This is a genomic window from Nonomuraea longicatena (assembly GCF_039525605.1).
Classification (GTDB): domain Bacteria; phylum Actinomycetota; class Actinomycetes; order Streptosporangiales; family Streptosporangiaceae; genus Nonomuraea; species Nonomuraea longicatena.
The window spans coordinates 76423-117162 of sequence record NZ_BAAAHQ010000001.1 but is presented as its reverse complement, the minus strand read 5'-3'; the positions used below and the strand labels follow the sequence as shown (position 1 = coordinate 117162).

The window sequence follows — 40740 nt, the reverse complement described above, 5'->3', positions numbered from 1 at the left end:
CGACGAGTTCGTCGCGGGTCAGCTGCCGGTCGCCGAGCGCCTTCGGGACGGCGTCGATGATCGACTCGATCTCCGCCGCCGTGACACCGTGGCCGCGATGCCACGAGCCCTTCTCCCAGAAGCGCTGGGTGGACAGCACCGCGCAGTAGTCGGCGAGCTGATCGCTCGGGACCAGGTGGAGGGTGCCGCGCATGATCCAGGTCTTCACGAGGGTACGGCGCCGCCAGAGCGCATCCTCGACGTCGGGGGCCGGGGTGCGCAGGGCCACCGCCAGGCGGGCCGAGGAGGCCACCTGGGACTGCACGCCGCACAGCCGCCGTGCCACGGCCACGGCGTCGGCGGCGTCCGGCTCCGACACGTGCTGCCTGCGCAAACGCCAGGCCAGGATCTGCGGCCATGTCAGCTCAACACTCATCTGCCCTTGTATACACCTGCATGTCGAAATCCTCACCGCCCGCCCCTTTCCCCGAACCGGGGCACCAGCAGGGCGAAGACCGGCAAGCCACAGGAGTGCCTGACGGCACCGCGATGAGTTGGGGGGAAATGTGGCGGTGTGGGGTGGTGGGACTGGACGGAATGAGGGAATGTTAGTTTAGGCTCGCCTTAGTTAGGTTCCCCTCAGTTGTACGGCCGGGCGGGCCGTCGGCATGCCTGCGTGTCCCCTCAGAACCCCTCCGTCCCCTCCCCCGCAATCGAAGGAGCGCCGGTGAAATCCGGGCGTGATGTACTGCTGCGCACCATCCGCACCCAACGGCGGCTCCTGGTCACCGGATCGGTGCTCACCTCCGGGCACCAGGCCGGCGAGGCACTCGTCCCCGTCCTCATCGGCGTCGCCATCGACCAGGGCGTGGCGGGTGCCGACTGGGGCCGGCTCGGCTGGTGGCTGCTGGTGCTCGCGCTCGTCTACGTCGGGCTGTCGCTGAGCTACCGTCACGGCGCCCGCGCGGGCGAGCGGGCCGCCCAGGAAGCCGCCCACGACCTGCGTCTCCAGGTCGTCGGCCGGGTCCTCCACCCGAGGGGCGGAGCCGACGCGGACCGGCTGCCCGGCGAACTGGCGAACATCGCCACCGAGGACGTCCGCCGCGTCGGCGCGGTCCTGGTGGCCGTGATGGCCGGCGCTGCCGCGCTGGCGGGGCTGGTCGTCGCCACGGTGGTGCTGCTGCGGATGTCCGTCCCGCTCGGCCTGATCGTCCTGGCCGGGGTGCCCGCGCTGCTGTGGCTCGGTCACGCGCTGAGCAAACCGCTGGAGCGCCGCAGCGAGGTCGAGCAGGAGCGGGCCGCCCACGCCTCGGGCATGGCGGCCGACCTGGTGGCGGGCCTGCGGGTGCTGAAGGGCATCGGCGCGGGGGCGGCGGCGGTGGCGCGCTACCGCCGTACCAGCCGGGACTCTCTGGAGGCGACGCTGCGGTCGGCGCGCGCCGAGGCGGTGCAGAACGGCGTGGTGCTGGCGCTGACGGGTGTGTTCGTCGCCCTGCTCGTCCTGGTCGGCGGCCGGTTCGCGGCGGACGGCACGATCACTCTGGGCCAGCTCGTGTCGCTGGTCGGGCTGGCGTTGTTCCTCCAGGGCCCGCTGCAGCTGTTCGCGTGGGTGAACGCCGAACTGGCCCAGGGGCGGGCGTCCGCCGCCCGCGTGGGCGTACTGCTGTCGGCGCCGCACGCGGTGCCCGGAGGCTCGCGCGCGCTGCCCGAGCGGGTCGAAGGTGCGCTACGGCTGCGCGCCGTCACCCACGGCGGACTGCGCGGGCTCGACCTCGACGTCGCGCCCGGCGAGTTCGTCGGCGTGGCCTCGGCGGACCCGGCCCAGGCCGAGGCGCTGCTGCGTTGCCTGGCCCGGCACGCGGACCCGGAGGAGGGCACGGTCGAACTCGACGGCCTGCCCCTTCGCGACCTCGACCCGGCCGGGCTGCGCGCGGCCGTACTGGTGGCCGAGCACGACGCGATCCTCTTCGAGGGGACCCTCCTCTCGAACGTCACCCCACCGGCTCCCCTGCGCGCCGGCCCGACGGTCGGCCCGACGGTCGGTGCGGCCATGGCGGCCGCCTCGGCCGACGAGGTCGCCGGCTCGCTCCCCCTGGGCGCCGACACGCCCGTGGGTGAGCGCGGCAACACGTTGTCCGGCGGGCAGCGGCAGCGGGTCGCGCTGGCGCGGGCGCTCGCGGCCGAGCGGCCGGTGCTGGTGCTGCACGATCCGACCACCGCCGTGGACGCCGTCACCGAGCAGCGCATCGCCGCCGGAATCAGGCGGCTGCGGCAGGGCCGTACCACGATCGTCGTGACCACCAGCCCGGCGCTGCTGGCCGTCGCCGACCGGGTGGTGCTCCTGGAACACGGCCGCGCGAGCGCCGCCGCGTCCCACGCCGACCTCCTGGAGCACAACCCGTCCTACCGCGCGGCGGTGCTGGCATGAGCGGGCGTGAGTTGCTGCCCACCGCCACCCCCGCGCGGACCAGGCGCGCCGTCTTGGAGGTCGTGCGCCCGCACCGCAGACTGGCGGCGGCGGGGTTCGCCCTGCTGGTGGCGGCCACCTCGGTGGGGCTGTTCACGCAGCCGCTGCTCGGCTGGGTCGTGGACCTGGTCGCGGGCCGCCGTCCGCCCGCCGAGCTCGCCGTACCGGTCGCCCTGCTGGCCCTGGTGGCCGTGACGCAGGGCGGGCTGACGGCCTGGGGGCTGGCACGGGTCGCGCGCCTCGGCGAGACCGCCCTCGCCGACCTGCGGGAACGTTTCGTCGAGCGGGTCCTCGCCCTGCCTCTGGAGCGGGTGGAGAAGGCCGGGTCCGGCGACCTGACCGCGCGGGTGACCGGGGACGTGACCCAGGTGGCGCAGGCGGTCCGCTCGGCGCTGCCCGCGCTGGCGCGCTCGCTGCTGACGATCGCGCTGACGCTGGTGGCGCTGGCGCTGCTGGACTGGCGTTTCCTGGTGGCGGCGCTGGTGGCCGTGCCGGTGCAGGTGCACACGGCCCGCTGGTACGTCCGCAACGCCGTACCCCTCTATGCGAAGCAGCGGGTGGCGACCGGCGACCAGCAGCAGCGGCTGCTCGACACGATCGGCGGGGCACGCACCGTGCGCGGCCTGCGCGCGGAGGACGAGCACACCGACCGGGTGACCGAGCGGTCGCGGGCGGCTGTCGAGCTGACCATGCGCGGAGTGCGGCTGGCACTGCGGTTCTACAGCCGCCTGCACCTGGCGGAGTACCTGGGACTCGCGGGCGTGCTCGCGGCAGGAGTGCTGCTGGTGCGCGACGGCTCGGCCAGCATCGGCACGGCGACGGCCGCCGCCCTGTACTTCCACAGTCTGTTCGGCCCGGTGAACACCGCGCTCGCGCTGCTGGACGACGCCCAGTCGGCGACGGCGAGCCTGTCACGCCTGGTGGGCGTGGCCGATCTGACGCCGCCGCAGGAGCGCGGGACGGGCGGCGCGGCCGAAGGGGTGCGCGTGCGCGGTCTGCACCACGCCTACGAGCCGGGCCGTCCGGTGCTGCACGACGTGGACCTGGACATCGAGCCGGGCGAGCGGGTGGCGCTGGTGGGCGCGAGCGGCGCGGGCAAGACCACACTGGCCAAGCTCGTCGCGGGCGTGCACCGGCCGACGGCGGGCGTGGTCGTGGCGGCCGACGGGGTCGCGATGGTGACGCAGGAGGTCCACGTCTTCGCCGGAGCGCTGGCCGATGACCTGCGCCTGGCCCGCCCCGAGGCCGAGGACGGCGAACTGCACGCGGCGCTGGCCACGGTGGACGCCCTGGACTGGGTGCGGGCACTGCCGGACGGCCTCGCCACGGTCGTCGGGGAGGGCGGCCACCGGCTGACGGGCGCCCAGCGGCAGCAGCTCGCGCTGGCCCGGCTGGTGCTGGCCGACCCGGCGGTGGCCGTACTCGACGAGGCGACGGCGGAGGCGGGCAGCTCCGGCGCCCGCGCGCTGGAGCGGGCGATCGAGCGGGCCCTCGACGGCAGGACCGCGCTGATCGTGGCGCACCGGCTCACCCAGGCGGCGAGCGCCGACCGCGTCGTCGTCATGGACGGCGGCCGCGTGGTCGAGCACGGCCCCCACGACCGGCTGCGGACGGCGGGTGGCGGTTACGCCGCCCACTGGGCCGCCTGGAACGACAAGAACGCCACCGAGACAGGCAAGGACAGCTGATGTTCCGTATCACCGCGGCGGCGGCCGCCCTCCTCCTGACGCTGACCGCGTGCGGCGGCGGAGCAGCCCCACAGCCCCAAGGCCAGGCCGCCGCTCCGGTGAACGCCGCCTTCCCTGTGACGATCAGCCACAAGTTCGGTCAGACCACGGTGAAGTCCGAGCCGCAGCGCATCCTCACCGTGGGCCTCACCGACCAGGACGCGGTCCTCGCGCTCGGCAAGGTGCCGGTCGCCACCACCGAGTGGTTCGGCGGCTTCCCCGGCGCGGTCGGCCCCTGGGCCAAGGACCGGCTCGGCTCGGCCGCCCTGCCGGTCGTGCTGAAGGACGCGGGCACGGGCCCGCCGGTCGAGAAGATCGCGGCGCTGCGGCCCGACCTGATCGTCGCCCTGTACGCGGGGCTGACGAAGGAGCAGTACGCCACGCTGTCGAAGTTCGCCCCGGTGCTCGCCCAGCCCGCCGGCTTCCGCGACTTCGGCATCCCGTGGCAGGAGCAGACGAAGCTCGTCGGCACGGCCCTCGGCAAGGCGGCCGAGGCCGACCGGCTCGTCACGGACGTGGCCGCGAAATTCGCACAGGCGCAGCGCGCCCACCCGGCCATCGTCGGCAAGAGCGCCGTCGTGGCTACGCCGTACGAGGGCTTCTTCGTGTACGGCTCGCAGGACCCGCGCTCGCGCACGCTGGCCTCGCTCGGCCTGAAGCTGCCCGCCGACCTCGACACGGTCATCGGCGACAAGTTCGGCGCGAGCATCAGCAAGGAGCGCGGCGACCTGCTCGACCAGGACGCGATCGTGTGGACCGTCCCCGACCCGGTCAAGGATCCCGCCAAGGTCCGCGCCGACGCCCTGTACAAGGACCTGAAGGTCGCAAAGGAGGCGAGGGACGTCTACCTGGGCGAGAACGACGAGTTCGGCGCCGCCTTCTCCCAGGTCACGGTGTTGAGCCTGCCGTACGTGATCGAGCGGCTGGCCCCGCGCCTGGCCGCCGCCGTGGACGGCGACCCGGCCACCGAGGTCGAGCAGAGCGCCTCGTGAGCCGCTGGCTGCCGCCCGCCGCCCTCGCCGTGCTGCTGCTGGCGCTGTGCGCGCTGTCGCTGGCGCTCGGCGCCCGGGCCGTGCCGCTCGGCCAGGTGCTCGACGCCCTGGGCGGCGCCGCGCCCGACGCCGGCGTCGGCAACGTGATCTGGTCGGTCCGGATCCCCCGTACGGCGGTGGCGGTACTCGCGGGCGCCGCGCTCGGCGTGGCGGGGGCGCTGATGCAGGCGCTGACCCGCAACCCGCTCGCCGACCCCGGCCTGCTCGGCGTGAGCGCGGGCGCCGCGTTCGGCATCGTGGTGGCGGTGGGCGTCCTCGGCGTCAGCGCCGTCCACGGCTACGTCTGGTTCGCCTTCGCGGGCGGCCTGGCCGCCAGCGTCGTGGTGTACACGCTGGGCAGGCTCGGCCGCTCGGGGCTCACGCCGGTGAAGCTGGCGCTGGCCGGGGTGGCGGTGACCGCGCTGCTGTCGTCCCTCACCAGCGCGGTGGTGCTGACCAGCCCGGAGACGCTGAACCGCTACCGGTTCTGGTCGGCGGGCTCGCTGGCCGACCAGTCCGGCGACGGGGTGGTGCGGCTGCTGCCGTTCGTCGTCGTGGGCGCGCTGCTCGCGCTCGCGTGCGGGCCCGCGCTGAACAGCCTGGCGCTCGGCGAGGACGTCGCGGCCTCGCTCGGCCGCCGACTCGGCCTGGTCCGGCTGCAGGGGGTGCTGGCGATCACGCTGCTGACCGGCGCGGCCGTCGCGGCGATCGGCCCGGTCGTCTTCCTCGGCCTGGTCGTCCCCCACCTGGCCAGGATGCTGGCCCAGCGGGCGGGCATCGGGCCGGACCAGCGATGGCTGCTGCCGATGTCGGCGCTGCTGGCGCCGTGCGTGCTGCTCGCGGCCGACGTGCTCGGCCGGGTGCTGGTGCGCCCTGCGGAGATCCAGGCGGGTGTGCTGATGGCCTTCGTCGGCGGCCCCTTCTTCGTGATGATGGTCCGCCGCCGCAGGTTGGCCGAGCTATGAGCCTGACCGCCACCAGGCACTTCCGCCTGGCCGCGCCGCCCGTCTCCGGGACGCTGCGGCTGCGCCTGGTCGCCACCGGCGCCGGTGCGGGCGCGCTGGCGTTCCTGCTGGGCTGCCTCGGCCTCGCGGCCGGAGAGTTCCCGATCGGGCTCGGCGAGGTCGCGGCGGCGCTGGTCGGCGCGGGCGACCCGGGCACGGTCGTGGTGGTCCAGGAGCTGCGGCTGCCGCGCGTGGCCACCGGGCTGCTCGTGGGCGTCGCCTTCGGCCTGTCCGGCGCGCTGTTCCAGACGATGACGCGCAACCCGCTGGCCAGCCCCGACATGATCGGCCTCACCCAGGGCGCCGGCACGGCGGTGGTGGCCGCCATCGTGCTCGGCTGGGACGGCGGGCTCGGCACCCAGTTGGTCGGGCTGCTCGGCGCGCTGGTGACGGCGCTGCTCGTGTACGTCCTGGCCTGGCGGCGCGGCACCACCGGCTACCGGATCGTCCTCGTCGGCATCGGCCTGTCGTGGATGTGCACCAGCGCCACCGACTACCTGCTCGCGCACGGCGGTCAGTTCCAGGCGCAGGCGGCGCTCGGCTGGCTGGTCGGCAACCTCAACGGGCGGGGGTGGGCGGGGACCGTACCGCTGATGGGGGCGATGCTCGTGCTCGTGCCCGCCGCGCTGCTGCTCGGCCGGCTGTGCCGCACACTGCAACTCGGCGACGACGTCGCCGCCGGGCTCGGCACCCCCGTCCAGCGCGTACGGCTCGGCCTGCTGCTGACCGGCGTCGGCCTGGTCGCCTTCGGTACGGCTGCGGCCGGTCCGATCGCCTTCGTGGCGCTGGCCGCGCCGCAGATCGCCCAGCGGCTCGCGGGCACCGCCTGGCCGCCGCCGCTGGTGTCGGGGCTGACCGGCGGGCTGGTCGTGCTCGGCGCCGACCTGCCGGCCCGCGTCCTGATCCCCGGCGGAGAGCTGCCGGTCGGGATCGTCACCGGCGTGCTCGGCGCGCCGGTGCTGCTCTGGCTGCTCGTCCGCGTCAACCGCGCCGGTTCAGGAGGCTGACCCATGACCACACCCGACCTGCGCGCCGACGGCCTCAGTCTCGCCTACGACGGCGAGCCGATCGTGCGCGACCTCGACCTGGTCGTGCCGCCCGGCCGCATCACCGCGATCGTCGGTGCGAACGCCTGCGGCAAGTCCACGCTGCTGCGCGCGCTGGCCCGCCTGCTGGGGCCCAGGCACGGCGCGGTCCGCCTGGACGGCAGGGCGCTGCAGTCGATCCCGACCAGGGAACTGGCCCAGCGGCTCGGCATCCTGCCGCAGACGCCGGTCGCGCCGGAGGGCCTGACCGTGCTCGACCTGGTCAACCGGGGCCGCTCGCCGCACCAGACGTGGTGGCGGCAGTGGTCGACGGCCGACGAGCGGGCGGTGCGCGCCGCCCTGGCCGCCACCGGGATCGCGGAGCTGGCCGACCGCCCGGTGGACGAGCTGTCCGGCGGGCAGCGCCAGCGCGCCTGGATCGCGATGGCCGTCGCGCAGGAGACCGCCGTGCTGCTGCTGGACGAGCCGACCACCTACCTCGACCTGGCCCACCAGATCGACGTGCTCGACCTGGTCGTGGACCTCAACAGGAACGAGGGCCGCACGATCGTCATGGTCCTGCACGACCTCAACCAGGCCTGCCGGTACGCCGACCACATGGTGGCGCTGAAGGACGGCCGGATCGCCGCCGAGGGCGCACCGGCCGACGTCGTCACCGCCGAGACCGTGCAGGACGTCTTCGGCCTGCGCTGCCGGGTCGCCCTCGACCCCGTCAGCGAGACCCCGATGGTCATACCGATGGGACGCCACCACAGCGGCGTCCCCGTGAGGAGTTCTTCGTGATCGCACCTTTCCGCACATTCGACGTCCAGGTGAGGGGGCTGGCGCGACTCAGCCCGTCGTTCGCCCGTGTGACGTTCGCCGGCGAGGACCTGCGCCATTTCGCGGACAACGGCTTCGACCAGCGCATCAAGGTGGTCCTGCCGATCCCGGCGCACGGCGTGTCCGGATTCCCGCGCGGCGCCGACTGGTTCGCGGCCTGGCGCGGCCAGCCGGAGGAGGTGCGCAACCCGCTGCGCACCTACACCGTGCGGGCGGTGCGGGCCGAACGCGGCGAGGTGGACGTGGACTTCGTCCTCCACGGCGACGGCGGCCCGGCCGCCCAGTGGATCAACCGGGTCGAACCGGGCGGCGAGGCGGTGCTGTTCGGCCCCGACTCCCGCTTCGACGGGGTCCACGGCGGCCTGGAGTTCCGGCCGCCCGCCGACTGCGGGACCGTGCTGCTGGCCGGTGACGAGACCGCGACCCCCGCGATCCTCACCATCCTGTCGCAGTTGCCCGACGGGTTCGCCGGGGAGGCGCTGCTGGAGGTGCCGCACGCGGGCGACGTGCTGCCCGTGAAGGCGCCCGCCGGGGTGAAGGTGAGCTGGCTGGCCCGCGAGGGCGCCGCATGGGGCGGCCTGCTGGTGCCCGCCGTCCAGGACGCCGCCGAGCGGGTGCTGCCCCGCCGGACGACGGGCGGCGACCTGGAGGACGTGGACGTCGACACGACCGAGTTGTGGGAGGTGCCGGAGGAGACGCTGCCGTCCGGCTCCGTCTACGCCTGGCTGGCCGGTGAGGCCGCGGTGATCAGGACGTTGCGGCGGCACCTGGTGGCCGAGCGCGGCATGGACCGCCGCGCCGTGGCCTTCATGGGCTACTGGCGGCTCGGCCGGGCCGAGCGAGCCGAGTAGGGTCAGCCGGTGAAGCCGATGTCCTCGTAGCGCAGGTCGTAGAAGCCGCGCGCGCCCACGTTGGCCAGCGACCGGGCGACGGCCACGTTCTGCGGGCGCTGGTAGAGCGGCAGCACGTTGACTTCCTTCCAGATGAGGGCGTCGGCGGCGTTGGTGTCGGCGCGGACGGCGGCCGGGTCGAGCGACTGGGCCGCCCGCGACATCGCCTGGTCGATCTCCGGCGAGCCGCTGCGCCCGAAGTTGGCGTTCCACGTCTTGCCGCCGTCGGGCGAGTCGACGTAGACGCCGTAGCTGCTGGACAGCGGGAACGGGGTGCCGATGTAGGAGAACGGCGTCATGTCGAAGTTGCCGGGGATGACGTACTTGGTGAAGAAGTCGTCGCTCGGCACCGCCTGAAGGGTGAGCTGCACCCCGATCTGGGCGAGCATGCTCTGCACCAGTTCGCCCTCCGACTTGCTGAGCTGTACGCCGGTCGGCACCACGAAGCGCAGGCTGAGCGGTTTGCCGTCCTTCTGGCGTACGGCGCCGCTGAGCCGCCACCCGGCGGCGTCGAGAAGCTGCTTGGCCTTCTCCGGGTTGTAGACGCCGAGCACGCCGGCGTTGTCCTGGTAGCCCTCCTGGGTGTTCATGAAGAAGTGGTTGTTGAGCAGCGTGGAGGGCCAGTCGAGACCCTGGAGGTCGGACTGCGCGATGGCCTGCCTGTTGATGCCGAGCTGGATCGCCTGCCGGACGGCGGGGTCCTTCAGCGGGCCGGTGGAGCCGTTGAAGGTGAGGTGCCGGAAGTCGGGGCCGGCCGCCTGCCGTACCTGGGCGTCCTTGGTGGCCTTGGCACGCGCGTAGTCGGGCGCGGACGGACCGATGTCGGTGATGTCGAGTTCGCCGTTGCCGAACGCGCCGATGAGGGAGTCCTGCTCGGAGGCCCGGTAGATGATCTGGTCGAGCTTGGCCCGGTCGCCCCACCACTTGTCGTCGCGGACCAGCGTGATCGTCTTGGCGGTCTGGTCGAAGCCCTTGAACCGGAAGGGGCCCGCCGTCACCGGGATGCGGTTCAGCCAGGCGTTGTTGAACTGCTGCGGGTTTGCGTTGGTCGAGCGGGGCAGCAGCGGGCCGAACAGCGACTTCCACTCGCCGAACGGCCTGCTGAAGGTGACCACGACCTCGTAGTCGTCCTTGCCCTTGGCGACCTTCTCGATGTCCTGGTAACCGGTGGCGGACACGATCCGGTAGGCGTTGTCGCGGCCGTTGAGCGCCTTCCACTGGGCCGCGTAGTCGGCCCAGGTGACCGGCTCACCGTCCGACCATCTGGCCTTGGGGTTGAGCGTGTAGGTGATGACCTGTTTGGGGTCGGTGGAGGTGACCTCGGCCTGCGCGACGTAGTCCGGATTGACCCGGACCTCCGCGTTCTCGTTGGAGATGAAGGCCGACGGCAGCAACGCGTTGCTGACCTGGGCGGCCACCGCGAGGTTGCCGTCGACGTGGTTGCGGTTCCACTGCGAGGGGAATTCGTTGATGCCCCAGCGCAGGGTGCCGCCGTCCTTGACGCGCTCGCGCGGCTGGAGGTTGATGTCGAAGGCTTTGACCGACGTGCCGGTGTCCGGGCCGCTCACGCCGCCGCTGCCGCCTCCGCCCTTGCTCGCGCACCCGGAAAGGGCGAGCGCGCCTGTCAGGGCGGCCGCCATGGCCAGTCGTGCTGCCTTCATGCGCGCACTCCTCGTGGATCTAGACGACTTCGAGCTTGTCTGCGTAGTGGCAGGCCACGCCGTGGTCGCGGCCGAAGGGCCGGACGTCCGGCTCAAGGTCCGCGCACCGGCGCCGCTCCTGCTGCGACAGCCCCCTGAACACGGGGCAGCGGGTGCGGAAGCGGCAGCCGGACGGCGGGTCGGCGGGGCTCGGCAGGTCGCCGTCGAGCAGGATGCGCCGCCGGGTCCGCTCCTGCGCGGGGTCGGGCAGCGGGATCGCCGACAACAGGGCCCGGGTGTAGGGATGCATGGGGGTGTCGTAGACGGCGTCGACGTGGCCGATCTCGGCGATGCGCCCGAGGTACATGACCGCCACCCGGTCGGCGATGTAGCGGACCACGGCGAGGTCGTGGGCGACGAACAGGTAGGACAGTCCGAGCCGCTGCTTGAGCGAGCCCAGCAGGTTGATCACTCCGGCCTGGATGGAGACGTCGAGGGCGGAGACGGGCTCGTCGAGCACGAGCAGCCGGGGTTCGAGGGCGAGCGCGCGGGCGATGCCGATGCGCTGGCGCTGGCCGCCGGAGAAGTCCTGCGGGTAGCGGGCGGCGTGGGAGGGGTCGAGGCCGACGAGCGTGAGGAGTTCGCCCACGCGGCGCGCGGCGCGGCGGCGCCGGTGGGTGCGCAGCGGCTCAAGGAGGATGTCGTGGACGGTCATCCTCGGGTCGAGCGAGGCCAGCGGGTCCTGGAAGACGACCTGGAGGTCGCGCCTGATGGCCATGCGGTCCCCGCCGCCGAGCCCGGCCGTGTCGCGGCCGAGGACGACGATGCGGCCGCTCTGCGGCCGCACCAGCTCCAGGATCTCCATGAGGGTGGTGGTCTTGCCGCAGCCGGACTCGCCGACCAGGCCCAGGGTCTCGCCCTCGCGGACGTCGAAGCTGACGCCCGCGACCGCGTGGACGGTGCCGACCCGGCGTTTGAAGACCGAGCCGCGCATCAGCGGATACTCCTTGACGAGCCGGTCGACCCGCAGCACCACCTCGCGGCCCGTCCTCGGCTCCAGCACGAACGCCGCCGCGGACGCCGCGGGCGGAGGCGCGGCGGTGACCTCGGCCCAGCGGATGCAGGCGGCCTCGTGGCCGGGCGCCACCTCGGTCAGCGCCGGTTCCGCGCCCCTGCACTCGGGCAGCGCCAGCGGACAGCGCGGCTCGAACGGGCAGCCCGGCGGCAGCGCGGACGGCGACGGCGGCGCCCCCTCGATCGGCACCAGCGGCCTGCGTTCGCCCTGGTCGAGGCGTGGGATGGAGTTGAGCAGCCCCACCGTGTACGGCATGCGCGGCCGGTAGTAGATGTCGTCGACCGCGCCGACCTCGACGGGCCGGCCCGCGTACATGACCAGCACGCGGTCGGCGAACCCGGCCACCACCCCCAGATCGTGGGTGATCATGACGATGGCGGCGCCGGTCTCCCGCTGGGCGGTCTTCAGCACCTCCAGCACCTGGGCCTGGATGGTCACGTCGAGCGCGGTGGTCGGCTCGTCGCAGATGATCACGTCGGGGTCGTTGGCGATCGCCATGGCGATGACGGCGCGCTGGCGCATGCCGCCGGAGAACTCGTGGGGGAAGGCCAGCGCGCGCTCGGCCGGGTGGGGGATGCCGACCAGGTCGAGCAGTTCGACGGCCCTGACCATGGCCTGCTCCCTGCTCACCCGCTGGTGTACGCGCACGGCCTCGGCGATCTGGTCGCCGACCCGGTAGACGGGGGTGAGCGCGGACAGCGGGTCCTGGAACACCATGGAGACGGTCTTGCCGCGCAGGGCGGTCAGTTCCTTCTCACGGGCGCCGATCAGCTCCTTGCCGTGCAGCCGGACCGAGCCGGTGACGCGGGCACCGGGCGGCAGCAGGCCCATGACGGCTGCGGAGGTGACCGACTTGCCGGAGCCGGACTCGCCGACGATGCCCAGGACCTCGCCGGGCCGTACGGCGTAGCTGACTCCCCGCACCGCCCGCACGTCGCCGAAGGAGACGCACAGGTCGCGCACTTCGAGCACGGGTTCGGTCATCGGCGCCTGCCCCGGTGGGCGGCGGCGGGGTCGAAGGCGTCGCGCAGCGCGTCGCCGACCAGGTTGACGGCGAGCACGGTGACCACCAGCAGGACGGCGACGAACCAGAACGTCCAGGGCGCGTAGGTGGCGGTGCCCGCGCCGTCGGCGATGAGGGTGCCGAAGGACACGTCGGGCGGCTGGATGCCGAAGCCGAAGTACGACAGCGAGGTCTCGGTGAGGATGGCGGCGCTGACGTTGAGGGTGGCGTCGACGATGAGCAGCGACGACAGATTGGGGAGCACGTGGCGGAAGATGATGCGCGCGGGCGGCACGCCCATGAACCTGGCCGCCTGGATGAACTCGCGCTGCTTCAGCGACACCGTCATCCCCCGGACGATCTTGGAGGTGACCATCCACAGGAACAGCGCCAGCATGACCACGAACAGCGGCCACTGCCCGGTGCCGAACAGCGGCGACATGATGGCGAGGATGAGGAAGGCGGGCAGCACCAGCAGCAGGTCGGTGAACCAGCTCAGCGCGCGGTCGGTCCAGCCGAGGAAGTATCCGGCGAAGGCGCCGATCAGGGCGGCCAGCGCGGTGGACAGCAGCGCGGCCAGCAGTCCGACGATCAGCGACTTCTGCATGCCGCGCAGGGTGACGGCGTAGACGTCGGCGCCGGTCTGCAGGGTGCCGAACCAGTGCTGCGGCGAGGGCGGCTGCAGGAAGGCGGTGAAGTCCTTGTCGGTGTAGGTCCACGGGCTGAACAGCGGCCCGACGAAGGCCAGCAGGAACATCAGCGCCAGTACGGCGAAGCCCACCAGCCCCTGCGGCGTACGGAAGAAGCGGCGGGCGACCGTGCGCAGCCGCGACGGCGGCCGTGCGGGGACGGTCAGTTCCTCGGCGAGTTCCTCCTCCTGCAGGCTCATCCGGCTCGCACCCGGGGGTCGAGGGCGGCGTGCATGAGGTCGGCGGCCAGCGAGGCCAGCAGGATCGCGACGGCGGCGAGGAAGGCGATGGCGGCCACCGTGTTGACGTCGTTGGTGAAGATCGAGTTGATGAGCTGCTCGCCGAGCCCGTGCCAGCCGAAGATCTTCTCGGTGAAGGTGGCGCCGGTCAGCAGCGTGCCGAAGGTGAAGGCGAAGTAGGTGACGACGGGCACGAGCGCGGTGCGCAGCGCGTGCCTGGTCAGCGCGGCCCGCCTGCTCAGCCCCTTGGCCCGCGCGGTGCGGATGAAGTCGGCGTCGAGCACGTCGAGCATCATGTTGCGCTGGTAGCGGCTGAAGGTCGCGATGAGGGCGAGCGACAGCGAGATCGTCGGCAGGATGAGGTGCTGGAGGCGGTCGAGCAGGCTGCCCCAGAACCCGGCCTGCAGGCCCACGGAGTACTCGCCGCTGACGAGGAAGAGCTTGAAGCCGAACACGTTGTCGTTGGCCCAGGTGCCGACGATGATCAGCATGGTGGCCAGCACGACGACGGGGATGGCGAGCACCACGAAGGACAGGGCGGAGCTCAGCCGGTCGAACCAGCCGTACTGCTTGACCGCGGCGTAGGCGCCGACGATCACGCCGACCAGGCTGCCGCAGATCAGGCCCAGCATGACGAGCCGGAAGGTGACGCCGATGCGCCGCTGGATGTCGTCGTTGACGGAGGCGCCCGTGACGCTTCTGCCGAAGTCGCCGTGCAGGACTCCGGCGGCCCAGGTGGCATACCTCTGGATGAGCGGGGTCTTGTCGTTGAGGTTGAGCGCGCTGAGCTGGGCGTCGACGACGGCGGGCGGCGGGGGCGGGGTGCGGTCGGCGTAGTTGGAGCGGGGGTCGAGCGCGACGGCGGCGAGCATATAGGCGAGGCTCGACGCGACGGCGACGAGCACCACGTAGTTGAGCACCCTGCGCACCAGGAAACCCGCCATCGACCCCTCCCCTCCGTAGTCATAGTGCTACACCATGTGACGGTCGGGTCGCAGGCAAGTGCCAAAGTGGCGTCTGGTTAGCGTCCGGAAAGTTCGTCCACGGCGGCGCGGACGTCGGCGCTGGTGATGGTGGTGAGCTCGGCGGAGCTGGCGTCGCCGCCGAGCGCGGCCAGGCGCACGTCGCGCCGGAGCGCGGCCCGCTCGAACAGCGAGCGGGCGAAGCGCCCGTTGCCGAGGCCGTCGATCAGGCGCTCTCCGCACACCCAGCCGAACACCTCGTCGAGGTCGCGCAGCGCGGCCTCGTCGAAGCGGTCGCCCGACTTGTCCGCGAGCAGCGCGGCGATCTCGGACAGTTCGCCGGGAGTGTAGCTGGGGAAGGCGACGCGCTGGTTGAAGCGGCTGCCGAGGCCGGGGTTGGTGGCGAGCAAGGCGTCCATCTCGCGCTCGTACCCGGCGAGCACGACGACCAGCCGGTCGCGGTCGTCCTCGGCCCGCTTGAGCAGGGCCTGCACGGCCTCGGCGCCGAAGGCGTCGCCGCCCGCGTAGCCGGGGTTGACCAGGCTGTATGCCTCGTCGACGAACAGCACGCCGCCGAGCGCCCGGTCGACCAGTTCGTTGGTCTTGATCGCGGTGGCGCCGAGGTGCTGGCCGACGAGGTCGGCGCGGTGGGCCTCGACCACGTCGGGCCGCGACAGCAGCCCGAGCGCGGCGAAGACGCGCCCGAGCACCCGGGCCACGGTGGTCTTGCCGGTGCCGGGCGGGCCGACGAACACGAAGTGGCGCGTCTGCGGCGGCGTGGGCAGGCCGCGCTCCTGCCGCATCCGGGCGACCTGGAGCTGGGCGGCGATGGCGTGGACCTGCCGCTTGACCGGCAGCAGCCCGGCCATGCGGTCGAGGTCGGCCAGTGCCTCCTCAAGGGTCGGCGTGGCGGTGTGGCCGCGGAACCTGGAGGTGAGCTCGTCGAAGGCCTTGGTGACGTCGGCGGTGGCGGTGGTGACCAGGTCCTCGGTGCTCGGGGTGCCGCCCGCGCCGACGACCCGCACGTCGCGGGCCTGTGCGGCGGCCTCGACGAGGCTGCGGACGAAGCGGGCGTTGCCGAGTTCGTCGACCAGCGCGCGCCGGTGGACGTCCTCGAAGCGCCCGAGGAGGGCGGCGGCGGTGTCGGGCGCCATGCGGTCGCCCCTGCGCCGCTGCAGCAGCGCGGTGATGTCGGCGAGTTCGCCCGGCGCGTAGCTGGGGAAGCGCACGCGGGTGGCGAACCTGCTGGCCAGGCCGGGGTTGGAGGCGAGGAAGCCGGTCATCTCCTGCTCGTAGCCGGCCAGGATGATGATCAGCCGTTCGCGGTCGTCCTCGGCCCGCTTGAGCAGGGTCTGCACGGCCTCGGCGCCGAAGCGGTCGGGTTGGCCGTCCGCCGAATTGACCAGGCCGTAGGCCTCGTCGATGAACAGCACGCCGCCGAGCGCCCGGTCGACCAGTTCGTTGGTCTTGATCGCGGTGGCGCCGAGGAACTCGCCGACCAGGTCGGCGCGCTGTGCCTCGACCACCTGCGGGGTCTCCAGCAGCCCGAAGGCGTAGAAGATCTTGGCGAGGGTGCGGGCGACGCTGGTCTTGCCGGTGCCGGGCGGGCCGACGAACACGAAGTGCCTGGTGGGGCGCTCGGCGGCATAGCCCGCCTCGGCGCGCAGCCGGGTGGCCTCGATGGAGGCGGCGATCGAGCGCACCTGCTCCTTGACGGGGGCCAGTCCGATCATGTTCTCCAGTTCGGCCAGCGCCTCCTCGACCGAGATCGGCTGGGGTGCGGCGGCGCGGTCCTGCGGCTGTTCCTGCCTGCCCTCGCGGACCCTGACGCGGACCTGCTCGTCGGCGTTCAGCCGGGCCCGCGCGCGGCGGGCGGCGATGAAGCGCACCACGAGGACGATCGCGGCGCACCCGACGGCGGCCCACAGCGCGATGGACTCCGACACCGGCGACAGCGCCGCGGCGAGCGCGCCGGCGGGGGCGAGGGCCATGAGCGTGGTCAGCCACGGCGGTACCCACCGGATCAGGTGGGCGGCGCCCGCCACCAGGACGCCGAGCACCAGCAGGAGGGTGGGGACGAAGGATCGGGGGAACAGGTGGGAGAAGACGGCGAAGGCCAGCGTGCTCCAGGCGGCCACGACGAGCACGGTCGCGGCGGCGCGCGGGAAGTGGAGGGTGAGGGCGGCGAAGCCGAGCAGCGTCAGGCTGGTGAGGAAGGTCGCGAACAGCTCCCAGCCGAGTGCGGCCCCCATGCCGACGGCGACCACCAGCACGCCGACGTAGAGCGCTTTGCGCACGGCCGGAGGGAGCTGGAAATATCGCAGCCGCACCTGCTCGAACAGATCCCTGGCGGCGGTCCTTCCCGCCGGTCGGGCCCTGCCGGTCTCCCGCATCACGCCTCCCCGGTACGACCCCGGTTATACCGCACCGGACGGGGGATTGGGCGGACCTGACACGCCAGGTAGCCGTGACCGTTACAGGGATACGGTAATGACGTCGGTGCTGCCATGTGACCTCGCCTGCCCACATTTACACCGACATATCCCTGTATGAGGTGGGTGGCGGGGCGAATCACTCGATATTCCTTTGCCGGGTGCCGGTCTTCGCCTAAGCTGCCACGCATGTTCAGGAGGGCCCGACGTCCGACGGTCGCATGACCGCCGTCCGCCCCGCGCCCGCCCTCCGGCGCCCAGGCCCCGAGCCGGTGCGCAACCGCTGGGCCGTGCTCGTCCTGCTGTGCCTGAGCCTGCTGCTCATCACCGTCGACGCGACCGTCCTGCACATCGCGGTCCCCGCGCTGACGGCCGCGCTGGAACCCTCCGCCGTCCAGCTCCTGTGGATCATCGACGTCTACTCCCTCGTCGTGGCGCCCCTCCTGGTGCTGTTCGGGACGCTGGGCGACAGGTACGGGCGCAAACGCCTGGTCCTGACGGGCTTCGTGCTGTTCGGCCTCGCCTCCGCGCTGGCCGCGCTCTCCCCCGACGCGGCCACCCTCATCGCCGCCAGGGCCCTGCTCGGCGTCGGCGGCGCAATGATCATGCCCGCCACACTCTCGATCATCAGGCAGGTCTTCACCGACCGTCGCGAACGCGCCTTCGCCCTCGGCGTGTGGAGCGCCGTCGCGGCGGCGGGCGCCGCCGTCGGGCCCCTGGTCGGCGGGCTGCTCGTCGGCCTGTGGTGGGGTGCGGTCTTCCTGGTCAACGTCCCGATCCTGCTGGTGCTGCTGCCCGCCGCCGCCCGGCTGCTGCCGGAGTCGCGCTCGCGCGGACGCGGGCGCTGGGACCCGCTCAGCGCGGTGCTGTCCGTCCTCGGCATCCTCACCCTGGCCTTCGGCCTCAAGGAGGCGGGCTCGGGCGGGGTGATGCCGCGCGGCGCCGCCGCGCTCGTCTTCTGCCTGGGGATCGCCCTCCTGTTCTGGTTCGTACGGCGCCAGCGCCGCCTGGCCACCCCCCTCCTCGACGTGGACCTGTTTCGCCGGCGCGAGTTCAGCACCGGGGTCGCCGGAGTGCTGCTCGGCGTGTTCTCCCTGGTCGGGCTGCAGCTCATGCTGGCTCAGTACCTCCAGTTGGTACTCGGCGACACCCCCTTCCAGGCGGCGCTGCGCATGCTGCCGCTCGTCGTCTCCGCGATCCTCGGCGGGCTCGTGGCCGCGCACCTGCTGCCCAGGCTCGGCATGCGGGTCACCATGAGCGGCGGCCTCGCCCTGGTCGCCGTGTCGCTCACACCCACACTGGGCTGGGGCGTCGAAGGGCATCCGGTGCTGCTGGCCGTCTGTTTCCTCGGCATCGGCTTCGGCGTGCAGGTCGCGCTGCTGGCCGCCTCCGACGCCATCATGTCCTCCTGCGACGAGCGTCGCGCGGGCGGTGCGGCGGCCGTCGAGGAGACCGCCTACGAACTCGGTGCCGGGCTGGGGGTCGCCGTGCTCGGCACCATCACCACCATCGCCTACGCCCCTGCCGTACCCGCCATCCCCGGGGTGCCCGCCGACGGCATGGACCAGGCCAGGCAGTCGCTCGCGGGAGCCGCGCACGTGGCCGCAGGCGTCGGCGGGGATCCGGGGGCGGCGCTGCTGGGGGCCGCGCGGTGGGCGTTCGTCGACGCCCTGCACATCACGATCGCGGTCAGCGTCGCGCTGCTGGGCGTGACCGCGTTCGCGGTCGCGGTGCTGCTCAGACGGGGGCGAAGTGTGTGAAGTCCGGATCAGGGCAGATTTCTAGCGTGAGTCAGGTCCTGCGGGATTTAGCGGCGCTGGTCGCGCGGGTCGCCGTGGGCAGCCTGTTCTTCGCCAACGGCTGGACGAAACTGCAGCTCGGGCTGATCGCGACCGGTGAGTCGTTCGCCCGGCAGGGCGCTCCCGCCCCCGGCTCGTGGGCGACGGTGACCATGCTGGCCGAGCTCATCGGCGGCGCGTTGCTGGTTGCGGGGCTGGCCGTACCGGTGACCGGGGTGGTGCTGTTCCTTGAGGCACTGGCGGTGTTCCTGGTCGCGCGGCCGATCAACCCGGTCAGCGCCAACGAGCTGGTCGCGCTCGGCGCGGCCGCCGTCCTGCTGGGGATCGTGGGCGCGGGCCGGATCTCCGTCGACCACCTGGTGGTGATCAGGCGCAGAGAGGCTTCGGACCTCGCCGCCGACACCGAGGCCGACCGGGTCATCTCCGCACTCCGGCCCGCCGACCGGAACGAGCCGGGGGCCGCACAGGGCAACCTCGCCTCCACCGGCCGGGGCGAGACGGACGGCACCGCCACATCCGCCGGTCGCCATGAGGCCGACGGCACTCTCGCGTCCGCCGGCCGGGGAGCGGGGAACGCCCTCGCGCCCATTGGCCAGGGCGAGGCGGGCCCGGGGCACGGCACCGACCTGGACGGCCCCGCTCAGGACACTGCCCCGCCTTCACACGAGACCAGGCCCGCTCCCCGTGAGCCTTCGGGCTGAGCCGCCCACCCGAGAAATATCGACATTTCCACACATCGGGTTTGCGTAGGACCGGAACGGCGGCGAAGATCGTCGATGTCCGTAACCCAGCCGAAGGAACGCATGTTGCTCACGCGAACGATCGCCGCCGCCGCCCTCTCCCTCGCCGGCCTGGTCGCCCTGCCCGCCACCGCACACGCCGCCTCGGCCGCCTACACACCCGAGAAGATCTGCGGCCCCGGTTTCAAGCGCGTCGCCGACGGCCACCGGCCCATGAAGCTGCGCGACGGCGCCGTCCTCGGCCACGTCTACCTGATGTACAACAAGCGCACCGGCCGCAACTGCGTCACCGCGGTCAAGACCACGTACGCGGGCGTGCGCACCGACACCGGCGCCTACCTGGAGGTCAAGGGCGGCGGCCGGTCCGAGGACCGCCAGAAGTACAAGCACTACGCCGAGACCGGCCACATCGACGGCAGCTGGAAGTGCGTGAAGTACGCCGGATGGACCCGCGACCCCAAGGGCCGGGTGCAGGCGTCGGGCGGCCGCGACTCATGGGGCAACTGCGCCGGCTAACCCATAGCTGACAATAGGGACATGAGTTGGGTTGAGATCACCGAAGAGCAAGAACTCCACGGCATCCTGGGCGAGGTGCCGCCCAGGGCGGCGAACAAGGATCGCGCGCGGCTCCACGAGCGCGACAAGGAGTGGCTGGCGGCCTCGCCGTTCTGCCTGATCGCGACCTCGGCCGCGGACGGCACCTGCGACGTCTCACCCAAGGGCGACCCGGCCGGTTTCACCCACGTCATCGACGACACCACGATCGCGATCCCCGACCGGCCCGGCAACCGCCGCGCCGACGGCTTCCGCAACATCCTCGCCAACCCGCACGTCGGGCTGATCTACCTGATCCCCGGCCGCAACGAGACGCTGCGCGTCAACGGCCGCGCGAGGCTGCTGCGTGAGGCGCCGTTCTTCGACGAGATGATCGTCAAGGGGCACCGGCCGCGCCTGGCGCTGCTGGTGGAGATCGAGCAGGTCTTCCACCACTGCGCCAAGGCGTTCCTGCGCTCGGCGCTGTGGCGTCCCGACGAGTGGGTGCCGGACGGGCTGCCGTCGCACGCCCGGCTCGTCAAGGAGGTGCAGTCGGTGACCGAGAGCGTCGAGGAGCTTGAGGCGTACTACGGGCCGTCGTACCGCGAGAAGCTGTACCAGAGCTGACTCATGCGGCAGGCACCGGCCCGTCCGGAAATCTGAGGACGTTGCGACCGCTGTAGGCGCGCAGATCGACGACCTTCGGGTCGCGGACGGCGCGTCTGCGGCGCTCGGCCGACCTGATGTCGCGAACCTTGTGCCTGGCGATGTGCGGTGGCACCACCACAAGTCTGTTCATATCTTCTCAGCCCCCCGGCGTGATGTTTCTGTTACATATGTTATCTACAGATACACCAGTAAGTTGGCCGTAAGGAGCGTTTCAGTAGGGAAGTGTCCGACCGGAAGGGGATCGCAGATCCAGGTCGGCACTCTGGAGCGGACGCCGCTTGGCCGGCGTCTTGACCTTCCTTATGCGTCGCATGGGGATCCCCGCCCCCTTTCGAGCCGGTGCCGCCCGGTTGGTCGAGCACTTGCTAGGCACGCTAAACCGGGCGACACGGACATCTCAAGACATTTGCCCCTTTTCCACAATTCTTTACTGTGTGCTCCACGCGCAGGTCAGGTCGAGGCCGTCGCCTTCAGGACCGCGTCGGCGATCGAGCGCGGATCCACCCCGAAATGCGCCCGCGCGGCCTCGCGCGTGTCGGACAGGCCGAACCCGTCGGTGCCGAGCGAGGTCCACGGCCGGTCGATCCACGGCGCGATCTGGTCGGGCACCGCCCGCATCCAGTCGCTGACCGCGATCACCGGGCCGCCGGTCCCCGACAGGGCCTGACGGACGTACGGCACGCCGTCGGTCGCCATCGCCTCGCGGCGCAGTTCGCTCCAGGAGGTGACGGACCAGACGTCCACGCCGACGCCGTACTCCTCCTCCAGCAGGCGCTGGGCCTCCAAGGCCCAGTGGACGGCGGTGCCGCTGGCCAGGATGTGGGCCTCGCCGCCGCCTTCGGCGTAGCGGTACATGCCCTTGACGATGCCTTCCTCGACACCTTCTCCGGCACCGGCCGGCATCGGCGGTTGCGGCAGGGGCTCGTTGTAGACGGTCAGGTAGTAGAAGACGTTCTCGGCGGCCGGGCCGTACATGCGGCGCAGCCCGTCACGGACGATCACCCCGACCTCGTAGGCGAAGGCGGGGTCGTAGGACAGGCAGGCGGGGTTGGTCGAGGCGATGAGCTGGGAGTGCCCGTCGGCGTGCTGCAGCCCCTCGCCGGTCATCGTGGTGCGGCCGGCGGTGGCGCCGATGAGGAAGCCGCGCCCGAGCTGGTCGGCCATGGCCCACATCTGGTCACCGGTACGCTGCCAGCCGAACATCGAGTAGAAGATGTAGAACGGGATCATCGGCTCGCCGTGCGTGGCGTAGCTCGTGGCGGCGGCGGTGAGTGAGGCCATCGAGCCCGCCTCGGTGATGCCCTCGATGAGGATCTGCCCGTCTGCCGCCTCCCGGTAGGCCAGCAGCAGCTCGCGGTCGACCGAGTCGTACCGCTGTCCGAGCGGGTTGTAGATGCGGGCGGTCGGGAACAGCGACTCCATGCCGAACGTCCTGGCCTCGTCGGGCACGATCGGCACCCAGCGACGGCCGGTCTCCGGGTCCTTCATGAGGTCCTTGACCAGGCGGACGAAGGCCATCGTGGTCGCCACCGGCTGCTTGGAGCCCTTGGCGAGGGCCGCGAAGGGGCGCTCCTGCGGGGCGGGCAGCGGGCGTTCGGCGTACGAGCGGCTGGGGATCGGGCCGCCGAGGGCGGCGCGGCGCTCACGGACGTAGCGGACCTCGGGCGAGTCCTCGCCCGGGTGGAGGTACGGCGGGAACTCCCCGTCCATGGCGGGCACCGGGAGGCCGAGGCGCTCCCCCATCACCCGGAACTCCTCCAGCGTGAGCTTCTTCATCTGGTGGTTGGCGTTGCGCGCCTCGACCCCGGCGCCGAGCGTCCAGCCCTTGACGGTCTGCACGAGCACGACGGTGGGCCCGCCCGTGTGGCGCCGGGCCAGGTCGTAGGCGGCGTGGATCTTGCGCGGCTCGTGGCCGGCGCGCGAACCTCCGACGACGCGGCGCAGGTCGTCGTCGGACAGGTCGCTCGGCAGGCCCGCGAACAGGTGCTCGCGGATGTAGGCGCCGTCGGAGACGGCGAAGGTCTGGAACTGGCCGTCCGGCAGCTCGCCCAGGCGGGCCACGAGGGCGTCGTCCTGGAGGAGGGGATCCCACTCCTCGCCCCACAGCGCCTTGACCACGTGCCAACCGGCACCGGTGAAGACGCTCTCCAGCTCCTGGACGATGCGGGTGTTACCGCGCACGGGCCCGTCGAGGCGCTGGAGGTTGCAGTTGATCACGAAGGTGAGGTTGTCGAGACCCTCGCGGGCGGCCAGGGTGAGCGCGGCCGTGGACTCGGGCTCGTCCATCTCGCCGTCGCCGAGGAAGGCCCACACGTGGCTGCGCGAGGTGTCCTTGATGCCGCGATGGTGCAGGTAACGATTGAAGCGCGCCTGGTAGACGGCGTTGAGCGGGCCGAGGCCCATCGACACGGTCGGGAACTGCCAGAAGCCGGGCAGCGCGCGGGGGTGCGGGTAGGACGGCAGGCCGCCGAGGGTCTCGCGGCGGAAGGCGTCGAGGTGCGCCTCGGTCAGCCTGCCCTCCAGGAAGGCGCGGGCGTAGACGCCGGGCGAGGCGTGGCCCTGGAAGTAGACCTGGTCGTCGGTGCCGTGGAAGTGGTGGTTGAAACCCACTTCGTACAACCATGCGGCCGAGGCGTAGGTGGCCAGGTGCCCGCCCAGGCCGAGCTTGCTGCCCCTGCTGACCATGGCGGCGGCGTTCCAGCGGTCGTATGCGGCGATGCGCTGTTCGAGCGCGAGATCGCCCGGATAGGGCGGTTCCTGCGCCGTGGGCACGGTGTTGACATAGCGGGAACCGGTGGCGAGCCTCCGCAGCAGGTAAGCGGCCCGGTCGGGGCCGGAGACCCGACGGACCGCCTCAAGCGACTCCAACCACTCGGCGGTCTCCTGAGGATCCAGATCCTTCTCCATGAATCCATTAAACACCCAATGATCGATCATTGGGTCATGGGAGGCGCTTTAATGGCTGCGTGAAGCCCGTAGTGCGCGCGCCACTGCGCGAGGAGATCCGCAGGATCCTGCTGGAGGGCCTGGTCGGCGGCCGGTGGTCGCCCGGCGAGCGCATCGTCGAACGCCGCCTCGCCACCGAACTCGGCGTCAGCCAGGCCCCGGTCCGCGAGGCGCTGCGCGAGCTGGAGGCGCTGCGCCTGATCGAGACGCTGCCCAACAAGGGGGCCCGCGTGCGCGCCGTCACCGCCGACGACCTGCGCGAGGTGTACCAGGTGCGGGCCGGGCTGGAGGAGACCGCCGCCCGGCTCGGCGACCCGCCGGTCGCGGCGCTGCGCGACCACCTGGCCGCCATGGACCGAGCGGCCTCGGACGGTTGCCTGGCCGCGCAGGTCGAGCACGGCATCGCCTTCCATCGCGAGATCGTCGCCGCCTCCGGCAACGCGGTGCTGCTGTCGGTGTGGGAGTCGCTCGGCGTGGAGGTCTGGACACACCTGTCGATCCGGTTGTTCCGTACCGAGGCACAGGAGAACGCCGCCGACCATCTGCCGCTGATCGAGGCGTTCCAGAAAGGCGACCCGGCCGCGCCAGCCCTGCTGCGCGATCACGTGCTGGGTTACGCCCCTTAGCGAAATGCGTGTCCGCGTCGGCGGCCGGTTCACGCCGAGGGGGCGAACAGGTGGTCCAGATGGGCGTTGAGCAGGCTCGTGGCGTGGGCGGCGGGGTGCTGGTTGGCCAGGACGGACAACTGGAGGCCCGTCACCAGGGCCAGAGCGGTGGCGGCCAGCGTCTCCGGGTCGCCTGCCGCCGCCAGGTGGCCGCTGTCGCGTGCCTGCTGGAAGCGACCGGCCACGGAGCCCCGCAACGCCTCCGCCTGGGCGAGCCCTTCGGGCGCGAGGTGGGGCTGGCTCAGGGTGAGCGTGAAGTGGGCGGTGTAGGCGAGCATGACCTGCCGCCCGTCCTCGTCGTGCGGGATGAGCGCCCCCAGCATGGCCCGCAGGTACGCCGCCGGCGCGACCGGCTCCGTGAGCGCGGCGACGGCGTCCTGCACACGCCGGCCGATCCGCTCCCCCAGGTGCCCGAGCACCCCGCTGAGCAGTTCCTCCTTGGTGTGGAAGTAGTACTGCACCAGCCGCAGCGACACCCCGGCCTCCGCCGCCACCTCCCGCATGCTGGCTTCCTGCAACCCTCGGGTGGCGGCTATCCGGACGACGGCCTCGGCGATCTGGCGCCGCCGTTCGACATGATCAACTCTCTTCGGCACATTTTTATGATACAGATGACTCATCAAAAGTGTGAGGAGAACCGATGACAGATAGCACCAGCGGAATCGCCCGCTTCCGCAGCGCCCAGGCAGAAAGGCGGTACCTCGCGGGCTACGACGAGGTCATCCGTAACTGGCCGGTCCCCTTGGAGGCGATCGACGCGCCGACGACGTTCGGCACCACCCGCCTCTACCGCACCGGCGCGACCGAGGGCACCCCCGTGGTGTTCCTGCCCGGCATGGGCGGCAACAGCCTGGGCTGGATCTACAGCAGCGGCCCGATCGGCGCCAAGCATCCGGTGTACCTCGTCGACCCGGTCGGCGGCGCCGGCCGCAGCGTCCACACCCGCCGTTACACCGGCGTCCACGACCTGACCACCTGGCTCACCGACACCCTCGACGCGATCGACGTCCCGGCCGCCTACCTGGTCGGCTTCTCCTACGGCGGCTGGCAGTCCCTCCTCGCCGCGATCCACACCCCCGACCGGGTGCTCGGCATGACGCTGCTGGATCCGGCCGCCTTCAGGGTTGCCGGCATCCGCCACATGTCCTGGGGGCTGGGCTGCGGGATCGTCGGGTATCTGCCCAAGGCGATCCGGCCTCCGCTGGCCCGGCTGCTGCACACGGACTCGCTCAACCGGTTCGAGGATCTCAAGGCCGCCCTCGCGGGCCTGTACCTGTTCGAGCAGGCGCTGCCGCCCATGGTCCCGCTGACGGACGAGGAACTCGCCCGGGTGGACCGGCCGGTGCAGATGGTGTTCGGGGCCGCCAGCACCATGCACGACTCGCCGGCCGTGGCCAGGCGGCTGGCCCGGGTGCTGCCGGCGGCGGAGGTCGAACTCGTGCCCGGCGTGGGCCACTCCATCGCCCTGGACGTGCCCGACCTGGTCAACCAGCGCATCCTGCGGCACGCGGCGTCCGTGGTCGGGGCGTAAGGGGCGTCGTCACGGCGGGCGAGCGCGGGGGCGAGGGGCGCGGGAGAGGCCGGGAGCCGTTGCGGCGGGGCGCGTGGGGGCGGCTCCGCCGTGACGGAGGGGAGAGAACAGACCGAGTACGGCGGAGCGCGTGCGGCGGCGGCTCCGCCGTGTCGGCGGGAGGGACCTCAGCCCGCGTACCTGCAGCTCAGCGCCTGGGATACGCCCTGGGAGTGGCCGAGGTAGGCCCGCGACGGGAGGAACCAGCGGCAGGCGTCGGGGGCGCTGCCGCTGCCGTTGTAGACGAGGCCGGTGCCGCCGGTGCTCCACCGGTAGCAGCCCAGCCAGCCGTTGTAGAAGCCGACCGTGGAGGAGGGGGAGACCCGGGCCGCGCAGTACTCGCCGAGCGAGAGCGGGCTCATCACGACCTCCACGTCGGCGGTGCGGGCCGCCTGCGCCTGTGCCGGCGCGGACAACGCGGCGGCGCAGGCGAGAGCCGCGAAGATGAGGACGAGGGCACGACGAAGCATGGAACCTCCATGGGGTCCGGACAGCGACTGATGGGGGTGAGCTGCGCTGATCGCAGTATTAGATAGGAAACCTTCCTATGCAAAGACACCCGTGGCTTCCGCTTGTGAGGTCCCCCGTCAACACCGGAAGGGCGGCCCCGGAACACCGGGATCGCCCTTCCGGTGAATCCATACTGGGGCAGTGCACTTACTCGAAAGGTGCGGTATCCCTCAGGATCAGACCCCGTCGGTCCAATACTTCTGGAGTCGGGCGATGGCCTCCTCCTTGCTCATCCCCGCCACGGTCGTCTCGTCAAGACCCACCCTGGAGATCAACATGAACACGAGGTCTGCGGGCAGGGCCTCCGATGGCAACTCGGGGGCTCCGCGATCGGGTCTCACCTCGTTCTGAACGCATGCCCAGAAGGTCGCCTCGTCCACCTGAAGTTGATCGCGGAGAATGTGACTCCAAATACCCGGGCCGTAGGTGCTTCGGTCGACCGGATGAGAGATCCGGGTCCTCAGAATCCTGCCATCGGGAAGATCTAGCTCGTAGGTGACATGGTGCGTCCCCGTCCCACCCCGGGCGTTCCGCACCAGACGCCAGCCCTCGATCCGACAGAACCGGTCGTGATGCTCACGGGCAGGCTGGGGCCAACTCACCGGCCCTTCCCTACCAGCCATTCGCGCAGTTGCTCGTCATCACTGAGGCTGATCAACTGCACAAGCCCCCAGTTCTCGCGGTGGTTCGGCGCGTCGAGCAGGCGGCCCTGCCAATCCTCCGCGTACTCACGGAGGCCCTCGATCATCTCCGCAATGGCTTGATCAAAGGTCGCACCGTCCGCGGCGACAGGAAGCCCCGGAATGAAAACCGACCAGCCGCCAGCTTCAGGAAGCACCTGTGCTCGAGAAGGAGTGACCACCGCGAGGTAGTGCCGGAGTCTTTCAACATCCACGAAGGCGGTCACGGCCGACTCACGACGCACCGTTGCCACGCGTCCTCTCTCGGCCGCATCCAAAAGCGCCTTGAGATGTGCACGAGCTTCTGTATAGCTGTCGAAGTGAACAGCGGTCATGACGAACCTCCTAGCGAAGCGCACCTCCACGGTGCCACGTCGCCTTAGGTACGTCAAGTACGTCACGTACGCCCGACCCAGCTGGGCCGGGAGGTGTAGGAGCGGCAAGGCAACATACCTCGCCGCCCCTCTTGACCAGCAACTATTTCGTTAGGCGCGCAACGCCGGATGTTGCATCCGCTACAACTCGGCCTGCTTCTAGCTGCAGCCGCTGGTCGAGCCGCAGCCCTCGCAGACGTAGCAGCTACCCGCAGGACGCATCTTCGTGCCGCACGTCATGCACAGCGGCGCGTCCGCCGTGAACCGCTGGTGGCTCTCCAGGGTCACCTCGCGCGACGACTGCTCCACCGCCTTCGGCTGGTCCTCGATCGGCGCCGACTGGGCCAGCGCCTCACGGTCCACCTGCAGCGCCGCAGGGTCCTCGCCGCGCAGCTGCGCCGTCCGCTCGGCCGCCGAGAAGATGCCGAGCGCCGCCCGCTCGTCATAGGGCAGGTGGTCGAGGGCCAGGCGGCGGAAGATGTAGTCCATCACCGAGGTGGCCATCCGGATGTCCGGGTCGTCGGTCATGCCCGCCGGCTCGAAGCGCATGTTGACGAACTTGCTCATGTACGTCTCCAGCGGCACCCCGTACTGCAGGCCGATGGAGATCGCCACCGAGAAGGCGTCCATGACGCCCGCGAGCGTCGAACCCTGCTTGGACATCTTCAGGAAGACCTCGCCGAGCCCGTCGTCCGGGTAGGAGGAGGCCGTCATGTACCCCTTGGCGCCACCGACCGTGAAGCGGGTCGTGGTGCTCGGGCGCTGGTTGGGCATCCGGCGCCGGGTCGGCCGGTTGACCTCGATGACCTTGACCTCGGGCTCGGCCGCGACGGTCTCCTCTGCCTTCTCCGCCTTCTTCGCCGACGAGCCCGCCGACAGCGGCTGCCCGACCTTGCAGTTGTCGCGGTAGACCGCCAGCGCCTTCAGGCCGAGCTTCCAGCCTTCGAGGTAAACCTGCTGGATGTCGTCGATCGTGGCCGACTCGGGCAGGTTGACCGTCTTGGAGATCGCGCCCGACAGGAACGGCTGCGTCGCGGCCATCATCCGGACGTGGCCCATCGGGGCGATCGCCCGCTCGCCCATCGCGCAGTCGAAGACCTCGTAGTGCTCCGGCTTGAGGCCGGGCGCGTCGACGACGTGACCGTGCTCGGCGATGTACTCGACGATCGCCTCGTTCTGCTCCTGCTGGTAGCCGAGCTGCTTCAGCGCGCGCGGGATCGTCTGGTTGACGATCTGCATCGAGCCGCCGCCGACCAGCTTCTTGAACTTCACCAGCGCGAGGTCGGGCTCGATGCCGGTCGTGTCGCAGTCCATCATCAGGCCGATGGTGCCGGTCGGGGCGAGCAGCGACGCCTGCGCGTTGCGGTAGCCGTTCTTCTCACCCAGCCGCAGGCACTCCGACCACTGCCTGGACGCCTCGGTGTGGATCTTGTTGTCCATGAGGCCGACCGTGCGGAGGTCGTCGTTGGCGGCCGCGTGCTTGCGCATGACCCGCTTGTGCGGCTCGGCGTTGCGAGCGTACCCGTCGTAGGCGCCGACCACCCCGGCCAGCTCGGCGCTGCGCCGGTAGGAGACACCGGTCATCAGGCTCGTGATGGCCGCCGCCACCGCGCGCCCGCCCGCCGAGTCGTAGGCGTGGCCGGTCGCCATCAGCAGCGCGCCCAGGTTGGCGTAGCCGATGCCGAGCTGACGGTAGGCGCGAGTGGTCTCGCCGATCTTCTCGGTCGGGAAGTCGGCGAACGTGATCGACACGTCCATGGCCGTGATGATCAGCTCGGTGAGCTTGACGAAGTTCTCCACGTCGAAGGAGTTGTCGTCCTTCAGGAACTTCAGCAGGTTGATGCTGGCCAGGTTGCACGAGGAGTTGTCCAGGTGCACGTACTCCGAGCACGGGTTGGAGGCCGTGATGCGGCCGGTCTCCGGGCTCGTGTGCCAGTCGTTGATCGTGTCGTCGTACTGCACGCCCGGGTCGGCGCACTCCCAGGCGGCCTTGGCCATCTTGCGGAACAGGTCCTTGGCGTCGACCTTCTCGATGACCTCACCGGTCAGGCGGGCGCGCAGGCCGAACTGCTCGCCGTTCTCGACCGCGCGCATGAACTCGTCGGAGACGCGCACCGAGTTGTTGGCGTTCTGGTACTGCACGGACACGATGTCCTTGCCGCCGAGGTCCATGTCGAACCCGGCGTCGCGCAGCGCACGGATCTTGTCCTCTTCGCGGGCCTTGGTCTCGATGAACTCCTCGATGTCGGGGTGATCGACGTCGAGGACGACCATCTTGGCCGCGCGGCGGGTGGCGCCGCCCGACTTGATGGTGCCCGCCGAGGCGTCGGCGCCGCGCATGAAGGAGACCGGGCCGCTGGCCGTACCCCCGCTGGAGAGCAGTTCCTTGGAACTACGGATGCGGGAGAGGTTGATCCCCGAGCCCGAGCCGCCCTTGAAGATCACGCCCTCTTCCTTGTACCACTCCAGGATCGACTCCATCTGGTCGTCCACGGAGAGGATGAAACAGGCGCTGACCTGCTGCGGCGACTGGGTGCCCACGTTGAACCAGACCGGCGAGTTGAACGCGAACACCTGGTGGGTGAGCGCGTACTTCAGCTCGTGGTCGAAGATCTCGGCGTCCTCGTCGGAGGCGAAGTAACCGTGCTCGACCGCCGTCTTCGTGTACATGCCGACCACCCGGTCGACCAGTTGCTTCAGGCTCCACTCGCGCTGCGGGGTGCCGACGGCGCCGCGGAAGTACTTGGTGGTCACGATGTTGGCCGCGTTGACCGACCAGGAGCCGGGGAACTCGACGCCCCGCTGCTCGAAGTTGATCGACCCGTCGCGCCAGTTGGTCATGACGACGTCGCGGCGCTCCCACGCGATCTCGTCGTACGGATGCACCCCGGGCTTGGTGAAGATGCGCTTCATCTTCAGGCCCTTGCGGGGCTTCTTGCCTCCGCGCGCCACTGAACCGCCGACCGTCTCCGTCATGACTCCCCCTTCTCCGCCTTCAACTGCTCGATCTCGGCCTCGAAGTCCGCCAGGCTCTCGAAACCGCGGTATACCGATGCGAACCGCAGATACGCCACCTCGTCGAGGTCACGCAACGGGCCCAGGATGGCCAGACCCACCTCGTTGGAGGCGATCTCGGCCGCGCCCTTGGCCCGGATGGCCTCCTCGACCCGCTGCCCGAGCTGGGCCAGTGAGTCCTCGCTCACCGGCCTGCCCTGGCAAGCCCGTCGCACGCCCGCGACGACCTTGTCCCGTGAGAACGGTTCGGTGACGCCACTACGCTTGCTCACCATCAGCAGAACGGTCTCCTGAGTGGTGAACCTGCGCCCGCACTCCGGACAGGTCCGGCGCCGCCGGATGGCCGCGCCGTCGTCCGTGGAACGGCTGTCGATGACCCTCGTGTCGGGGTGGCGGCAGAACGGACAGTGCACGTTTTCGCCTCCTCGAAGGGCCGCGTAAAGCGGTTGTCCCCGTACGCTCGCGCGCGCCCCACGGCAAGCCATGAGGCGGTCACGGAAACACAAGTTGTGGTGAACTACATCGGTGTAACTACTAGATGTTGTGGTCCAACCGTAGAAGCGAGCGACCATGAACGCAAGTCGGCAGGCCCGCCGCAGCCGAAGTCGCTGATCAGCGCGCCGTACGGTCCCGCGACCGGCGTGTCGCACCTGTTACAACAACCCGGGTGGCAGGCATCATCCCAGGTGAGAGCGCATGTTCAGGGTGTTCGGCGGGCCTCGCTCGCGCTCTGTGCGAGACCATTCTCCTGTACGGCGAAGCCCCCCGAACCCCACCCGCCGCCGCCCCCGACCCTCTGTCCAGGGAGACGCCCCTCGGGCGCCCTCCCGACCCGCCGCGACGACGCTCGGTAACCACCCCTCGCGCCTTGGCCCCCGCTCCCCCGGGCACTTCTCCCCCGCCCACCGCCCCCGTGGACGGCGGAACCGCTTCCGTCAGCGACCCTCGGTCTCAGGCCGCGACCGCCTGTGCCACCGCAGGTTTCGCGCCCCGCGCGCCGCCCCCTCGCAGAGGGCGCGAAACCACTCCACCACGCAGGCGGCGCAGCCCGACCAGAGCACCACCCCCCAAGGGCCATCGCACACCGTCACCGTCACCGTCACGCAAGCGGCGCGGCCCGACCAGAGCGCCTCCGCCCTCCAAAGGCCATCGCACACCGTCAACCGTCACGCGGCCTTGCCCTGCCCTGCCCTGCTCTGCCTTGCCTTGCCCGGACCACGCCCACGCCTGCGTCCGATTTCCCGTCCACGTTCGCGTCTACGCTGCGTCCGATTTCCCGTCCACGTTCACGCCCACACCTGCGTCCCCGTCCCCGTCCCCGTCCCCGTCCCCGTCCACAGCAGCGTTCGACTTCCCGGCCGTGCCCGCGTCCCCGTCCCCGTCCGCGCCCACGCAGTATCGCCGACGCCGCCCTGGGACCGGCGGCGACTGCGGTGGCCGTCTCGGCAACCTCGGCGACCCTAAGGCGGCCTCAGCGCAGTGGGACGTAGAGTCTCGTGCCCGGCCGGATGAGAGAACTGCTGAGACCGTTCAACCGCATGATCTGCCGCACCACCGCCTCGGCGTCACCCTGAGCGGGCAGCGCGTCGGCGATCGTCCACAGGGTGTCGCCATGACCGACCACCACCTGCGGCAACCCGGCATGACTCGACACAGCCCGCGCGGACGCCAAGCTGACCGCCCGAGTCCCCACCCACAGCGCGCCCAGGACCAGCAGCGCCACCGCGACCACCAGCACAACCCGCCCTCGCCGCGTCAGCCGCACCGGCCGCCGGACACGCGCCGCCCGCTCCCGTCCGCCCCGCACGGGCTGTCGGCCCCGCCGCCGCCCACCCCCGGCAGGGCGCTTCCCCAACCTCCGCCCGCCCGACGGGCCGCCCCTGGCGGGCGGCGCCGACGCCCGTCCACGCATGACAGGCCGCCCCGCAGACGCCCGTCCACCCGAGGCGGAACCACCGCCTGCCACCTGACCGTCCGACGGGAACCTCACAGACGGGACCTGACCGTCCGACGAGGACCTCACAGACGGGACCCGATCGCCCGACCTGGCACGCCCGCTCGCTGCCCGCCCGTCGCGGGTGGACCGTCCACCTGATGCCCGGCCGTCACGGGCAGATCGTCCACCTGACGTCCGCCCGTCGCGGGCAGACCGTCCGCTCGACACCCACCCGTCCTGAGCGGCGGATTCGATCTCATGGGAACGGTCCAACGCATCGGCCGAATCCCGATGCCCGGCCTCCCCGGCGAGGGCGTCCGCCGCCGTCTCCGCGTCGGCCGGGCGCCGGAACGCGCCATCGACCGACGACCCGGCCGCGCGCACCCTCTCGGCCCCGGACGACGCATCCGCACCCTGCGGCCGGACCCACGACGGATCGCCCTTACCCGGCGAACCTTCGTGCCGACCACGGCCCCCGCTCGCCGTCGGCACCGCCCGCAACCGTCCGTTCTCCGCACCCTCCACTCTCGCGCCCCCTCCGTCCACGGAAGAACGACCGAACGAAGGCTCCGCTCTGGGCGGCGGCACCAGCCTCAGCGTGGGTCCGCCCGGACGGCCGCGCTTCACGACCCGCCACCCGTCAGGGCCGGCACCGTCCGGACGCCCACTCGACCCCGAGCCTCCGGCTCCCCCCGGACCGACATCGCGCGAAGAGCGCCCCCGAGGGCTCCCACCGCCACCCGAACGATCTCCGATACTCCTGCCGCCACCCGAACGATCTCCGGCGCGCCCGTCGCCGCCCGCAGGGTCTCCGGCGCGCCGATCGGGATGCCCGGCGTCACCTCCGGAGCGTTCGGTCTCCGCGGCGCCGTAACGCCCCCTGCCGGCCTGCCTCGTGTCGCTCTGGCTGATGCGACCGCGTTCCATTCGGGCCCCCCGTTCCGAAGGTTGCGCGTCTTCACGTCTTGCCGGGATCGCGATCCCACCCGCACGCGCTCCAGGCCCCGGCGGCCGGTGAGCGGTCGATCGGACGATGTCCGCGAGCAAGGTCAACTGGTCGGTGGCGTCGTGGTCGATGGCGTCGTCGGCGGTCTGTCTGGTCGTGGTCGCTCGCATCGGATGACCTCCCGCACCGTTGCGGCCTCAACCAAAGGCCCGATAAAGATCAGTGAATCGAACACGGTGTCGATCGAACTCCCGTACGATGTTGTACACCACACCGACGACATTTTCGAGGAAGACTCGAACAATTGTTTGAGGTAGCTCTCCAACGGAGATATCGTCGCTGTGTGCGATACGAAGACCACGGATCGGGAGGACCGCCGGTGATGCGGCCGTCCGCGCGAGGAGGAGAGCATGAGCGAGCGGGATGACGGCAGCGGGGTCAGCGACCTCGCGGTGCGCCGACGCGACTCCCTGGGCCTGACCCCCAGGCAGCGCAAGATCCTCGAGGTGATCCGCGACTCGGTGCAGCAGCGTGGCTATCCGCCCTCCATGCGCGAGATCGGCGAGGCGGTGCAGCTGACGAGCACGTCCAGCGTGTCCCACCAGCTCACGGCGTTGCAGCGCAAGGGCTACCTCCGCCGTGACCCGCACCGGCCGCGCGCCCTTGAGGTCCGCCTGCCGGGCGAGCCGGTCCTGTGGGTCGACCCCGACACGGCCGCCTCCTCGACCGAGGAGCCGACGATCAGCCGCCCGACGGCCGCCTACGTCCCGCTGGTCGGCCGCATCGCCGCCGGTGGCCCGATCCTGGCCGAGGAGAGCGTCGAGGACGTCTTCGCCCTCCCCAAGCAGCTGGTCGGCGAAGGCACGCTGTTCCTGCTCCAGGTCACCGGTGACTCGATGATCGAGGCCGCCATCGCCGACGGCGACTGGGTCGTCGTCCGCCAGCAGCCGGTCGCCGAGAGCGGCGACATCGTCGCGGCCATGATCGACGGCGAGGCGACCGTCAAGACGTTCAAGCGCAAGGACGGGCACATCTGGCTGGTCCCGCACAACCCCAACTACGACCCCATCCCGGGCGACGAGGCCAGCGTGCTCGGCAAGGTGGTCGCCGTCCTCCGCCGTCTCTGACCCACCCGCCCTCGCACCCCGGCGCCGCCGGGGTGCGAGGGCGAACATCCCCACGCCCCGGCACTGCGAACCCAGCCGTTACGGCAAGCCGTCCCACCCCCACCCGCCGTACTCCGGCTGACGGCCTCCAGGAAGACGCTCCTCACCGCCCACCCGTCCTGCCGCCACGACTCCGCTCTCACCGGCCTCCGGGAAACCGGCCATCGACGCTCGCGGCTCCTTGAGACACCAGCCGGACAGCAGCTGACCCCTTGAGGCCCACCACCCGGCCGTACGCCCACCACCCGGCCGCAGGACCACCGCTTCGCCGCACACCCACCGCCTCGCCGTATGCCCACCACCCGCCATATGGCCACCGCTTCGCCGTACGCCCACCGCCCCTTCGTGCGGGGTTGCGTCTGCGGCAGTGGTGTACGAGTTTGACCTGGTCACAAGCGTGGCAGCCGTGAAATGAGAGCGGCCGTCGCCGCCTCACACGGCCGCCGCCCCGTCGTGCACCCACCGCCAGCGCGCGATGAGAAGCACAGCCGCCGAGGCCGAGGTCCGCCGTCGCGCGGACGCTCAGCCATGCCGCGAGCAGCTAACCTCGCCTTCGCGACAATTCGCCCATGTCATCCTAAAATGATCCGATGGAACGTGATGGACTGAAGTGGACCGCGGTGGCTCCCGGTGTGCTCCCCGCCTGGGTTGCGGACATGGACCTGCAGACGGCTCCGGAGGTCGTGGCCGCGCTCCGGAAGCGGGCCTCGGGCGACCTCGGCTATCCGGTCTGGCTCGACGACGCGACCGCAGGCCCGCTCGCCGAGGCGTTCGCGGAGCGCATGTCCGCGCGGTTCGGCTGGAGTCCCGAACCTGAGCATGTCCGCAGTTACTCGGACATCAACCAGGGACTCCAGGTACTCCTGCACATCTGGACGCGGCCCGGAGACGGCGTCGCCGTCCACACGCCCGCCTACCACCCGTTCCTCGACACGCTGCGCGAGATGGACCGGCCACCGCGGCCCATCCAGTTCGAGCGCGACGGCGACACCTGGCGTTTCGAGATCCCCGACCTGAGCGGTTGCAAGGTCCTCCTGCTGGTGAACCCGCACAACCCGACCGGCCGGGTGTTCACCCGCGCCGAACTGGAGTCGCTGGCCGAGGCCGCGGAACGTCACGACCTGATGGTCATCGCCGACGAGATCCACGCCGATCTCGTCTACGCGCCGAACCGGCACATCCCGTTCGCGACCGTCCTTCCGGAGCGGACGGTCACGCTGACCTCGGCCACCAAGTCGTTCAATCTGGGCGGGATCCGGTGTTCGGTCGCGCACATCGGGATGGCGCCGGTGCGGGAGGCGCTGGCCGCGCAACCGGAGTTCTTGTTCGGCAGCGCGAACCTGTTCGGGGTCGAGGCGACGGTGGCGGCGTGGCGACACGGGGACACGTGGCTGGCCGAGACGCTGGCGACGCTGGAGCGCAACCGCCGGACGATCGCGGAACGGCTGCCGGACGGGGTGCGGTACACGGTGCCGGAGGCCACGTACCTGGCGTGGCTGGACGTCGGGCGCAAGGGGATGGCGGAGGTCCTTGAGCGAGAGGCGAAGGTGCTGCTGAACGATGGGGCGGCGTTCGGGCCGGGAGGTGAGACGTTCGTCCGGCTCAACTTCGCCACCAGCCCGGAGACGCTGTCGGAGATCCTCTCCCGCCTGTCCCCCCACCTTCCGTGAGGACGCCCGCCTCCTGACCGCCCGCCTCCTGACCGCGCGCCGACGACCCCGGCACGACACGGCGCGGCGCATCTCCGGAAGGACGTCCCGCAGCGGGCGGCGCTCAGGCGGGGTTGGTGGCCTTGAGCTGGCGGAGGACGGTGTTGACGTCCGGAAGCAGGTTCGCGGCCTCCTCGGGGACCGACATGTACACGATCCCGGGCAACGGGGCGCCCGTGTTCAGCGCCGCCGCCACGATGGTCGCCTTGCCCTGGCTTGAGGTCAGCTCGTAGGCGATGACCAGGCCCGTCGAGGTGCCGCGCTTGATGGCCTGCTGCCCGACCTTCTTGACCGTGTTCCCACGGGGGAAGAAGCGCTTGCGGGCGTCCACCACCACGGACTTGATCGCCGGTTCCAGGTCCTCCTGGTCGTAGACGCCGGACATCCGCTCAGGGAGCTGGGAGGTCATCACGTGCGCGTACCCCTCGGCGCCGACCTTGGAGAACTGGCGGGTCTCGTAGCCGTAGGTGTTCTTCACGGCGGGACGCTGGTCGAGCAGCCAGGTGCCGCCGAGGCGCGGGACGCTGATCCCCGAGACCGTGTCCGCCAGTGTGCCCGCGACCGGCGCGGGGGTGCCGGGGTACCGCTTGATCTTGGGGAACGACGGCTTGGTCGCGGGCGGCAGGCTCCCCTGGGCCTTGGACGGCGGCGGCTGCGGCGTCTTCACCGGCTCGGGCTGCTCGGCCGCGAGCGGCCCGGCGAGGAAGGCCCACAGCAGCGCGCCGACCAGTCCGACCGCGACCGTGCCCGCCAGTGCGAAGACCCACACCGGCTTGCCCTGCTCGTCGTCCTCCGGCTCGTACCTGCGCGGCCTGCGCTCCTCCGGCCGGTCGCCGTCGCCGTCGTCGTCGTCCTCACCGAAGACGGTGTTCCACAGTTCCTGCTGGCGTTCGGGCGGCGGGGTGCGCGAGCCGCTGATCTGCCCTGCGGTGACGAACGGCCGGTCGGGGTCGGAGGGGTCGCGGCTGAGGTTGGCGCCGGGGCGGTTCAGCTCGGGCTGCGGGTGGACGAGCGTGCGGTCCATCGGCTCGCCCTGCTGCGGCTGCGGCGGCGGCATGGGCGCGTTCTGCTCGCCCGCGGGCGGCCAGGGCGCCGGCGACGACAGGTTGGACCAGGCGGGCAGCGGGTCGCGCGGGGCTTCCGGCGCCTGCTCCGGGCGGCCGGCGTCGGGCCGGCCGGCCGACTGGGCGAACGGGTCGGCGCCCGGCTGCTGCGTGCCGAAGGGGTCGTGGGAGAGACGGTCGGTGAAGGGGTCGGCGGGGCGGCCGCCCTGCTGGGGCTCGCGGCCCGGAACCTCGGGCCAGCCGCCCGGGGTGGCCTCCGGCCAGCCGCCCGGCGCAGTGGAGCGCCCGTGCCGCCCGCCCGCCTCGTCGCGGGCGTCCGGCCAGGAGGCGGGCACCTCGGGCCAGGACGGCGGCAGGTGGGGTGCTCCGGAATTCTCCGTTGCCATTACTGCCGTACCTCCCGAGGTTATGTCCGGATTAAACGCATCCGGCATGATCTCACGTGGCCAGTAGGGTTCCGCAGGCAAACGCGCGAAGCCGTGCGGATCCGCCGGCGACTGCCACCGGTGATCGTTCGGGCTCTGCGGGAGGCCACTGTGACGAGAGTATTCCAACGGGACATACGAGGTCACAACGGATGGACCTTCGGCAGGTCTTCGGAACGGCCATTGTGCCCCGGAGCCCCGGAAGAGTACCGGCATTCCGCAGAAGAGGTGCGCTAGGCTTGAGCTATGCGTTCCGCGACCCTGCTTCTTAGCGGGCCGCGACGGCCCTGAAGATCACGCCGTCGCGGCTGCCCCTCGTTGCGCACGGGGGGTTTTCTCATGGGTCAGCTACCAGCCGAGAAGGACGACAGCCGTGAGTGACTACGACCCGCAGGCGCTGCAGGCCAAATGGCAGCAGCGGTGGGAGGAGCGAAACCCGTTCCAGGCGAGCGAGGACGCCGCCGACCCCCGCGAGCGGCGCTACATGCTCGACATGTTCGCCTATCCGTCGGGCGACCTGCACATGGGCCACGGTGAGGTGTTCGCGATCGGCGACGTCATCTCGCGCTACTGGTTCCAGAAGGGCTACAACGTCCTGCACCCCGTCGGGTGGGACTCCTTCGGCCTGCCCGCGGAGAACGCCGCGATCCGGCGCAACGCCCACCCCGCCGAGTGGACGTACGCGAACATCGACGTCCAGGCCGAGTCCTTCAAACGCTACGCGATCTCCTTCGACTGGTCGCGCCGCCTGCACACCAGCGACCCCGAGTACTACCGCTGGAACCAGTGGCTGTTCAACCGCTTCTTCGAGCGCGGCCTGGCCTACCGCAAGGGCGGGCTGGTCAACTGGTGCCCGAGCGACCAGACGGTGCTGGCCAACGAGCAGGTGGTCGCGGGCCGCTGCGAGCGCTGCGGCGCCGAGGTCGTCAGGCGTGAGCTGACCCAGTGGTACTTCAAGATCACTGACTACGCGCAGCGGCTGCTGGACGACATGAAGCAGCTCGAAGGCGGCTGGCCGGAGCGCGTGCTGACCATGCAGCGCAACTGGATCGGCCGCTCAGAGGGCGCCGACGTGATCTTCGAGATCGAGGGCCGCGACGAGCCCGTCCACGTCTTCACCACGCGCCCCGACACCCTGTTCGGCGCCACCTTCTTCGTCGTCGCCGTGGACGCCGCGCTGGCCGACGAGATCGTCACCGACGAGCAGCGCCCCGCCTTCGAGGCCTACCGGGCCGAGGTCGCCAAGCTCAGCGACATCGAGCGGCTGTCCACCGACAAGGACAAGACCGGTGTCTTCCTGGGCCGCCACGCGGTGAACCCGGTCAACGGCGAGCGCATCCCGGTGTGGGCGGCCGACTACGTGCTGGCCGACTACGGTCACGGCGCGATCATGGCGGTGCCCGCCCACGACCAGCGCGACCTCGACTTCGCCCGCAAGTTCGAGCTGCCGGTCCGCGTCGTCGTGCACACCGGTCTGGCCGATCCCGGCGACACCGGTGAGGCCACCACGGGAGAGGGCACGCTGGTCAACTCCGGCCCGCTGGACGGCCTGACCAAGACCGAGGGCATCAGCAAGATCATCGAGGTCCTGGAGACCGAGGGCCGGGGCAGGGGCGCGATCAACTTCCGCCTGCGCGACTGGCTGCTGTCGCGCCAGCGGTTCTGGGGCACGCCCATCCCGATCATCCACTGCGCCGACTGCGGCGAGGTGCCGGTCCCCGACGACCAGTTGCCCGTCACGCTGCCCGACCTGCGCGGCGAGGCGCTGGCCCCCAAGGGCATCAGCCCGCTGGCCGGGGCCACCGACTGGGTCGAGGTCGAGTGCCCCAAGTGCGGCGGCGAGGCGCGGCGCGACACCGACACCATGGACACCTTCGTCGACTCCGCGTGGTACTTCCTGCGCTACACCGACCCGCACTACACGGAGGGGCCCTTCGACGTCGAGAAGGTCCGCAGGTGGGGGCCGATCGACATGTACGTGGGCGGGGTCGAGCACGCGGTGCTGCACCTGCTGTACTCCCGCTTCTTCGTCAAGGTCCTGCACGACATGGGCATGGTGGACTTCACCGAGCCGTTCATGCGCCAGCTCGGCCAGGGCCAGGTGATCAACGGCGGCAAGGCCATGTCCAAGTCGCTGGGCAACGGCATCGACCTGGGCGACCAGATCGACCGCTACGGCGTCGACGCGGTGCGGCTGACGATGCTGTTCGCCAGCCCGCCCGAGGACGACATCGACTGGGCGGACGTCTCGCCGCAGGCCTCGCAGAAGTTCCTGGCCCGGGCGTTCCGGGTGATGAACGAGGTGACCAGCGAGCCCGGCGCCGACGTCACGACCGGTGACGTCGAGCTGCGGCGGGTCACCCACAAGACCATCGACGAGGTGACCAGGCACGTCGACAACCACCGCTTCAACGTCGCGATCGCCCGGCTGATGGAGCTGACGTCCGCTGCCCGCAAGGCGATCGACTCGGGGCCCGGCGCGGCCGACCCGGCGGTGCGCGAGGCGGCCGAGGCGCTGGCCGTGATGCTGTCGCTGGTGGCGCCGTACACGAGCGAGGAGGGCTGGGAGCGGCTGGGTCACACCGACCGCTCGGTGGCGCTGGCGGGGTGGCCGAGCGCCGACCCGACACTGCTGGTGGAGGAGACGACGACGTGCGTGGTGCAAGTGGCGGGCAAGGTCCGCGACCGGCTGGAGGTGGCCACGGACATCGGCGAGGACGCGCTGCGTGAGCTGGCGCTGGCCTCCGACAAGGTCCGCGCCCACCTGTCGGGCGAGCCCCGCAAGGTGATCGTGCGTGCTCCCAAGCTGGTCAACATCGTCCCTTGACGGCCCCGGGGGGCTGGCGTCTCGTGTGAGAAGACCCTTTCTCCATGTCACGGCAAGCCCCCACGGCGCCACCCACCGAACTCCGGCTGACGGCCTCCAGGAGAACGCTCCTCCTCCGACCCCGTCCCGCCGTGACGACTCCGTCCTTACCCGGGGCCA

General features: G+C 71.3%; 32 protein-coding genes. 16 read left to right on the top strand and 16 right to left on the bottom strand.

From position 1 onward, the window contains the following. Nucleotides 1–415, bottom strand: a 415-nt coding sequence (locus ABD120_RS00550) for a DNA glycosylase AlkZ-like family protein (RefSeq protein WP_343947612.1), incomplete at its 3' end; no start/stop codon positions are given. A gap of 291 nt (nt 416–706) precedes the next feature. On the opposite strand from ABD120_RS00550, the gene ABD120_RS00545 reads away from it, so the two are divergent. From ABD120_RS00545 to ABD120_RS00515, 7 genes are read left to right on the top strand one after another with little or no spacing between them, the layout of a single operon-like run. Beyond that, nucleotides 707–2407: an ABC transporter ATP-binding protein gene (locus tag ABD120_RS00545; RefSeq protein ID WP_343947611.1), complete on the top strand. Its 1701-nt coding sequence runs from the start codon at nt 707–709 to the stop codon at nt 2405–2407. Continuing rightward, entirely contained in the window at nt 2404–4134 is a 1731-nt protein-coding gene (locus ABD120_RS00540; RefSeq protein ID WP_343947609.1) for an ABC transporter ATP-binding protein, read from the top strand. Before ABD120_RS00545 ends, ABD120_RS00540 begins: the two co-directional genes overlap by 4 nt. Continuing rightward, complete coding sequence (locus tag ABD120_RS00535; protein ID WP_343947608.1) at nt 4134–5165, top strand: iron-siderophore ABC transporter substrate-binding protein; 1032 nt, start codon at nt 4134–4136, stop codon at nt 5163–5165. Before ABD120_RS00540 ends, ABD120_RS00535 begins: the two co-directional genes overlap by 1 nt. Beyond that, nucleotides 5162–6169 carry a FecCD family ABC transporter permease gene (locus ABD120_RS00530; RefSeq protein WP_343947606.1) on the top strand — a complete coding sequence of 336 codons (1008 nt, stop codon included), beginning with the start codon at nt 5162–5164 and terminating at the stop codon, nt 6167–6169. Before ABD120_RS00535 ends, ABD120_RS00530 begins: the two co-directional genes overlap by 4 nt. After that, the gene (locus ABD120_RS00525) at nt 6166–7215 is read left to right on the top strand and encodes a FecCD family ABC transporter permease (RefSeq protein WP_343947605.1); all 1050 of its coding nucleotides are present in this window, start codon (nt 6166–6168) and stop codon (nt 7213–7215) included. The genes ABD120_RS00530 and ABD120_RS00525 overlap by 4 nt, the downstream gene beginning before the upstream one ends. A gap of 3 nt (nt 7216–7218) precedes the next feature. After that, on the top strand, nt 7219–8037 hold the full coding sequence (locus tag ABD120_RS00520; protein WP_343947604.1) for an ABC transporter ATP-binding protein: 819 nt from the start codon (nt 7219–7221) through the stop codon (nt 8035–8037). Beyond that, nucleotides 8034–8927, top strand: coding sequence for a siderophore-interacting protein (locus tag ABD120_RS00515; protein WP_343947603.1), 894 nt, complete (start codon nt 8034–8036; stop codon nt 8925–8927). The genes ABD120_RS00520 and ABD120_RS00515 overlap by 4 nt, the downstream gene beginning before the upstream one ends. Before the next feature lie 2 nt (nt 8928–8929). On the opposite strand, the gene ABD120_RS00510 is transcribed toward ABD120_RS00515, so the two are convergent. From ABD120_RS00510 to ABD120_RS00490, 5 genes are all read right to left on the bottom strand, one after another. After that, complete coding sequence (locus ABD120_RS00510) at nt 8930–10627, bottom strand: ABC transporter family substrate-binding protein (RefSeq protein ID WP_343947602.1); 1698 nt, start codon at nt 10625–10627, stop codon at nt 8930–8932. A 19-nt stretch (nt 10628–10646) separates the two neighbouring features. Then, nucleotides 10647–12665, bottom strand: a complete 2019-nt coding sequence (locus ABD120_RS00505) for a dipeptide ABC transporter ATP-binding protein (protein ID WP_343947601.1) — start codon at nt 12663–12665, stop codon at nt 10647–10649. Next, the gene (locus tag ABD120_RS00500; protein WP_343947600.1) at nt 12662–13573 is read right to left on the bottom strand and encodes an ABC transporter permease; all 912 of its coding nucleotides are present in this window, start codon (nt 13571–13573) and stop codon (nt 12662–12664) included. The genes ABD120_RS00505 and ABD120_RS00500 overlap by 4 nt, the downstream gene beginning before the upstream one ends. After that, nucleotides 13570–14556: an ABC transporter permease gene (locus ABD120_RS00495; RefSeq protein ID WP_343947599.1), complete on the bottom strand. Its 987-nt coding sequence runs from the start codon at nt 14554–14556 to the stop codon at nt 13570–13572. Before ABD120_RS00495 ends, ABD120_RS00500 begins: the two co-directional genes overlap by 4 nt. Before the next feature lie 77 nt (nt 14557–14633). After that, nucleotides 14634–16967: an AAA family ATPase gene (locus ABD120_RS00490; RefSeq protein ID WP_343947598.1), complete on the bottom strand. Its 2334-nt coding sequence runs from the start codon at nt 16965–16967 to the stop codon at nt 14634–14636. Between the two features lie 260 nt (nt 16968–17227). Here ABD120_RS00490 and ABD120_RS00485 point away from each other — a divergent pair, with 260 nt between their 5' ends. From ABD120_RS00485 to ABD120_RS00470, 4 genes are all read left to right on the top strand, one after another. Next, nucleotides 17228–18766 (top strand): MFS transporter, encoded by a 1539-nt coding sequence (locus ABD120_RS00485; protein ID WP_343947596.1) that lies wholly within the window; start codon nt 17228–17230, stop codon nt 18764–18766. Nucleotides 18767–18792: 26 nt separating this feature from the next. After that, nucleotides 18793–19506 (top strand): DoxX family protein, encoded by a 714-nt coding sequence (locus ABD120_RS00480; protein WP_343947595.1) that lies wholly within the window; start codon nt 18793–18795, stop codon nt 19504–19506. 102 nt (nt 19507–19608) lie between these two features. Continuing rightward, nucleotides 19609–20061: a hypothetical protein gene (locus tag ABD120_RS00475; protein ID WP_343947594.1), complete on the top strand. Its 453-nt coding sequence runs from the start codon at nt 19609–19611 to the stop codon at nt 20059–20061. 21 nt (nt 20062–20082) lie between these two features. Further along, entirely contained in the window at nt 20083–20706 is a 624-nt protein-coding gene (locus ABD120_RS00470) for a pyridoxamine 5'-phosphate oxidase family protein (protein WP_343947593.1), read from the top strand. A 1-nt stretch (nt 20707) separates the two neighbouring features. Here ABD120_RS00470 and ABD120_RS00465 read toward each other — a convergent pair whose 3' ends face one another. Both ABD120_RS00465 and aceE read right to left on the bottom strand, forming a co-directional pair. After that, nucleotides 20708–20878, bottom strand: a complete 171-nt coding sequence (locus tag ABD120_RS00465) for a hypothetical protein (protein ID WP_343947592.1) — start codon at nt 20876–20878, stop codon at nt 20708–20710. A 320-nt stretch (nt 20879–21198) separates the two neighbouring features. After that, nucleotides 21199–23655: a pyruvate dehydrogenase (acetyl-transferring), homodimeric type gene (gene aceE, locus ABD120_RS00460; protein ID WP_343947591.1), complete on the bottom strand. Its 2457-nt coding sequence runs from the start codon at nt 23653–23655 to the stop codon at nt 21199–21201. A 59-nt stretch (nt 23656–23714) separates the two neighbouring features. Between aceE and ABD120_RS00455 the strand changes: the two genes are divergently transcribed. Next, nucleotides 23715–24320, top strand: coding sequence for a GntR family transcriptional regulator (locus tag ABD120_RS00455; RefSeq protein WP_343947590.1), 606 nt, complete (start codon nt 23715–23717; stop codon nt 24318–24320). Nucleotides 24321–24349: 29 nt separating this feature from the next. Here ABD120_RS00455 and ABD120_RS00450 read toward each other — a convergent pair whose 3' ends face one another. Beyond that, complete coding sequence (locus tag ABD120_RS00450) at nt 24350–24955, bottom strand: TetR/AcrR family transcriptional regulator (RefSeq protein WP_343947589.1); 606 nt, start codon at nt 24953–24955, stop codon at nt 24350–24352. 44 nt (nt 24956–24999) lie between these two features. On the opposite strand from ABD120_RS00450, the gene ABD120_RS00445 reads away from it, so the two are divergent. Then, nucleotides 25000–25890, top strand: a complete 891-nt coding sequence (locus ABD120_RS00445; protein ID WP_343947587.1) for an alpha/beta fold hydrolase — start codon at nt 25000–25002, stop codon at nt 25888–25890. A 167-nt stretch (nt 25891–26057) separates the two neighbouring features. On the opposite strand, the gene ABD120_RS00440 is transcribed toward ABD120_RS00445, so the two are convergent. The 6 genes from ABD120_RS00440 to ABD120_RS00415 all read right to left on the bottom strand — a co-directional run bounded on the left by ABD120_RS00440 (nt 26058) and on the right by ABD120_RS00415 (nt 32246). Next, nucleotides 26058–26399 carry a hypothetical protein gene (locus ABD120_RS00440; RefSeq protein ID WP_343947586.1) on the bottom strand — a complete coding sequence of 114 codons (342 nt, stop codon included), beginning with the start codon at nt 26397–26399 and terminating at the stop codon, nt 26058–26060. 216 nt (nt 26400–26615) lie between these two features. Continuing rightward, on the bottom strand, nt 26616–26819 hold the full coding sequence (locus ABD120_RS00435) for a hypothetical protein (protein ID WP_343947585.1): 204 nt from the start codon (nt 26817–26819) through the stop codon (nt 26616–26618). Nucleotides 26820–27037: 218 nt separating this feature from the next. Then, complete coding sequence (locus ABD120_RS00430) at nt 27038–27454, bottom strand: prevent-host-death protein (protein ID WP_343947584.1); 417 nt, start codon at nt 27452–27454, stop codon at nt 27038–27040. Nucleotides 27455–27652: 198 nt separating this feature from the next. Next, nucleotides 27653–30469, bottom strand: coding sequence for a vitamin B12-dependent ribonucleotide reductase (locus ABD120_RS00425; RefSeq protein WP_343947583.1), 2817 nt, complete (start codon nt 30467–30469; stop codon nt 27653–27655). Next, a complete protein-coding gene (gene nrdR, locus ABD120_RS00420) occupies nt 30466–30921 on the bottom strand; it encodes a transcriptional regulator NrdR (RefSeq protein WP_343947582.1) in 456 nt (151 codons plus the stop codon). The genes ABD120_RS00425 and nrdR overlap by 4 nt, the downstream gene beginning before the upstream one ends. Nucleotides 30922–31979: 1058 nt before the next feature. Continuing rightward, entirely contained in the window at nt 31980–32246 is a 267-nt protein-coding gene (locus ABD120_RS00415) for a LysM peptidoglycan-binding domain-containing protein (RefSeq protein WP_343947581.1), read from the bottom strand. A 1554-nt stretch (nt 32247–33800) separates the two neighbouring features. Between ABD120_RS00415 and lexA the strand changes: the two genes are divergently transcribed. Then, entirely contained in the window at nt 33801–34517 is a 717-nt protein-coding gene (gene lexA, locus ABD120_RS00410) for a transcriptional repressor LexA (RefSeq protein WP_343947580.1), read from the top strand. 629 nt (nt 34518–35146) lie between these two features. After that, entirely contained in the window at nt 35147–36226 is a 1080-nt protein-coding gene (locus ABD120_RS00405; protein WP_343947579.1) for a MalY/PatB family protein, read from the top strand. A 103-nt stretch (nt 36227–36329) separates the two neighbouring features. On the opposite strand, the gene ABD120_RS00400 is transcribed toward ABD120_RS00405, so the two are convergent. Then, nucleotides 36330–37715, bottom strand: coding sequence for a hypothetical protein (locus tag ABD120_RS00400; RefSeq protein WP_343947578.1), 1386 nt, complete (start codon nt 37713–37715; stop codon nt 36330–36332). A gap of 412 nt (nt 37716–38127) precedes the next feature. Between ABD120_RS00400 and leuS the strand changes: the two genes are divergently transcribed. Further along, nucleotides 38128–40581: a leucine--tRNA ligase gene (gene leuS, locus ABD120_RS00395; RefSeq protein WP_343947577.1), complete on the top strand. Its 2454-nt coding sequence runs from the start codon at nt 38128–38130 to the stop codon at nt 40579–40581. Nucleotides 40582–40740: the final 159 nt, after the last annotated feature.

Excerpts from the sequence above, each read along its gene's own strand:
- ABD120_RS00465 (WP_343947592.1), bottom strand. The coding sequence starts at position 20,878 with ATGAACAGACTTGTGGTGGTGCCACCGCACATCGCCAGGCACAAGGTT.
- aceE (WP_343947591.1), bottom strand. The coding sequence starts at position 23,655 with ATGGAGAAGGATCTGGATCCTCAGGAGACCGCCGAGTGGTTGGAGTCG.
- ABD120_RS00510 (WP_343947602.1), bottom strand. The coding sequence starts at position 10,627 with ATGAAGGCAGCACGACTGGCCATGGCGGCCGCCCTGACAGGCGCGCTC.
- ABD120_RS00470 (WP_343947593.1), top strand. The coding sequence starts at position 20,083 with ATGAGTTGGGTTGAGATCACCGAAGAGCAAGAACTCCACGGCATCCTG.
- ABD120_RS00520 (WP_343947604.1), top strand. The coding sequence starts at position 7,219 with ATGACCACACCCGACCTGCGCGCCGACGGCCTCAGTCTCGCCTACGAC.
- ABD120_RS00405 (WP_343947579.1), top strand. The coding sequence starts at position 35,147 with ATGGAACGTGATGGACTGAAGTGGACCGCGGTGGCTCCCGGTGTGCTC.
- ABD120_RS00500 (WP_343947600.1), bottom strand. The coding sequence starts at position 13,573 with ATGAGCCTGCAGGAGGAGGAACTCGCCGAGGAACTGACCGTCCCCGCA.
- ABD120_RS00400 (WP_343947578.1), bottom strand. The coding sequence starts at position 37,715 with ATGGCAACGGAGAATTCCGGAGCACCCCACCTGCCGCCGTCCTGGCCC.
- lexA (WP_343947580.1), top strand. The coding sequence starts at position 33,801 with ATGAGCGAGCGGGATGACGGCAGCGGGGTCAGCGACCTCGCGGTGCGC.
- ABD120_RS00430 (WP_343947584.1), bottom strand. The coding sequence starts at position 27,454 with ATGACCGCTGTTCACTTCGACAGCTATACAGAAGCTCGTGCACATCTC.
- ABD120_RS00425 (WP_343947583.1), bottom strand. The coding sequence starts at position 30,469 with ATGACGGAGACGGTCGGCGGTTCAGTGGCGCGCGGAGGCAAGAAGCCC.
- ABD120_RS00440 (WP_343947586.1), bottom strand. The coding sequence starts at position 26,399 with ATGCTTCGTCGTGCCCTCGTCCTCATCTTCGCGGCTCTCGCCTGCGCC.
- ABD120_RS00525 (WP_343947605.1), top strand. The coding sequence starts at position 6,166 with ATGAGCCTGACCGCCACCAGGCACTTCCGCCTGGCCGCGCCGCCCGTC.
- ABD120_RS00490 (WP_343947598.1), bottom strand. The coding sequence starts at position 16,967 with ATGCGGGAGACCGGCAGGGCCCGACCGGCGGGAAGGACCGCCGCCAGG.
- ABD120_RS00540 (WP_343947609.1), top strand. The coding sequence starts at position 2,404 with ATGAGCGGGCGTGAGTTGCTGCCCACCGCCACCCCCGCGCGGACCAGG.
- ABD120_RS00445 (WP_343947587.1), top strand. The coding sequence starts at position 25,000 with ATGACAGATAGCACCAGCGGAATCGCCCGCTTCCGCAGCGCCCAGGCA.
- ABD120_RS00475 (WP_343947594.1), top strand. The coding sequence starts at position 19,609 with ATGTTGCTCACGCGAACGATCGCCGCCGCCGCCCTCTCCCTCGCCGGC.
- ABD120_RS00535 (WP_343947608.1), top strand. The coding sequence starts at position 4,134 with ATGTTCCGTATCACCGCGGCGGCGGCCGCCCTCCTCCTGACGCTGACC.
- ABD120_RS00495 (WP_343947599.1), bottom strand. The coding sequence starts at position 14,556 with ATGGCGGGTTTCCTGGTGCGCAGGGTGCTCAACTACGTGGTGCTCGTC.
- ABD120_RS00505 (WP_343947601.1), bottom strand. The coding sequence starts at position 12,665 with ATGACCGAACCCGTGCTCGAAGTGCGCGACCTGTGCGTCTCCTTCGGC.
- ABD120_RS00485 (WP_343947596.1), top strand. The coding sequence starts at position 17,228 with ATGACCGCCGTCCGCCCCGCGCCCGCCCTCCGGCGCCCAGGCCCCGAG.